The sequence below is a fragment of the Agrococcus pavilionensis RW1 genome, from assembly GCF_000400485.1.
In the GTDB taxonomy this organism is placed as follows: Bacteria; Actinomycetota; Actinomycetes; order Actinomycetales; family Microbacteriaceae; genus Agrococcus; species Agrococcus pavilionensis.
The window spans coordinates 1-54465 of sequence record NZ_ASHR01000026.1; the positions used below are offsets into that span (position 1 = coordinate 1).

Below are 54465 nucleotides of genomic sequence, written 5' to 3' on the forward strand. Positions count from 1 at the left end.
CTCGCGCTCACTTCTCAGTGAGGCACCTCGGGCCGCGACGGGCCGTCGCGCGACGGGCGTGCGCTGTCTGCGCCCCACCTGGAGCGAGCGTCGGCCAGCAGTGCGCGACGGCGTCGACCTCGCGGGCACTCCTGCATGCGGCACCGCGATCCGCTCGCGGGCACTGCACGCGAGTCTCGTCGCGGCCTTGCGTTCCTGTTACCGATTCGTTACATTCGTATCGCGAAACGTGCTCCATCGCATTCGCTCGAAGTGCACCGCCAGCGGTCGCCGAACGGATGTGGGCGCGCTGTGCTCCCCCGCCCGTCTACACCCTGAGGATGACTCCCCGCGTGATGCAGTACCCGAGCCGAGCAACCGGTTCGCCCGACGGCAGTGAGGGAGGAGCACCCGGCCCGCAGCCCGGCACACGGCGGGCAGCCCGCGAAGCCGAGCGTGCCGCCGCCTCGATCGCTCGAACGGCGGTCGACGCTCGGGGCAGCTTCACGCGAGTGACGGAAGGGTCGCCTCCCATCTACACGACCCGCCGCAGCATGCGCGAGGATGCGACCCGCAAGGCGCAGCAGCTCGAGGTCACCCTGGCAGCGGCGGGTCCCTCGGCTGCGACGCTCACCGTCGATGCACCCGCGCTCGGGAGCGGCGGCGAGCACGTGCCCCGGCGCCGCGCTCAGGAACCGCCTCGCAGCGGGCCGCCCTCGCGCACCGCCCGACCGCCCCGGAAGGCCGAGCGCGTCGCGCGGCGCGTTGCGCGCAAGGTCACGGCGGCAGCGTCGCTGCTGTTCATCGGCTCGCTGCTCGTCGTGACGTCGCTGCCCGCTCAAGCGGTGCAGGTCCCCAACGGGCTCGACCCCGCCATCGCCCAGCTCGAGCCCGAAGCGCAATCCCTCGGGACGGTCGCCGCCGAGCCCTCAGCCCTGCTTGCCCGCGACGACGTCGCCGTGCGAGATCCGCTGGCGTCCGCCCGGTTGACACCCGCGGAGCTCGCCGAGCTGCAAGCGGTCGCAGACTCCGAGCGGCCCGGCCCCGCCTACGGCGGCCAGCCGGCCTTCCCGCGGGTGTGGAGCATGCTCGACACCGGCTTCGTGCAGACACCGTTCCCCGGCGTCGCGCAGATGCCGATCTCGAGCGGCTTCGGATTCCGCCCGGGCGGCTTCCACGGCGGTACCGACATCCCGTTCCCTCCCGGCCAAGAGATCCGGCCGATCGCCAACGGAGTGGTGTCAGCGGTCTACCAGGGCGACACCCCCGGCGGTGGAGGCTACGCGGTCTGGATCGATCACAACATCAACGGGCAGTTCGTGCAGTCGTGGTATCCCCACATGACGGCCGGCTCGATCCGCGTCGAGGTCGGCCAGGTCGTCGACATCAACACCGTGGTCGGCCAGGTGGGCAGCACCGGCCGCTCGACCGGGCCGCACCTGCACCTCGAGCTGAAGAACAGCGACTACGTCTCCTTCGACCCGATCCTCTGGCTGAAGAGTCGGGAGATGGATCTCGAGAGCCGGTACTGAGCGGATCCCTGCCGCCTCCTCGAGCATCCGCCGCCTGGGATCGCAGCCGTCAGCCCACGAGAGGATCGCGTGCAGCCCGTCGCGGGCGAGGCTCAGACCTGTCCCGCCGGGATCTCCAGCGGGACGACGCACTCGATCCGCGCGGCCGGTCGACGACTCGGCGCCCATGCCCGCCCGCGTCGGGTCGCACCTTCACCCGAGCGTGGCGAGCAGATCGGCGCACGCGCGCTCGCAGCGCCTGCACGCCTCGGCGCACACGCGGCAGTGCTCATGCATCTCGGCGTGCCGCTCGCACTCCTCCGCGCAAGCCTGGCACGCCGCCCGGCAGGCCTCCAGGAGCGCGCGGATGACGGCTGCGTCGGAACCGGTCTGACGCGAGAGCACTCGGCCCGTCGTCTCGCACACGTCCGCGCAGTCGAGGTTGGTGCGGATGCACTTGGTGAGCTCAGCGACCATGTCCTCTGCCAAGCACGCGTCAGCACACGCCGTGCAGGTCTGTGCGCACTCGAAGCAGGCCTCGATGCAAGCCGCGAGCGCCTGCTTGTCGACACCACCCAGATCCTTCGGGTAGGTGTCGAGCATCGTTTCGACGTGATGAGTCATGGTTCCCTCTCCCTTGAGCATCCTGAGCTGTGTCCCCATCCAACCCTCGACTCGGGGCGATCGCACTCTGTCAGCTCTCAGGCTCGAGTCCCTGCACGGCACCGCTGCGCATCGCGTGCGCTGCGCTCACGCGCCGGGGGCCGACCGTTCGGCATCGAGCTCCTCGCGGTTTCGTCGCGTGGCGCGGCGCAGCTCGAGCTCGATCGGGAGGTCGGCGACCCCCGGCCCTCCTGCGCGCACGTACTCGCAGAGCGCCGCGTTGACATCGGAGTCGTTCACGTCGCCGACCCACACCGGCTCGCCCTCCGGTGCCGCGGCTGCAGGGACGACGACCACGACGTTCGAGTGCTCGCAGGCATCCAGGCACCTGCTCGGCACGACCTGCGCCGCCCCCGCGACCAGCTCCCTGGTCTCGCGCAGGAGCCCGACGTGGTCGACGCCGGGATGCTTCGCTCGACTCCCGCAGTCGCCGCCCCTGCACACCACCACGGTGGGCGCCTGGGCGTCGACTGCACGCTGTCGCCGCTTGTCCCTCGCGCGTGCCATGACGACACGGTAGTGGTCGTGGCCGGTCATCGGCGCGCTGACAAGGCTCATAGGATCGTTCGGTAGCCTCGCCCGTGCAGATCGCAGGAGGTGACCGTGGATGCACTGCGTCGCGTGATCGGGCCCGCTCCGATCCGTGCCCGTGCGGTGCTCGTCATGGCGGTCGCTGTGGCGGCAGTCATCGCGGGCCTCTTGGCGATGCACGTGCTCAGCAGCGCATCGCATCCCTCCTCGCACGACAGCGCGCCGACCGCCGTGCACGCGGCAGCGGCAGCAGAGCGACCGGCTCCCGTTGCGCTCGGATGCGGCGTGGTGGGATGCGACGAGCTCGGCCTGATGGTGGTGGCTTGCGCCCTCGCGCTGCTGGCCGTCGCGGCGATCGTCCCCCTGGTCCGTGGTCGATGGACGATCCGCGCGATCGCGCCGCCTCTGCTCGCGATCACTGCGGCGCCTCGCGCGGTCCCGCGACCGTCCCTCATCCGGCTCTCGATCAGTCGGACATGATCGCGCGGCTCGGCTGCCTCGTGCACCCGAGCCCCGAGGCCGATCATGTTCCGGGTGACCGACGGCCAGGACGCCGGGGCGATCGAGATGGCCGAGCGGATCATCGCGACCGGTCCTCGGAGATCGCCGAGCCTCCCGCGCTCGGGCGATGGCGGACGCTCCTGGCGGGCGCTGCAGTCCTGACCCCTCGGATCGACCGATAGGCTGGTCCAATACCCCCTAGGGGTATCGATTGAACGAGAGGAATCATCCATGTGCGAAGCACACTCGAGCCACACCGACCCTGACCACGGCGACGGCCACGCCGCCCAGCACCCGACGACCGGGCATGCGCACGCGGCCACCGGCTCGCCCGACGAGGGTGTCGCGGAGTGCCCGGTGATGCCGGGCAGCACCATCCGCAAGGCGGACGCTGAGCACGCCGGGCTGATCCGAGACTTCGAGGGCCAGCGCTACTACCTGTGCTGCGCCGCCTGCGGACCGATGTTCGACGCGGATCCGGCCAAGTACGCGTCGCTCCGCTGATGTGAGGGGAGCGATCATGCTGGGTTCTACTCGACGCGGGCTTCTCGCCGCGGCCGTCGTCGGCGCTCTGCTGCTCAGCGGTTGCGCGAGTGCCGGGGGGTCTGCTGGACAGGTCGGGGACGCTGGCTACATCGCGGGCGACGGCATCGTCACCGAGATCCCGCTCGACGACCGCACGAAGCCCGGATCGTTCAGCGGGCCGACCGCGACCGGCGGTGAGTTCGATTCGGCGGAGCTCGACGGGGTGGCGCTCGTGAACTTCTGGTACGCCGCGTGTCCGCCCTGTCGGGTGGAGGCTCCCGTGCTGGCTGAGCTCTACGCCGAGTTCGGCGACCGGGTGGACTTCATCGGCATCAACGTCCGGGACGGCGGTGCGCAGGCGAGGGCGTTCGAGGAGGAGTTCGCGATCGAGTACCCGTCGGTCCTCGACGACGTCTCTGCGCAGGGCCAGCTCGCGTTCGCGGGCGTCGTGGCCCCCAACGCGGTGCCGACGACGATCGTCCTCGACGCCGAGGGGCGCGTCGCCGCGCGCGTCTCCGGCGCGGTCACCGACACCAGCATCCTGTCGACGCTGCTGCAGGAGGAGCTCGAGCGATGATCCGGGTGCTCGCGCAGGGGGCGCTCGACCCCGCCGCCGCGGTCCTGAGCGGTGAGCTGCTGTTCTCGGTGCCCGTCGCCCTGCTGGCCGGCATCGTGTCGTTCGCGAGCCCGTGCATCCTCCCGCTCGTGCCGGGCTACCTCGGCCTGATGGGATCGCTCGTCGGGGAGGACGGCGGGCGCGGTCGGCTCATCGCCGGTGTGGCGCTGTTCGTCGGCGGCTTCACCGCGGTGTTCGTGCTCGGTACCGCACTCGTCGGGGCGGTGAGCTCGTTCCTCCTCGTGTGGTCCTCGGTGCTCATCCGCGTGCTCGGCGTGCTGCTGATCGTGCTGGGGCTCGTCTTCGTCGGCCAGATGCGCTTCCTGCAGCGCGTCTGGAAGCCGCAGCAGCTGAAGGCGGGCGGCATGTGGACAGCGCCGCTCGTGGGCGTGATCTTCGCGCTCGGGTGGACCCCCTGCTCCGGCCCGACACTCGCGGCGATCAGTGCCCTGACGGTCACGACGGGCAGCGCTGGGCAGGGCGCCGTGCTGGGACTCGCGTACGCGCTCGGCCTCGGCATCCCGTTCCTGCTCCTCGCGGCCGGACTCGGGTGGATGGGCTCCACCATCGCGTGGATGCGACGCCACGTGCGCGCGATCAACATCGCCGGGGGTGCCATGCTGATCCTCATCGGACTGCTGATGGTCACGGGGGTCTGGAACCTCATCATGAACGAGATGCAAGGGTGGGTCGCGTCATATGTCACGATCGTCTGAGTCGGACCCGCTGCGGCCGCGCGATCACATCGAGGCACCCCGTCGTGCCGAGCCGCTCGGCGAGGGGCCCCGCCTCGGGATCGCTGGCTGGGCGCGCTTCCTCTGGCGCCAGCTCACCTCGATGCGCACCGCGATCGTGCTGCTGCTGCTGCTCGCCCTCGCCGCGATCCCGGGCAGCTTGGTGCCCCAGCGATCGAGCGACCCGAACGGCGTCATCCAGGTCCGCTCCGCCAATCCGGATCTCGTCTGGCTGTACGATGCGCTCTCGCTGCACGACGTCTACACGAGCCCGTGGTTCTCGGCGATCTACATCCTGCTGTTCACGTCCTTGGTGGGATGCGTCATCCCTCGTCTCGCGCACCACTGGAAGGCCATGCGGGCGGCACCGCCGAAGACGCCGGCCCGCCTGTCTCGCCTCGTCGGCTTCCAGACCGTGCCAGGGGACGCATCCGACCTCGACCGCGCCGAGCGGATGCTGCGGCGCCTCGGGTATCGCACCGCGCGATACGGCCAGAGCATCTCCGCCGAGCGAGGCTACCTCCGCGAGAGCGGCAACCTGCTGTTCCACACGTCGCTCCTGGCGATGATCCTCGTCGTGGGGATCGGCTCGGGCTTCGGCTATCAGGGACAGCGGCTCCTCGTCGAGGGTCGTGGCTTCGCGAACACGCTCTCGAGCTACGACACCTTCACGGCCGGCCAGTGGTTCGACGACGGCTCCCTGGAGCCCTTCGCCGTCCGCCTCGACGACCTCGAGGTGGAGTACGAGACAGAGAATCGCTATGCGATGGGCGCGCCGCTCGACTTCACCGCCCGTGTCGCCGTCAGTGAGCCGAGCGGCGAGCGGTCGGCACAGATCAAGGTCAACGAGCCGCTCTCCGTCGCGGGCGCCGACCTCTACCTGATCTCGAACGGGTATGCACCCCGCATCTCGGTGCGCGACCCGGAGGGCAACGTCGTCTACGACGAGTACACACCGTTCCTCGCACAGGACGACCTCATGACGAGCCTCGGCGTGATGAAGCTGCCCGACGGACTGTCGCAGCAGCTGGGCCTGCGCGGCTTCTTCTACCCGACCGCCGTGGAGCTCGGCAGCGGCGCGCTCGCCTCCGGCTACACCGACGTGCTGAACCCGGTGCTGTCGCTGCAGGCGTTCACGGGAGACCTGGGGCTCGACGCGGGCATCCCGCGCTCGGTCTACTCGCTCGCGACGGACGAGATGACGCAGATCGCCGGTGGCGACTCGGGAGCGGAATCCCTGACCCTCGCACCGGGACAATCGGTCGAGATCCCAGGCGGGCTCGGCACGATCGCGTTCGAGGATGTGCTGCGATACGGGGTCATCGAGGTCCACGTCGACTACACGCAGACGCTGGTGCTCTGGATCACGATCGCGCTGATCCTCTCGCTGCTCGCGTCGCTCCTCATCCCGCGTCGCCGACTCTGGGTGAAGGCGACCGGCACCGGACTCGAGGTCGCAGGCCTCGCGCGAGGCGAGGATCCGACGCTCGAGCGAGCCGTCGACGCGCTCGCGCGACAGCTTCGTGCCGGTGCGGCACCGAGTCATGCAACAGGAGAGAGGGTCACGACGTGACGATGGATCAATTGGACGCGGCCGGACTGCTGGCCGTCTACTCGGCGATGGCGGTCTACACGCTCGCCTTCGCGGCGTTCGCCATCGATGTGGCGAAGCGATCGGCTGCCAGGTCCACGGTTCCCCGCGAGCTGGTGAGCGTCGGCGGCGACTCCCCGGCAGGAGGGCAGTCTCCGCCCGCCATCGCTCCCGCCGAGGCGGGCCGCGGCGCCCGCATCGGCTTCGTCCTGACGGTGATCGGCTGGGTGGTCCTCGTCGCCGGTGCCGTCTTCCGCGGGCTGGCCGCGGGCCGGGTCCCGTGGGCGAACATGTACGAGTTCGCGCTCACGGGCGTCGCGATCATCGTCGGCGTCTTCGTCCTCTCGAGGCTGTGGCGAGACCTCACGTTCCTCGGTGTGTTCATCACCGGCCTCGCGGTGGTGTCGCTCGGCACGGCGACGCTGAACTTCTACGTCCCACCGACGCCCCTCCCTCCGGCGCTGCAGACGTACTGGCTCGTCATCCACGTCTTCGTCGCGACCCTGGCGACCGGGTTCTTCGCGCTCGGCGCGGGACTGAGCGTCGTCCAGCTCGTGAAGGAGCGGCGGACCAACGGCTTCCTCCGATCGCTGCCGAGCGCCGAGCAGCTCGAGGACCTCGGCTACCGCGTCGGGGTGATCGGGTTCATCTTCTGGACCTTCACCCTGGTGGCGGGCGCGATCTGGGCGGAGCACGCGTGGGGACGCTACTGGGGTTGGGACACGAAGGAGGTGTGGACCTTCATCATCTGGGTGCTGTACGCGGGGTACATCCACGCGCGGGCGACTCGCGGCTGGCGCGGCTCGCGCTCCGCATGGCTGCAGATCATCGGCTTCGCCGCCGTGGTGTTCAACTTCACGGTGGTCAACCTCTTCTTCAAGGGCCTGCACGCCTATTCGGGGTTGTCGAGCGAGTGAGCCGCACCGCGGCTTCGAACGGGCATCCGGCCGCTAGCCGGGAAGGGCCGCCTGCTGCCGCTGCCGCGCGGTGAGGGAGAGCCGATGCGCGGTGATGACGACCGCGAGCCACCCGACGCCGAGCATCCATGCCACCAGCACGTCGGTGAACCAGTGGTGACCGAGGTAGACGCGGCTGATGCCGATGCTGACCGCGAATACGACGGCCACGGCGATGGTGGCGACCTGCGCGACGCGCCTCGACTGGCGCAGGAGCAGCATGTAGGCGATCGCGCCCGCAATGGCCGTCGCGTTGAGCGTGTGCCCGCTGGGGAACGAGGGCGATTGCTCGAACGGTGGCACGGCGTGGTCGAAGCCGGGCCGCACCCGCCCGACGAGTCCCTTGCCGACGACCGTCATGAGCAGCGACCCCGCGCCCGCTGCGCCGATGATGAGCGCCGGCGCCCAGGTGCGGCGACGCAGCGTCAGGATGACGATGGCGAGCACGGCGATGATCGGCATCACGATCGCGCCGCCGACGTTCGTGTACCAGGTGACCGCCGTGTCGAGCCACGGCGATCTGACCGCTTCGAACGCGGTGAGCACCGGTCGGTCGAGCCCCGCGACCCCATCCGACTCCGTCACGGCGTCGTACACCCACGCTGCAGCGAGGGTCGCGAGCGCCGCGACCACCGCGCCTGCTGCCAGGATGAGGATGAGCGCCGCGTGCGGACCGAGCAAGGCGCTCAGGCGGTGCGTCAGTGCAGCGAGAGTCCTGCCCCCGCGCGTCGACCAGCTCGTCGGGCCCTTCCCGCCCAGGTGCCGCTCGACCTCGAGCTCGGCGTCGGCGCCCGTCGGCTTCGGCTCTTCGCGACCCCGTTGCATCGACACTCCTCTCGCGGCGGTGGAGCGATCTTGGCACACCTCCCGCATCCACCCGCTCGCACCTGAGAGGGCTCTCAGTCGGTCTCAGACTCGCCGCAGTGCCCGCCCGGGAGTCTCGTCACATCGACTCGACCAGCGGGTCGGCCAGGACCGGCAACGGTTCGGGAACCGAACAGGAGCACATCATGAAGAACCTCAAGCAGAAGGCAGCCGTCACCGGCGTCATCGCCACGACGCTCGCCTTCGGTGGAGCCGGCATCGCCATGGCGGCGAACCCCGACGACGCGCAGCCGTCGTCCTCGGCGACCGACGAGCAGGATCCGTCGTACACGGGCTCGGTGCAGGCACCGCAGGATGCGACCGCCCCGGACGGGTCGGACACGGAGCTGTCCGAGACCGAGGAGGCCGCGGCGCTGCAGGGCCTCGCGACCGTCACGCCAGAGGAGGCGACGGCAGCGGCCCTCGCCGCGGTGCCCGGCACCGCCGGCGAAGCGGTGCTCGAGGACGAGAACGGGTACGTCGTCTACGAGGTGCAGGTGACCGCGGCCGACGGCTCCGCGATCGACGTCGAGGTCGACGCGGGCGATGCGAGCGTGCTCGCACAGGAGGCCGACGAGCCCGAGGGCGCCGACGAGGCCACCGAGAACGGCAGCGAGCAGGACGAGACCGGCGAGAACGGCGCCGAGGACCCCAACAGCTGACACGCGACCACCGCCGGCGGAGCAGCGCGCTCCGCCGGCGGTGCAGCGCGGCGCTACGGCCGCAGGCTCTTCGCGCCTGAGGCGCGCATCCTCGAGGCGTCGCGGTCGTCGCGGTCTCGGTCGTCCCGATCGTGGCGGAGGTGGCGCGCGCCCGCCGAGCCGCGCCCGCGAGTGCCGCGCACTGAGCCGAGCCAGCCGTGCCCTCGAGCGGAACGCCGGCTGCACGCGGGCTCACCCCTGCGCCGGTCACAATGGACCGCATGCGCGTGCTGCTCGTGGAGGACGAACGACGGTTGGCCGAGGCCGTTCGGCACGGACTGGCCGCCGAAGGGTTCAACGTCGACTGGGCCGACAACGGCGTCGACGGGCTGTGGAAGGCGAAGGAGCAGCAGTACGACGTCGTCGTGCTGGACATCATGCTCCCCGGCCTCAACGGCTACAAGGTCTGCGAGGGCATGCGCGCAGCGGGCATCTGGACGCCGGTGCTGATGCTCACCGCGAAGGACGGCGAGTACGACCAGGCGGATGCGTTCGACCTCGGCGCTGACGACTACCTGATCAAGCCGTTCTCGTTCATCGTGCTCGTCGCGAGGCTCCGGGCTCTCGTGCGCCGCGGCGCACCCGAGCGGCCGGTCGCGCTGAGCGTCGGCGACCTCTCGCTCGATCCGGTGCGCCACCGGGTCGATCGAGGCGGCACCCAGATCGCGCTCACGCCGCGGGAGTTCGGGCTCCTCGAGTTCCTGATGCGACACCCCGACGAGGTCGTCACCAAGACGCAGATCGTGGACGCGGTCTGGGACGCGGCATTCGAGGGCGACCACAACGTCGTGGAGGTCTACATCGGCTACTTGAGGAAGAAGATCGATCAGCCGTTCGGGCGCACGTCGATCAGGACCGTGCGAGGCGTCGGCTACCGCCTCGTCGGTCGCGAGTGACCCGCGACACCGACGCTCGGGCCTTCACGCAGGGCGCCGCGGCAGCGTGACGCGGAGCTGGGCTCCGCTGCGACTGTCGACGACCTCGACGCTGCCCCCGTGCGCGCGCACGATCTCCGTGACGATCGCGAGCCCGAGCCCGGTGCCGCCCTCGTCGCGGGCCCTGCTCTCATCGAGCCGGACGAAGCGGTCGAACACCCGCTCGCGGTCAGCGGCGGGGATCCCCTCGCCATCGTCGCCGATCTCGACGATGGCGGCGTCGTCCCCGGCTCGCACGCTGAGCGCGACCGACCGGTGCGCGTGCCGCACGGCGTTGTCGACGAGGTTCCGGATGGCTTGGGCGAGCTGCGACCGAGACCCGGAGACGCGCACCGCCTCGATCCTCGACTCGACCGTCAAGGAGGTCGTGGACCGCACTCGGTCCCGCTCGGCCGCGAGCAGATCGTCGAGGTCGACGTCATGCCGCTCGCCGGAGAGCCCTCGCTCGTCGGCTCGGGCGAGCAGCAGCAGCCCGTTGACGAGCCGCTCCATCCGCGACGCCTCTTCGACGAAGGCGTGAGCAGCCGTCGCTGAGAGCGCGCCGTCGGGATGGGCGACGACGGTCTCACCCATCGCCTTGATCGTGGCGATCGGGCTGCGCAGCTCGTGACTGGCGTCGGCGACGAACCGCCGCTGCGAGAGCTGGGCGCTCTCCAGCCGCGCGAGCATCTCGTTCATGGTCGAGGCGAGTCGGGCGATCTCGTCCTTCGCCGCGGGGACGGGCACGCGCTCGGTCAGCTGCCGTCCGCCGATCGCGGCCACCGTCGCGCGGATGGCCTCGACCGGCCGCAGCGAGCGCCCCACGAGCCAGTACGTCGATGCGGCCACGACGAGCACGAGGATGGGGTAGCCGATGCCCAGCAACGGCAGCACTGCGGCAGTGCTCTCACCCACCGACTCGAGCGACTGCGCGACGATCACGGTGTAGATGCCGGTCGGGGCGGCGAAGCCGGCTCGCGCGACGCGGTACGCATCTTCCTCGTCCACCGGCAGCCGCGCATCCGCCCAGACGATCCCGTCGAGGGGGTCGACGGGTCGACCGAGCGCGGCCTCGCCCTCGATCTCCGCCGACTGGCCTGCGACGTCGCCGTCCGCGGCGAGGATCTGCACGACGGTGCCCTGTCGCGACGCCGTCTGGGCGATCGACCCGAGCGAGCGGGTGAGCGCGTCCGAGTCGGTTGCAGCCGGCATCGCCTCGAGCGCGGCCACGACCTCCTCGACCCGGTCCTGGACCGACGCCTCGACGCTCATGCTCAACGACCGCTGCAGCAGCAGCACGAGCGCCGCCGAGCCGAGCGCGAGCGCGACCGCGACGATCACGGTGGCCGCCAGCGCTGCCCTGGCTCGCACTCCGATGACGCCGCGCTTCGGCGCGGACGACGAGCTCGTCGCCGCGCCGTGGCTCATCGGTCCGCTTCCATGCCCGAACGCTATCCCAGCTGATGCACCGATGCGCTCGCACCCTGAGGACGTTCTCAGACGCCCGTGCCGAGCCCTTCGCGCCGGTTCGGCTGGTCCGACGACACCGTGCCCGCCTGCCCGGCTCGTCGCGGGCTGCCGCCGTCGCGACCGGGAAGCCCGCGAGCGGGGTGCAGTCGTTCACGATGCCGTGGGACATCACACGGTGCCCCTGGAGGGACTCGAACCCCCAACCAGCTCCTTAGGACGGAGATGCTCTTCCATTGAGCTACAGAGGCCAGGCTCACCGATCCTACCGTGAGGGCTCGCCGACACCTGCCTCGTCGTGATGCGATCCTGATCCGCGGGCATGCACGACGTACGCCAGTCGCGACCTCAGCCTCGTTGCCGCAGGATCTCGATCTCGCAGCTCGAGCTCGACGAGCGAGGATCGCGGGAGCTCGGCGCACGCGTCGTGATGCGCGGCCGAGTGCTGGGAGTCGAGCGGCAGCGGTCCGCTTCCAGTGAGCCGATCGCCCCCGCTGGGTGCAGCGAAGCGCCCATCCTGACCGGACGGGCGCTCCGCTGCTCTGAGGATCAGGTGATGTCGATGAACACCGGGGCCGAACCGCCGATGTCGACGCCGGCCACGACCGTGTTGAACCCGGACCAGCCGCCATGCACCGCGCGGCCCCCACCGATGTAGATGCCGATGTGCGCGCGACCCGTGCCGCCGTCCGCGTAGTAGATGACATCGCCGGGCGAAGCCTGCGACCTCGGGATGGTCGGACCGAGGTTGAAGAGCGACTGCATGCCCGAGTACGGAAGGCCGACGGCAGCGATCGAGCGACGCACGAGCTGCACGCAGTCCTGCGAGACACCGACCTGCGCGAGCGCCGCGTCGGCGATCACGCTGCCGGTCGCGCCGGCCGGCGCTGCCGCAGGAGCCGGCGCCGACGCGCCGCCCGCGGTACCGCCTGCACCCGCGGTACCGGCATTCGCCGCGGCGCGCTCCTGGCGCTCCGCGGTCGCACGCTCAGCCGCCGCAGCCTGCTCGCGACGCTCAGCCTCAGCGGCGGCCTCCAGCTCCGCACGGATCTGCTCGAGCTCTGCGGCCGTCGTCGCGGAGACGTCGAGTCGAGCGCCGCCCGCCTGGCTCTCGCCTGCGGTCACGACCCCGGCGACGGACTGCGCATCCTGCGCCACGAGCGTCGAGTACGACTGATCTGCGGCATTGTCGCTGCTCGAGGCGAAGGCGGGCAGCGCCAACGGGGTTGCGAGCGCGGCCGCCACGGCGATCACGCCGACGCGTCGGGCATTGCGCGCGACAGACGCGCGGTCGATGCGCTTCTTGCCGGGCTGGTCGGCCGACTTCTCGGTAGGACTCGTCACAGGCTGATACTCCAAAACTTCCGTGAGAAACGATGCGCCGCCGGGCGGCACCCAGGCAACGTTACCAAACCGTTACTTCTCTTGCCACCTTCTGCGGAACAACTCGCGCGAGCTGCTCAGAACCGCCGCACCTGGGGAGTGCCGAACGCGGCGACCATCGCCGAGTAGACCGAGTACTTCACGGGCTTGCCGCTCGTGGCCGAGTGGATGATCTGGTCGTTCCCCGCGTAGACGGCGACATGGCCGTTCCAGACGAGCAGGTCGCCCGGAGCGATGGCCGATGCCGACACCGGCGTGCCGTAGCCCGCTTGCGCGTTCGAGGAGTGCGGCAGGAAGTGACCGGCTTGACCGTAGACCCACTTCGTGAAGCCGGAGCAGTCGAAGCCCGTCGACGGGCTGGCACCGCCCCACACGTACGGCACACCGAGCTGGGACTGCGCGGTCGCGACGATGGAGCTGTTGGCCGGCGGCAGGCTGCCGGGCGCCGCAGCGGCCGCCGGAGCCGGGCCGCCGGAGGTGGAGCCGCTCGCTGCCGCAGTCGCGGTGAGCTGGGCGCGCGCAGCTGCGAGCTCGGCCTGACGGGCCTCCTCCGCGGCTCGCGCGGCGCTGCGGATCTCGTCGAGCTCGGCGGCCGTCGTACCCGAGATGCCGTCGCGGGCGATCAGGTCGACGCGCGCATCCTCTGCGACGGTCACGCTCTGCGAGTTCTCGGCGATGATGCTCGCGAGCTCGGCCTGGCTGTACGGCTCCGGCTGCGGCGCGAAGGCGGCGGCCGGGAGCGAGAGCGCGCCGACGAGACCGGCGGCGAGGCAGACGACGCCGAAGCTCTTCGCTCCCTTGCGGAGCGAGTGCGTCATCGTCGACGTGGGCGCTCCGCGGTCGGCCATCGGTGAGACGGCGATGGCCGTCGTCGAGTGCTGTCCCATGCGTTCGTGTTCCCCCAAGCGGTGCAGTTCCCGCTCGCGAGGAGCGGGGCTGACCGTGCGAGAGTACCCGAGCGTTACCGAATCGTCACAATCGTCCACGAGCTACCGGCGAGCCTCCGAACGGCCTGGACGAAGCCTGGAAGCGAGGAGTCCGCAGGCTGTGAGGCACGCCTGCCGATGCGAGCTCCGGGGCTCGGCGCTCGTTGAGAGTTTGCGTCCGAGTGCAGGGCAACTCGGACGCAAACCCTCCACAGCGCGCGAGCGGCCGGGGACCGGTTGAGAGTTTGCGTCCGAGTGCAGGGCCACTCGGACGCAAACCCTCTACGGATGCGCGGGCGTGGGCGGGTGGCGCAGCGGGTCAGGCGGCGGGAGCCGTGAGGTAGATGTGGCGGGCGAGCTCGACCGGCAGCTCGATCGCCTCTCCGCCCGCGACCTCGAGGCGGATCCGGCCGACGGCGACGCTCACGACGACGCGCGCGCCGGGCACGAGCCCCGCGGCCTGCAGCTCGCCGAGCCCCTCGACGTCCGACTGGATCGGCTCCCCGAGCCTGCGCACCACGTGCTCGCCCCGCGCATCCGTCGCCATCACGACGCCGTCGAGGAACGGCTCGGCCGGCGGCAGCCCGAGCTCGTCGAGACCCGGGATCGGCGTGCCGTAGGGCGACTCGGTCGGATTGCCGAGCAGCGTCAGCAGCCGCCGCTCGACCTGCTCGCTCATCACGTGCTCCCACCGGCACGCCTCGTCGTGGACGAGGCTCCAGTCGAGGCCGATGACGTCGGCGAGCAGCCGCTCGGCGAGCCGGTGCTTGCGCAGCACGCGCGTCGCGAGCGCGCGGCCCTCCTCGGTGAGCTCGAGGTGGCGGTCGGCGCCGACGATCACGAGGCCGTCGCGCGACATGCGGTTGATGGTCTGCGACACGGTCGGGCCGGAGTGGTTGAGCCGCTCGGAGATGCGGGCGCGCAGTGGCGCGATGCCCTCCTCCTCGAGATCGAGGATCGTGCGGAGGTACATCTCTGTCGTATCGACGAGATCCGCCACGCTCGGTACCGCTCCCTCTGCTCCGCCATCCCTGGCGCACTCCAACCCATCCCACCCTATGCTTCAGCCGCTCGTAGGATCATCGGTGTGAACGATCTGCGCATCCCCGCCGACCTGCTGCCCGCCGACGGGAGGTTCGGGTGCGGTCCCTCGAAGGTGCGCCCCGAGCAGGTCGCGCACCTCGAGGCGAACATGGCGCTGCTCGGCACGAGCCACCGGCAGGCGCCCGTCAAGGGGCTCGTGCGCTCGGTGCGCGAGCAGCTCGCGCAGCTCTTCTCGCTCCCCGAGGGACACGAGGTGCTGCTCGGCAACGGCGGCTCGACCGCGTTCTGGGACGCCGCCGCGTTCTCGCTCATCCAGCACCGCTCGCACCACCTCGTCTTCGGCGAGTTCGGCGGCAAGTTCGCGAAGGCCGCCGCGGCGCCGTGGCTCGAGGTGCCGAGCGTCGCCTCGGCCGAGCCCGGCTCGCGACCCGTGCTCGAGCCCGTCGAGGGCGTCGACGTCGTCGCCTACCCCCACAACGAGACCTCGACCGGCGTCTTCCACCCGGTGATCGGGGCCCAGGCGGATGCGCTCGCGGTCGTCGACGCGACGAGCGCGGCGGGCGGGCTCGACGTCGACGTCTCGGCAGCCGACCTCTACTACTTCGCACCGCAGAAGAACTTCGCCTCCGACGGCGGCGTGTGGTTCGCGATCGCCTCCCCCGCCGCGATCGAGCGGATCGAGCGCGTCGCGGCGTCGGGCCGCTACATCCCCGAGTTCCTCTCGCTGCAGCAGGCGGTCGCGAACTCGCGGCTCGACCAGACGCTCAACACCCCAGCGCTCACGACCCTCCTGCTGCTGCAGGAGCAGCTGCGCTGGATGCTCGAGCAGGGCGGGCTGCCCGCGATGGCGGCGCGCACGGCAGAGTCGGCCGGCTCGCTCTACGCGTGGGCCGAGGCGCGGCCGGAGGCGACGCCGTTCGTCGCCGACCCCGCCCACCGCTCGAACGTCGTCGTGACGATCGACTTCGACGAGTCGGTCGACGCGACCGCGCTCGCGAAGGCGCTGCGGGCGAACGGCGTCGTCGACACCGAGCCGTACCGCAAGCTCGGCCGCAACCAGCTGCGCGTCGCGACCTTCGCGGCGATCGAGCCGGCCGACGTCGTGCAGCTCACGCGCTGCCTCGACTTCCTGCTCGACGTGCGGTAGCCGCCGGCCGGCTACTCCTCGTCGTCCGCGAGGTCGTCGGCCAGCTCGTCGACGTGGTCGCCGCGCCCGTCGCCGTCGTCGTCGACGTCCTCGAAGTCGTCGTCGAAGTCGTCGTCGAGGTCGGATTCGAGATCCGACTCGAGCTCCTCGTCGTCGCCGTCCTCGGCGGCCGCCTCGCGCGCCGCGAGGTAGTCGGCGAGCCGCTCGGACCACGGCACCCAGGCGGGCGCGAGCAGCGAGCCCTCGCCCGGCAGCAGCGCGACCTCGAGCACGGTCGGGCCGCCCTCGATGCCGCGCGAGAGCAGCACGGTCCACGACCAGTCGGGGTAGCCGGGCAGCCGCGAAGCGTGCCGGATGGCGACGACGTGATCGCCCTCGCCGAGCGCGTCCTGCACCTCGCCGACCGCGCCCTTGGGCGCGACGTCGTCGAGCGCCGAGAGGGCGAGCTCGAGCTCCTGCATCGTCGGCACCGTGGGGGTCGGCACCGTGGGGGTCGGCACCGTGGGGGTCGGCTCGGGTGCGGCGGGCCGCTCGTCCGACTCGTCGGTGGCTTCGTCGGCCGCCTCGACGGGCTCGTCGGCGCTCGCGTCGTCAGCCGTCGTGGGCTCGTCGACCTCGGCGGCCGGGGCCGGCTCGGCGCCCGCGGGCGCCGCGGCAGGCTCGACCGACCCGTCGTAGACGGGCACGATGTCGAGCGGCGCGTCCTCGGCGGGCACGCCGTCGGCGGTCTCAGGCGTCGAGGTCATCAGCGACCCTCCGGAGCATCTGCGCGACGGTCGAGCCGTGCGCGGCGCTCGGGTAGCGGCCGCGTCGCAGGTCGTTGCCGATCGTGTCGAGCAGCCGCACGAGGTCCTCGACGATGATCGCCATGTCCACGGTGTCGCGCCGCGCGGCCTTGACGCTCGCGCCGCCCAGCACGCGCAGCGAGAGCGCCTGGGGGCCGCGACGGCCCTCGGCGATGCCGTACTCCACCTTCGAGCCCGGCTTCACCTGCACGCCCTCCGGCACCGCCGACGCGTGCAGGAACACCTCGACGCCGTCGTCGCCGGCGATGAAGCCGAAGCCCTTGGCCTCGTCGAAGAACTTCACCCTGCCCGTCGGCATGGCACCCTCCCGCACCCGATCGACGTGCGGCACCCCGCCGCACGGCACCCAGCGTAGTGGGCGCGCCGAGCGCCCTCCGCGGCGGTACCCTGGTGGGATGCCGAAGGCCAGCAGCAATCCGACGCAGCGCCCGCGCAAGCGGGCGCCGCAGCCGCAGGCGCCCGCGCCCCGGTCGCCGCGCGACACGGTCGAGCGCGTGCTCGCGTTCCTCGTCGTCGCCTTCGCCGTCATCGCGGTGCTCGGCTTCGCCGGCTCGATGCTCCACGTCGGGCTCCGCGACAGCGTCGAGCTCTTCGCCGGGGTGGCGTGGCAGTACGCGTACTGGCTGCCGCTCATCGCGCTCCCGCTCGCGATCGTCTGCCTCGTGACGCTCGTGATCGTGAGCGCCGCGGGCAAGGCCCGCGGGCGCTGATGGACGTCGTCGAGCTCGCCGCTCGCATCCAGGCGATGCCCGACGACGCGCTCGACCTGCTCGTCACCGCGCGGCAGGCGCCCCCGCAGCTCTCGTCGACGTTCGACCTCGCCGAGCACCTGCTGACGGATGCGTCGATCGCGCAGGCGCTCCGGTGGCGGTCGGGTGCAGAGCTCGCCGCGCTCGCCGCGGGCGCGTCGTCGCCGCGGCTCGACGCGCTGCTGCTCGGCGTCGACGGCGCGGCCCTCGCGCCGGTCGCTGCGCTCGCCGCGGCCGCCGCCGGCGCGCGCCCCTCCCGCGATGCCGAGCCGGTCGACTCCCCCACCGCGCCGCAGCTCGCGATCGACGAGGCGATCAAGGTGGCCGAGCTCGTGCACCGCATCGCCGACCACCCGATCACGCTCCGCTCGCGCGCGCAGCTGCCCGCCGCCGTCGTGCGCGACCTCGCTGCCTCGATCGACGCGGAGCCCGGGCAGCTCGACGAGCGGCTCGAGCTCGCGAGCGCCGCGGGCCTCGTCGACAAGCACGACGGCCGGCTCCGCGCGACCGTCGACGCCGACGAGTGGCTCGCCTCCCCCGTGCCCGACCGCTGGCTCCGGGTCGCGACCGCCTGGCTCGAGGCGACCGACGACCTCTCGGCCGTCGCGACCGGTGACTTCCCGCTCGCCGACGACGCCGTGCGGGCCGTCCGCGAGCGCCAGGCGCGACAGGCCCGCCGGCTCGGGCTCGTCGACGGCAGGCTCCCGACGACGCTCGCCGCCGCGCTCGCCCACGACCCGGGTGCCGCGCGCGAGACGCTCGCCGCCCACGTGCCGCCCGCCACCGCATCCGTCTACCTGCAGCCCGACCTCTCGGCCGTCGCCCCCGGGCCGCTCCGCGCCGCCGTCGACGCGCGCCTGCGCGGCATCGCCCGCATCGAGCGCGCCGGCATCGCCTCGCAGTGGCGCATCACGGCGCAGAGCGTCGCCGCTGGGCTCGCGAGCGGCGAGAGCGCCGACGGGGTGCTCGAGTTCCTCGCGGGCATCTCGCTCACCGGCGTGCCGCAACCGGTCGCCTACCTCGTGCGCGACACCGCCGCGCGCTTCGGCAGCCTGCGCGTGCGCTCCGTCGACCCGACGGCCGAGGGCGGCGCCCGCGCGCAGGTGCGCAGCGACGACGAGCAGCTCATCCGCACGATCGCGGTGGATCGCGCGCTCGTCACCGCGGGCCCCGTGCAGACCGGCCCGCACCGCCTGACCTTCCGGCTGAGCGCCGAGGAGGTGCTCGAGGCGCTGCTCGAGGAGCGCTACCCCGCGGTGCTCGAGGACGAGGAGGGCGAGCTCGTGCTGCGCCGGCCCGAGCGCGCGCCGCGCCGGGAGCGCGAGCGGCACCGGCTCGTCGCGCGGCTCCGCGACGCGGGCTTCGAGGTCGGCGAGCACGAGCGCGCGTGGCTCGAGCGGCAGCTGCAGTCGGCCGTCCGCGAGCGCATGCCCGTGCGGCTCACCGTGACGACCTCGAGCGAGCCGGTCGACATCGAGCTCGTGCCGCTCGCGGTCGCGAACGGCCGGCTCCGCGCGCGTGACGCCAACCGCGACGTCGAGCGCACGCTGCCGCTCAGCGCGATCACGAAGGTCGCGGGGCTCGGCGTCGCGAGCTAGCCCGGCACGCCTCGCCCGGCCCGGGCGATCGGGCGGCCTACTCCAGCGTCGCCTGGATCGCGGTCTCGATGTCGCCGATCGCCTGCAGATCCAGCCGCTCCCCGTCGATGAAGATGCTCGGGGTGCGATCGACGCCCAGCGCCACGCCGGCCTGGAAGTCCTGCTCGACGCGCGCCAGCGTCGCGGGGTCGGCGATCGCGGCATCGTACGCCGCCATGTCGAGCCCGAGCTCTTGCGCATAGCCTCGGAACACGTCGGCCGCAGACGTCTGCGCCTCTCCCCACGCAGGCTGCGTCTCGAACATCCGCTGGTACATCGCCTCGAAGGCACCCTGCTGCGCTGCCGCCTCGACGGCGACCGCCGCATTGCCGGAGTTGAAGTGCCCCGGCAGCGGGAAGTAGCGCACCGCGAACGTCACCTCGCCGTCGTACTTCTGGCGGAGCTCCTCCATGGTGGGGTACACGGCACCGCACGCCTCGCACTCGAAGTCGAGGAACTCCACCACGACGGGCGCGTCCGCGCCGGCGTCGTTCAGCAGGTGAGTCGTCTCGTCCACGAGCGGCGGCAGCGCGGCTTCAGCGGTCGCGCTCTCGCTCGGCGCCTCTCGGACGACCGCGGCGCCATCTGCCTCCCACGGGCGGACGACGAGCAGCACCACGATCGCGACGATCGCGACGGCACCGAGGATGATCGAGACAGCAGTGAGAGAGCGGGTACGCACCGTCCCACTCTACCCTCGAGCCGCTCTGCCTCACGACGCCCCGGCATCGGAGGCATGCCGGAACAGGAGCACGAGCGAGGCAGCAGAGGCGGCGAGGCGCCGCCTGGCTCGACCGGCTGCGGCGCGTGCCTCACGGCTCGAGGACGACGAGCAGCAGGAGCAGCACGTTGAGCGCCGTGAGCACAGCGGCGGCCAGCCAGCCCGAGAGCGTCGTCCAGGCCTTGTTGACGAAGGCTCCCATGAGCGCGCGATCGGCGGTGAGGCGCACGAGCGGGATGAGTGCGAAGGGGATGCCGAACGACAGCACGACCTGGCTCAGCACGAGCGCGAGCGTGGGGTCCACGCCGACCGCGAGGACGGCGAGCGCGGGGACGAGGGTGATCAGCCGACGAGTGAGCAGCGGCACGCGAGTGCGCAGCAGTCCCTGCATGATCTCGGCGCCCGCGTACGCTCCTACCGAGGTCGACGCCAGCCCGGAGGCGAGGAGCCCCACCGCGAAGAGCATCGCGACCACCGGCCCCAGCGCCGCGCTGAGCGCCGCGTGCGCCCCCTCGAGCGTGTCCGTGCCCTCCACCCCGGCGAGGTTCGTCGCGGCGAGGAGCATCATCGCGACGTTGACGCTGCCTGCGATGAGCATCGCGACCGAGACATCGATGCGCGTCGCTCGCAGCAGCGTCGGCGTGGTGAATCCCGAGCGCTCGCGGAAGCGGTCGCGCGCAAGGCTCGAGTGCGCGTAGATGGCGTGCGGCATGATCGTCGCGCCGAGCACGCTCACGGCGAGCAGCACGGAGTCAGTGCCGTCGAATCGCGGCACGAGGCCCGCGGCGATGGCCGCTCCGTCCGGCGGGGAGACGACCACGCCCCATCCGAACCCCACGACGATCACGGCGAGCAGTGCGATCACGACCCCTTCGAACGCCCGCGGCCCGCGAGTCGACTGCACGGCCAGCAGCATCATCGACACCGCGCCTGTGACGATGCCGCCGACGAGCAGCGGCATGTCGAACAGCAGCCAGAGCGCCACCGCACCGCCGATGACCTCCGCCAGGTCGGTCGCCATGGCGACGCCCTCGGCCTGCACCCAGTAGGCGATGCGTCCGGTGCGCGAGCCGATCCTCTCGCCGCACAGCTGCGGCAGGCTCTTGCCGGTGACGACCCCGAGCTTCGCCGAGAGGTACTGGATGAGCCAGGCGACGAGGTTCGCGCTCACGACGACCCAGATGAGCAGGTAGCCGTACCGCGCCCCGGAGGTCACGTTCGCGGCGACGTTGCCGGGGTCGAGATAGGCCACGCCCGCGACGAGCGCGGGCCCGAGCAGCAGGAGCCAGTGGGACTGGCGCCGCACCCTGGCGGCCACGGCTGCACCGGCTTCCATGCCACGAGCGTAGCCAAGGTTTCGGCGCACCGAAACACAGTCGTGCGGAACACCGAATGTGCGCGCCGCGCGACGCTACGGGTGCCGCACGGCGCGGGACTCCTCAGCACTGATCTGCGCCGTCTCGATCTGGAACGTCGAGTGGTGCACGGCCACGCTGAAGTGCTCGGCGACGCACCGCTGCACGTCGCGCAGCACTTCCGCGGCGTGGCCGTCGGTGAAGCAGCCGTCATCCACGACCACGTGCGCGCTGATCGTCGGCAGACCGGTCGCCACGGTGGAGGCGTGCAGGTCATGCACGTCCTCGACGTGCTCGAGCTCCCGGATGTGTCGGCGCACGTCGTCGAGGTCGAGCCCTTCGGGCGCGAACTCCATCAGGACCCTCGTCGTCTCCTTCATCAGCATGACGGCGCGAGGGGCGATGAGCGCGGCGATGAACAGGCCCGCGATCGCGTCGGCCTGCTGGAAGCCGGTCGTGCTGATGACGATCGCGGCGACGATCACGCCGAGCGAGCCCAGGGCATCGTTGAGCACCTCCAGGAAGGCGGCGCGCATGTTGAAGTTCGCCCCGCGGCTCGACGAGAGCACGAGGATCGCGACGATGTTCACGGTCAGTCCGATCACACCGAACACGATGAGCTCGGACCCGGGGATCTCCGGCGGATCGAACAGCCGGCGCACGCCTTCGACAGCCGCGTAGACCCCGACGGCGAGCAGCAGCGTCGCCTGGCCGAGCGCCGCGATCACCTCGATGCGACGGAAGCCCCACGTCCGCTTCGCAGTGGTCGGGCGGTGCATGAGCGTCGCGGCGATCAGTGCGACGAGCAGGCCCGCCGCGTCGGTGATCGCGTGCGCGGTGTCGGTCAGCAGCGCGAGGCTGCCCGTCATGACCGAGCCGATCAGCTGGGCGACGACGATGCTCGCGGTGAGCGTGAACGCGATGGCGAGCCGCACGCGGAAGCCGCGCGCCGGCGCCTCTTCGCCCGCCGGCCCCGCGTGGCTATGCCCGGCGCCCATCGGCACCCTCCTCGATCGTCGTCCCGCTCGGGTGGCCCGCGCCGGCAGTCAGGTGCACGCACAGCGAGTGTCGGGAGCCCGTGCTCTCGAGCAGCTGCTCCGCGGCGAGGATCAGCGCTGCCAGCGGCGCGGGCCGCGCCAGCGCGTACCAGGTGGAGCGGCCTTCGACGCGCGCCTCGACGAGTCCGCACTCCGCCAGGAACGACACATGGGCGCTGACGGTCGACTGCGCGAGACCCAAGTGCTCGACGAGGTCGCGCACGCGGTGCTCACCCGAGGCCAGGTGCTGCAGCACCGCCAGGCGCGAGCCGTCACCCAGCGCCTGGAACAGGTGCGCGAAGGCGTTGGTGGCGACCGGATCCAGCCCCGTCGCCGCATATATCGTCATAAGGCGATGATATCGCCATCTACCGCTGAGTCAACTGCGAGCGCGCGGGGGTCGAGACCTCCTGCTGTCCCGATCGAGGGACTAGGCTGGAACGCTATGACTCTCGGCCCCCTCATCGTCCAGTCCGACCGGACGGTGCTGCTCGAGGTCGCGCACCCCGACGCGGCCGCGGCGCGGCAGGCGCTGCAGGTGTTCGCCGAGCTCGAGCGGGCCCCCGAGCACATCCACACCTACCGCGTCACGCGGCTCGGGCTGTGGAACGCGCGCGCCGCGGGCCACTCGGCCGACGAGATCATCGGCACGCTCGACCGCTACGCGAAGTTCCCCGTGCCCGCGGGCGTCGCGCATGACATCCGCGAGACGATCGGCCGCTACGGGCGGCTCGTGATCGAGCGCGACGACGAGGGCCTCGTGCTCCGCAGCCAGGACCGCCCCGTGCTCGAGGAGGTGCGGCGCTCGAAGAAGATCGCCCCGCTGCTCGCGGGCCCCGTCGACGGCGGCATCCGGGTGGTCGACTGGGCGCGCGGCGAGCTCAAGCAGGAGCTCGTCAAGCTCGGCTGGCCCGCCGAGGACCTCGCGGGCTACACGCCCGGCACCCCGCTCGAGATCGAGCTGGTCGAGGACGGCTGGACCCTGCGCCCCTACCAGGCGGATGCCGTGACGCAGTTCGCCGACGCCGGCTCAGGCGTCGTCGTGCTCCCGTGCGGCGCCGGCAAGACGATCGTCGGGGCGGCGGCGATGGCCGCGACCGACACGACGACGCTCATCCTCGTCACGAACACCGTCTCGGCGCGGCAGTGGCGGGCCGAGCTGCTCGCGCGCACGAGCCTCACCGAGGACGAGATCGGCGAGTACTCCGGCGCGTCGAAGGAGATCAAGCCCGTCACGATCGCGACCTACCAGATCCTCACCGTCAAGCGCGGGGGCGAGTACGCGCACCTCGGCGTGCTCGACGCGCTCGACTGGGGCCTCATCGTCTACGACGAGGTGCACCTGCTGCCCGCGCCGGTGTTCAAGCTCACCGCCGACCTGCAGGCGCGGCGCCGGCTCGGGCTCACCGCGACGCTCGTGCGCGAGGACGGCCGCGAGTCGGACGTCTTCAGCCTCATCGGGCCCAAGCGCTTCGACGCGCCGTGGAAGGAGATCGAGGCGCAGGGCTTCATCGCGCCCGCCGAGTGCTTCGAGGTGCGCATCGACCTCGACGAGGACGAGCGGCTCGAGTACGCCGCCTCCGGCGATCGCGACCGCTACCGCATCGCCGCCTCGAGCCCGCGCAAGATCGACACCGTGCGCCGCGTGCTCGCGCAGCACCCCGAGGAGCCGACGCTCGTCATCGGGCAGTACCTCGACCAGCTGCACGAGCTCGCCGCCGCGCTCGACGCGCCGCTCATCACCGGCGAGACGCCCGTCTCCGAGCGCGAGGAGCTCTTCCAGGCGTTCCGCACCGGCGAGGAGCGCGTGCTCGTGGTCTCGAAGGTCGCGAACTTCTCCGTCGACCTGCCCGACGCATCCCTCGCCGTCCAGGTCTCGGGCTCGTTCGGCTCGCGGCAGGAGGAGGCGCAGCGGCTCGGTCGGCTGCTGCGGCCGAAGGGCGGCCGCACGGCGAGCTTCTACACGATCGTCGCGCGCGACACGGTCGACCAGGAGTTCGCACTCGGCCGCCAGCGCTTCCTCGCCGAGCAGGGCTACGCCTACACGATCCTCGACGAGCACGAGCTCGGCATCGCCGATCGCGCCGCCGTCTGAAGCGTTCCGGCGACTCCCAGACTCTTCTCAGGCAATCACCAGAGACTGTGCGCATGACCGAGCCGAACGCCAAAGTCCTCGTCGTCGACGACGAGCCGCACATCCGTGACCTGCTGACGACGAGCCTGCGCTTTGCGGGCTTCGACGTGCGCGCCGTCGGCGCGGGAGCCGCCGCCATCTCCGCCGTCCTCGAGGACGAGCCCGACCTCATCCTGCTCGACGTCATGCTCCCCGACATCAACGGCTTCGGCGTGACCAAGCGGCTGCGCGCATCCGGCTTCACCTCGCCCATCCTCTTCCTCACCGCCAAGGACGACACCGAGGACAAGATCAACGGCCTCACCGTCGGCGGCGACGACTACGTCACGAAGCCCTTCTCGCTCGACGAGATCATCGCCCGCATCAAGGCGATCCTGCGCCGCACGATGGCCGAGACCGACGACGCGACCATCCACGTCGGCGACCTCGCGATGAACCAGGACACGCACGAGGTGACCGTGCGCGGCGAGGAGATCGAGCTCTCCCCCACCGAGTTCAAGCTGCTGCGCTACCTCATGCTCAACGCCAACCGCGTGCTCTCTAAGGCGCAGATCCTCGACCACGTCTGGGAGTACGACTTCAACGGCGACGTCGGCATCGTCGAGTCGTACATCTCCTACCTGCGGCGCAAGATCGACGACGGCGCGAGCGAGCCGATGATCGTCACCAAGCGCGGCTTCGGCTACATGCTGAAGTCCCCGAAGGCGTAGGTGCGACGGGCGCTGACCCGCCTGCTCGGCCGCACGTCGCTGGCCGGGCGGATCAGTGCACTCATCGTCGTGGTGATGACCTTCGGGCTCGTGCTCGCGGGCATCGGCACGCTCAGCATCATCCGCGACGCGCAGGTCGCCGACATCGACGTCGAGATCCAGGAGGCGCTGACGGCGTTCACGAGCGAGCCCGTCACGCGCCGCGACACCCCCGAGCAGTGCGACCTCGCGCAGCGGATGCCGAACACCTACTACCTGGGCGTCGCCGGGCCCGACGGCGTCATCGTCTGCGACAACAAGCTGCCCGACCCCGAGAACCCCGACCTGTCGGGGCTCTCGCTCGCGACGCTCGTCGAGCAGCCGAAGGCGTTCACGATCCCCTCGATCGACGGGCAGTCGACGTGGCGCACGCTCGTCGCGCCCACGACGGTCGAGGGCACCGGCGAGCTGCTCATCTCGGTCGTCGCGGTCAACACCGACCAGCTCGAGGCGACGACCGGCACCTTCATGCTCGTGTTCGCCGGCTTCTCGGTGCTCGCGGTCGTGCTCGGGGCCGCCCTCACGCGCATCCTCGCCGTCTCGACGCTCCGCGGCCTGCGGCGCACGGCGAAGCAGGCCGAGCGCTTCGCCGACGGCGACTACGAGACCCGCCTGTCGACCGAGCACCCGCGCACCGAGGTCGGCTCGCTGCAGCGCTCGCTCAACGGCATGCTCGATCGCATCGAGGCCGCGATCGAGCAGCGCGACGAGTCGGTGAAGCAGATGCGGCAGTTCGTCGGCGACGCGAGCCACGAGCTGCGCACGCCGCTCGTGTCGGTGCGCGGCTACGCCGAGCTCTACCGGATGGGCGCGATCTCGCGGCCCGAGGACGTCGCGAGCGCGATGGAGCGCATCGAGGGCGAGGCCAAGCGCATGGCGCGGCTCGTCGAGGACCTGCTGCAGCTCGCGCGGCTCGACGAGCGCCGCCCGATGGACCTGCAGCCGCTCGACCTCGTGCCGCTCGTCAACGACGCCGCCTCCGACACCCGCGCCGGCTCGCCCGACCGGCAGGTGCACGTGCTCCCGATCGACGCGGATGCGATGGGTCCCGTCGAGGACGACGTCGACGACGCGCTCCCCGACGCGATCTTCACGCCGCCGCCGCTCACGCCGCCCGCGATCGTGCTCGGCGACGAGCACGCGCTGCGCCAGGTGATCTCGAACCTCATCGGCAACGCGCTGCGCTACACGCCGGAGGGCTCGCCGATCGAGCTCGCGGTCGGGGTCACCGCGCGCCGTCGCCGCGCGGTCGTGATGGTCGTCGACCACGGGCCGGGCGTGCCGGCCGATCAGCGCGGCAAGGTCTTCGAGCGCTTCTTCCGCACCGACGAGTCGCGCGCCCGCGAGACGGGCGGCTCGGGCCTCGGCCTCGCGATCGTGCGCGGCATCGTGCGCGCGCACGGCGGCCGGATCGACGTCGTCGAGACGCCCGGCGGCGGCGCGACCTTCCGCATGGCGATCCCGCTCGCGCCCGACGAGGCCGTCATGGCGCTGAGCCACAAGCTGCGCCCCGCCGACACCCCCAACACGATCACGGGCGACCATCCACAGGCCCGCGCCGCCGCCGGGCGCTGACCCGACGCATCCCCCTACCGTCTGCCCCGAGCGCGGATGCTCCGCGCGGGATCGAGGGGATCATGAGCAGGTACGTCGTCGACGGCGACGCCATCCACGGCGCGCACCTCGCGGTGCGGTCGACCGCGTCGCGGCTGCAGTCGGAGTCCGCGGCGATGCTCGCGCAGCTGCAAGCGCTGCAGGACTCCTGGACGGGCCAGGCGTCGATCGCGTTCCAGGGCGTCGTGCAGGACTGGCGCGTGACCCAGCTGCGGGTCGAGGATTCGCTCGCGAGCATCAACGAGGCGCTCGCGATCGCGGGCCGCCAGTACGACGAGGTCGAGCAGGGCAACACGCGGCTGTTCGCGGGCTGAGACGACGAAGGGCCCCAGCATCGCTGGGGCCCTCCGATCGGTGGATCTCCTGGGTCTCGATACGGCGGCTGCGCCGCCTACTCGACCCTGATGCCTCCGCGCTCAGGTCCGCTGCGCGGACCTGAGCGCTGCGGCATCAGAAGTCCATGCCACCCGTGGGGTCGGCCGGCATCGCCGGTTGCTTCTCGGGCTTGTCGGCGACGACGGCCTCGGTCGTGAGGAAGAGGCCGGCGATCGACGCGGCGTTGGCGAGCGCCGAGCGCGTCACCTTCACCGGGTCGGCGATGCCCGCGGCGAGCATGTCGACGTACTCGCCGGTCGCGGCGTTGAGGCCGTGGCCGACCTCGAGGCCGCGCACCTTCTCGGCGACGACGCCCGGCTCGAGGCCGGCGTTCGTGGCGATCTGCTTGAGCGGCGCGTCGACGGCCACGCGCACGATGTTCGCGCCCGTCGCCTCGTCGCCCTCGAGCTCGAGGCCCTCGAACGCGGTCTTCGCGGCCTGGATGAGCGCGACGCCACCACCGGCGACGATGCCCTCCTCGACGGCGGCCTTCGCGTTGCGGACGGCGTCCTCGATGCGGTGCTTGCGCTCCTTGAGCTCGACCTCGGTCGCGGCACCCGCCTTGATGACGGCGACGCCGCCGGCGAGCTTCGCGAGGCGCTCCTGGAGCTTCTCGCGGTCGTAGTCGCTGTCGGTGTTCTCGATCTCCGAGCGGATCTGGCGCACGCGGCCCGCGATGGCCTCGGCCTCGCCGGCGCCCTCGACGATCGTCGTCTCGTCCTTCGTGATGACGACCTTGCGCGCGCGGCCGAGCAGGTCGAGCGTCGCGCTCTCGAGCTTGAGGCCGACCTCCTCCGAGATGACCTGGCCGCCCGTGAGGATCGCCATGTCGGCGAGCATCGCCTTGCGGCGGTCGCCGAAGCCGGGGGCCTTGACCGCGACCGACTTGAAGATGCCGCGGATCTTGTTGACGACGAGCGTCGCGAGCGCCTCGCCCTCGACGTCCTCGGCGATGATGACGAGCTGCTTGCCCGCCTGGATCACCTTGTCGACGATCGGGAGCAGGTCCTTGATGTTCGAGATCTTCGAGTTGACGATCAGGATGTACGGGTCCTCGAAGACCGTCTCCTGGCGCTCGGGGTCCGTCACGAAGTACTGCGACAGGAAGCCCTTGTCGAAGCGCATGCCCTCGGTGAGCTCGAGCTCGGTGCCGAAGGTGTTCGACTCCTCGACGGTGACGACGCCCTCCTTGCCGACCTTGTCGATGGCCTCGGCGATGAGCGCGCCGATCTCCTCGTCGGCGGCCGAGATCGAAGCCGTGGCGGCGATCTCCTCCTTGGTCTCGACCTCCTTGGCGTTGGCGAGCAGCTGCTCGCTCACCGCGGCGGTGGCCTTCTCGATGCCGCGCTTGAGGCTGATGGGGTCGGCGCCCGCTGCGACGTTGCGGAGGCCCTCGCGGACCAGCGCCTGCGCGAGCACGGTCGCCGTCGTCGTGCCGTCACCGGCGACGTCGTCGGTCTTCTTCGCGACCTCCTTGACGAGCTCGGCGCCGATCTTCTCGTAGGGGTCCTCGAGCTCGATCTCCTTGGCGATCGAGACGCCGTCGTTCGTGATCGTGGGGGCGCCCCACTTCTTCTCCAGCACGACGTTGCGGCCGCGCGGGCCGAGGGTCACCTTCACCGCGTCGGCGAGCGTGTTGAGTCCACGCTCCAGCCCGCGACGGGCCTCCTCGTTGAATGCGATCATCTTTGCCATTGCAGTTCGTCCCTCCTGGACGCTGTGGACGTTCATCTGGCACTCCGACGATAGGAGTGCCAGTACCCGAGTCTGGCACTCTCCCCTGTCGAGTGCAAGCCGCGGCGGAGGGCGCGTCAGGGCGCGGTCGGCGTGGGCGAGTGCGTGACCGCTCCGCCCTCCTGCGGCTCGGCGCTCGGGGCCGTGCCCACCGCATCCGCACCCAGCACGATCGTGATCGGGGTGCCCGTGACGCGGCCGTCCGAGAGCCGTGCCTCGCCGACGCCGAGGCCCTGCGCGAGGCCGCGCGCGATGGGCGCGAGCGACTCGTCGTCGTACCAGACGACCGTGCGCTCGACGTCGCCGCCCGTCGAGCCGCCGGTCGCGAGCACGTTCCAGCCCGCGTCCGAGAGCGCTTGCCCGACGCCCGCCGCGAGCTCGTGCTCGCCCGACTGGTCGAGGACGGTGATGGATGCGTCGACGCCGGGATCGATCTGGCCCGGGTCGGAGACGACCTCGGCGACCTCGCTCGCGACGGGCGCGGGCGGCGCCGACTGCGGGCGGAGCCGGTCGAGCAGGAAGAGGCCGATCGCGATGAGCACGATCGTCACGCCGAGCGCGCACAGCAGGATCACCCAGCGCGGCGTGCGCCGCGACGAGCTCGAGCGGTGGGCGCCGACGCGCTGCGTGCGGCTCATCGGCCCTCGCGCACGCGCAGCAGCCGCCGCACGAGCATCGGGTCGTGGTGGAGCGCCTCCGGCGTCTCGAGCAGCCCGTCGAGCACCTGGTAGTAGCGGGTCGTGGTCCAGCCGAACTCGGCGCGGATCGCGCGGGCCTTCGCACCGCCGTGGCTCGTCCAGCGGCCCTCGAAGTCGAGCACCCGCCGGATGCGCTGCTCGCGCGCCGACTGCAGGTCGTGCGCCGACGCATCCGTCGACGACGCGTGCGCGACCGGCTCGACGACGGAGTCGGCGGCCGCGAAGGCCACGGCGGCGGCGTCCAGCGCGGCCGAGTCGAGCGCCGCGGCGTCGTCGGCGGCCGGCGCGCTGGCGGGTCGCGGCTCGGTCGGCATACTGCCGATCCTACGGGCGTCGCGGGGTTCCGCCCGCCGCGAAACACAGTCGGCGCAATGGTGCCGCGCGTACGCTTGCGGCATGACCGATTCGATCGAACGCTCCGACTCCGAGTGGCGCGAGGCCCTCTCGCCCGACGCCTACCGCGTGCTGCGCGAGGCCGGCACGGAGCGCCCCTGGACGGGCGCGCTGCTCGACGAGTCGCGCCAGGGCGTCTACTCGTGCGGCGCGTGCGGCAACGAGCTCTTCGACGACGAGACGAAGTTCGACTCCGGCTGCGGCTGGCCGAGCTTCTTCGACGCGCGCGAGGACGCGGTCGAGCTCGTCGAGGACCGCTCGCTCGGCATGGTGCGCACCGAGGTGCGCTGCGCGAAGTGCCACAGCCACCTCGGCCACGTCTTCAAGGACGCGCCGCAGACGCCGACGGGTGACCGCTTCTGCATGAACTCCGTCGCGATGAGCTTCACGCCCGAGTCCTGAGGCGCGCGTCACGTCGCCGCTAGCGTGGCGGCGTGATGACGCTCGAGGAGATCTGGCCGCTGCTCGGCCTGCGGCTGACGACCCCGCGGCTCGAGCTGCGGCCGCTCGCCGACGACGACATCCCGCACTACGTCGCCGCGGCGGCCTCGGGCATCCACGACCACGCGCCGCGCACGCCGTTCGGCAGGCCGTGGGACGAGGCGCCCGACATGGCCGCGCGCTCGGCGCGCTGGATCTGGCAGTCGCGCGTGCGCGCCGACCGCGACGACTGGGTCGTCATGCTCGGCGTGTGGGCCGACGGCGCGCTCATCGGCGCGCAGGACGTCGCCGCGCGCCGCTTCCCCGCCGAGCGCACGGTCGGCACGGGCTCGTGGCTGCGCCGCGACGCGCAGGGCCGCGGCTACGGCACGGAGATGCGGCTCGCGGCGCTGCTGTGGGCGTTCGACTCGCTCGGCGCCGAGGTGGCCGAGACGACCGCGTACGACTGGAACGCCGCGTCGCTCGGCGTGAGCCGCGCGCTCGGCTACCAGCCGAACGGCGAGAGCCGCCACTCGCCGCGCGAGGGCGTCGTCGAGCGCGAGCTGAACCTGCGGCTGACGGCGGATGCGCTGCGGCGCCCCGAGTGGACGCTCGGCATCGAGGGCGGCGAGGCCGCGGCCCGCTTCCTCGGCGCGCGCTGACGGCGGCCCGCTCGCCACGCGGGCGTCGGCGGCGCGACGCCCGCATCGCGCACGCTCGATCGCGGAGAGCGCTCCGTCGAGCCCGCATGCGGCTCGGCGCCCGGCCAAGCCCGATCGAGCTCTTCGCCGGAGCCCGCCGACCGGAGACTCGATCGGGCGGAGCGCGTCGTCGAGTTCGCATGCGGCTCGGCGCCCCGCTCCGCCCGATCGAACTCGCAGGCCCGTCGACCGCGCTGCCCGCGCGCCCCTCGGCTCAAGCCGATCGAGCCACCCGGACGGGCCGGCGCATCGACGACACCGCGACCGCGACGATCGTGAGGCCCGCGCCGAGGAGCGACCACGCGGTGACGGGGTGGCCGGCCGGGAAGAGCCAGTCGAGCAGCAGCGAGGCGACGACCTGCCCGCAGATGACGCCGAGGCCCATCGTCAGCACGCCGAGGTGGTGCACCGCGACCGACATGAGCGCGATGAACACGATGCCGAGGATGCCGCCCGCGTAGAGCCACGGCTCCGGCGGCAGCGGCCGGGCGGTGACGCCCGCGAGCGACTGGATGCCGACGAACACCGCGAGCGCGAGGGTGCCGACGAGGAAGTTCGACACCGTCTGCGCAATCGCCGAGCGCGAGTGCCGCTGCACGAGACCGCCGAACGCCTGCTGGAACGACTGCAGCAGGCCCGCGATGAAGGGCAGCACGACGAGCCACGCGCCCTGCAGCTCCCCCGCGCCCACGAGCGCGATGCCGACCGCGACGAGCGCGAGCAGCGCCCCGATGACGCGCGGCGCGGTGATGGGCTTCCGCGCGAGGCCGCCGAAGCCCGCGCGATCGACCGCGAGCGCGCTCGTCGTCTGCCCCGCGACGACGCCGACCGTGTAGAGCGCGACGCCGGTCGTGCCGACGACGACGCCCTGCGTCGCGACGAGGAAGGCGCCGAGCAGCCCCGTCGTCGCGTACCACCACGGCATCGAGCCGTCGCGGATGACGCCGACGAGCCGGCGCACGCCCGCGCGGGCGCCGGGCGAGACGAGCAGCAGCACGGCGAGCAGCGCGAGCCCGACCGAGAACGAGACGAGGGCGGCGAGCATGCCGTGGTCGAGCCGGGCGCCGAGCTCGCCGTTGATGCGGCTCTGCACCGCGAGCCCCGCGCCGGCGGCGATCGACGCGAGCAGCCACAGCAGGTGGATCATGCGCCCTCCAGCGGCTCGAGCGCTGGTGCCGGGTCGGTCGCGAGGCGGGCGAAGCGCACGACGTCGAAGCGCGTCGCCGTGCCGTCGGCGTCCACGTAGCGCAGCCGCTCGCGCTCGACGCCCTCGCGCACGTAGCCGGCGCGCTCGGCGACCGCGATCGATGCGGGGTTGTTCGCGCGGGCGCCGAGCTCGAGCCGGTGGAGGCCGTGGGCGAAGAGCCGCCGCGAGAGCGCGTCGAGCGCGCGGCTCGCGAGGCCGCGGCCGCGCGCGGCGGGTGCGAGCCAGTACGACATCCAGGCGGTGCCGTGGCGAGGTTCGCGGTCGGCGGCCATGACGCATCCGACCGCCTCGCCGTCGAGCTCGATCGCGAGCGCCTCGGCGGCGATCGCCTCGAGGTAGTCGCGTGCGTCGGCGAGCGCCTCGATCGGCGGCGCCTGCCGGTGGAGGTCGGGCGAGCCGAGGAAGGCGGCGAGCACCGCGGCGGCGTCGCGCTCGGGATCCCAGGGGCGCAAGCGGCTCACCGGGCAAGCCTAGAATGGCTGGGCGCCGCGGGCGAACCCGCGCCGCGCCTCCTTAGCTCAGTGGTAGAGCAACGCTCTTGTAAAGCGTAGGTCGTCAGTTCGATCCTGACAGGGGGCTCTTGACACCGGAGCGCTCGATGCGGCTCCGCCGCGTTGAGTGCGGAGGTGTCAAGGTCGAGTAGCCCGGCCGCAGGCCGGGCGTACCGAGACCTACCGGCCCTCCGCGATGAACGCCGCGAGCGCATCCGCATCGCTCACGTCGCCCGCGAACGTCACCCCGTCGACGACCACGGTCGGCACGCCGCGCAGCGGCTCGACGCCCTGCAGCGGCTCCTCGATCGCGCGCACCGTCGCCTGCCGCACCCACCACGCGAAGCGGCCCTCGGCGATGCAGTCGCCGACCTCCGCGCCGTGCTCGGCCGCGAGCGCCGACGCCGACGCGGCGTCGAACGGCTGCCGCTGCAGCATCGACAGCAGGGCCGTCTGGAACTCGCGGTACGCGGCGGGCTCCGCATCCGCGACGCACGCGAGCGCGTTGGCGCCGAGCGTCGACGCGTAGCCGTTGCCGATCGAGTCGCCGAGCGAGACGGGCAGGTAGGCGACGCGCGCCTCGCCCGCATCGGCGAGCTCGGCGAGCCGATCGCCGCTCGCCTCGAGCAGCCGGTCGCAGTACTCGCATGCAGGGTCGACCACGACGAGCACGTCGGGCACGGCGGATGCGTCGGGCAGCGCCTCGGGCGCACCCTCGGCGGGCACGGGGTCGCGCTCGATCGCGCCGTCGGCGTCGAACGCGATCGCGTCGGCCATGTTCGCGGGCCCGTCGGCGGGCGCGAGCGTGACGATCTGGCCGCCGAGCTCCTGCTGGATCGTCTCGAGGTCGGGATCGCGGATCACCCAGCGGTCGAAGACGAGCACGGTCTGCTCCTGCAGCTGCCGCTCGGTCGCGACCGCGAGCGCCTCATCGGCGCTGCCGGCGAGGATGAGCTCGGTGTCGGCGCCGCACGTCGCGACGACCGGGTCGTCGTCGCTCTCGCGGTACTGCTCGACGAGGTCGTCGCACTGCCCGCCCGCGTCGAGGTAGGCGGCACCGAGCTCGCCGATCGTCGTGATCGGCGCCGGCGGAGTCGCCGCGCACCCTGCCAGCACGGCGAGCGCGACGAGCGCGCCACCGGCCGACAGGGTGCGCACGCGCTCAGCCCTCGCTCGGTGCGGGCGACTCCGTCGGCTCGGGCGACTCGCTGAGCGAGCCGGCCGTGGCCGTGACGAACGCCTGGAAGCCGGCCGCGTCGCCGGGCGCGCCCTGGTAGCGCTCACCGTTCACGATGACCGTCGGCGTGCGGTCGGCGACCTCGCCGTCGGTGCCCGGCAGCGGCTCGGTGCCGGCGCGCACGGTGGCGTCCTCGACCCAGCTCATGAAGCGGCCCTCGGTGATGCACTCGGCGAGCCCGCCGGTGGTGTCGATGCCGGCCGACTCGGCGACGCCGACGATCTCGTCGTTCGTGAGGCCTGGCGTGCCCTCCTCGGGGCGGTTGTCGAACATCGCGGAGTTGAACGCCCAGAACTGGTCGGGCGCGTGCTCGGCGACGCACGCGGCGGCGGAGGCGGAGCGCGTCGAGTACTTCGTGCCGAGCGACGTGCGGTCGAGGATCGAGATCGGGTGCACCTCGACGGTCGCGGCGCCGGTCTCGAGCAGCTGCTCGAGCGTCGCGCGGTTGGCCTCGTCGAAGGCGCCGCACGCGGGGCACATGTAGTCCTGGTAGATCTGGATCTGGATCTGGTCGTCGCGGGGCTCGGTCGGCGTCGGCTCGCCCTCCGGCGGCGTCGCGGGCGTGCGCTCCGCCTCGAAGCCGGCGCCGATCACGATGCCGTTGCTCGCCATGTTCTCGGGGCCCGGGCCCGCGGGGCGGATGCTGTTGACGATCACGACCGCCACGATCGCGACGATCGCCACGGCAGCCACGATGATGCCGCCGATCGTCAGGCCCTTCTTGAGTCGCTCCTTCTTGCGGCGCTCCTCCTGCATCCGGCGGGCCTGCTCGCGGGCCTGCGCACGACGCTCGTTCTTCGTCAGCTTCTCGCTCATGCGTCCTTGTCCTGGGTCGGCCGTGGTCACGGCGGTTGGCGCCGCTGGGGAAGCGCGCCGTCTTCTAGGGTACCGGCAGGCCGACGTGCCAGGATGAGCACGCGGGCGACGGCGCCCGTCCTCACCACGACGGATCGTCCGGCACGTACCTGCCGGTGGAAAGGGAGTATCGACAATGGCGTCTGTGACGTTCGACAAGGCCACCCGGGTCTATCCCGGCGGCACCCGCCCCGCGGTCGACGCGATCGACCTCGAGATCGGCGACGGGGAGTTCCTCGTGCTGGTCGGCCCCTCGGGCTGCGGCAAGTCCACGACCCTCCGCATGCTCGCGGGCCTCGAGGAGGTCAACGACGGCCGCATCCTGATCGGCGACCGCGAGGTCACCGACATGCCGCCGAAGGACCGCGACATCGCGATGGTGTTCCAGAACTACGCGCTCTACCCGCACATGACGGTCGCCGAGAACATGGGCTTCGCGCTCAAGATCGCCGGCGTCGCCAAGGAGGAGCGCGCGAAGCGCGTCGAGGAGGCGGCGAAGCTGCTCGACCTCGAGCCCTACCTGAGCCGCAAGCCGAAGGCACTCTCGGGCGGTCAGCGCCAGCGCGTCGCGATGGGCCGCGCGATCGTGCGCCAGCCGCAGGTGTTCCTCATGGACGAGCCGCTGTCGAACCTCGACGCGAAGCTGCGCGTGCAGACGCGCACGCAGATCGCCTCGCTCCAGCGCCGCCTCGGCGTCACGACGGTCTACGTCACGCACGACCAGACCGAGGCGCTCACGATGGGCGACCGCATCGCGGTGCTCAAGGATGGCGTGCTGCAGCAGGTGGGCACGCCGCGCGAGCTCTACGGCCAGCCCGCGAACCAGTTCGTCGCCGGCTTCATCGGCAGCCCCGCCATGAACCTCATGGAGCTGCCCGTCACCGAGCGCGGCGTCGAGTTCGGCACGCACGTGACGCCCGTCGCGCGCGAGCAGCTCGCGGCGGCGAAGGGCCACGTCGTCGTCGGCGTGCGCCCCGAGGACATCTCGGTCGCCGAGTCGGGCGGCGACGGACTGCCGGTGCTCGTCGACCTCGTCGAGGAGCTCGGCGCCGACGGCTACCTCTACGGCCACGCCGACGTCGAGGGCAAGCGCGTCGACATCGTCGCGCGCGTCGACGGGCGCACGCACGCCTCGCTCGGCGACACCGTGTACATCACGCCCGACCCGGAGCACATGCACCTGTTCGACTCCGACAGCGGCAACCGCCTCTGACCGGCACCGAGCGACGGCCCCGTCCTGGCGACGGGGCCGTCGTCGTCGACGGATGCGTGCGATCGGCCCGAGCGCGCACGCCCGGTCGCGCCTACCATGGCGGCATGCGGTCCGACCTGCGCATCACCTCCGCCGTGATGGACGCGACGCTGCTCGACCTGCCGTGGGACGAGCCGCTCGAGCAGTGGACCGACGCCGACGTCGTGCAGCTGCCGAAGGGCATCTCGCGGCACCTCGTGCGCTTCGCGCGGCTCGGCGGCCGCGTCGTGGCGATCAAGGAGACGACGCCCGAGATGGCGACCCGGGAGTACGGGATGCTCCGCACGCTGCAGCGGCTCGAGGTGCCGTGCGTCGAGCCGCTCGCGGTGATCGCCGACCGGGTCGACGCCGACGGCAACCCGCTCGCCGCGGCGCTCGTCACCCGACACCTGCGCTTCTCGCTCCCCTACCGCGCCCTCTACTCCTCCGCGCTCAAGGAGCCGACCGCGCAGCGCCTCGTCGACGCGCTCGCGGGGCTGCTCGTGCGGCTCCACCTCGTCGGCTTCTACTGGGGCGACGTCTCGCTCTCGAACACGCTCTTCCGCCGCGACGCCGGCGCCTTCGCCGCTTACCTCGTCGACGCCGAGACCGGCACGCTGCTGCGCGACGGCCTCTCGGACGGCCGCCGCGAGGACGACCTCGAGATCGCGCGCGTCAACATCGCGGGCGAGCTGCTCGACCTCGCCGCGGGCGACCGGCTCGACGAGTCGATCGATCCGGTGCAGGTCGCCGGCTCGATCGTCGACCAGTACCGCTCGCTCTGGCACGAGCTCCACAGCGACGAGGTGCTGCCCGCCGACGAGCGCTGGCGCATCTCCGCTCGCATCGAGCGCCTCAACGCGCTCGGCTACGACATCGGCGAGCTCGCGATCCGCACGGGCGACGGCGGCACGACCGTGCGCATCCAGCCCAAGGTCGTCGACCCGGGCCACCACCACCGCCGCCTGCAGTCGCTCACCGGCATCGACGCGCAGGAGAACCAGGCGCGGCGGCTGCTCAACGACCTCGACGAGTACGTCGCGACGCAGCACGACCTGCGGCCGTACGTCGGCGACGAGGCGCTCGCCCACGAGTGGCTCGAGCAGGTGTTCCAGCCGATCGTGCAGTCGGTGCCGATCGAGCTGCGCGGCAAGCTCGAGCCCGCCGAGATCTTCCACGAGGTGCTCGAGCACCGCTGGTTCCTCTCCGAGCGCGAGCAGCGCGAGGTGCCGCTCGCCGAGGCGGCCGAGCAGTACATCGCGACGCAGCTCGCCTTCCGGCGCGACGAGGCGGCGCTGCTCGACCTGCCGCTCACGATGACGATGCCGATCGTGACGGTGCAGGGCCTCCTCGACGAGGAGGACGACGAGGGCGACTGGCGCGACCGGGTCTGACACTCCCGCCGGGACCTCCCCGCCCACCGGGGCGCATCCGCCCGAGCGGGGCTGGCGCGCCCGCCCCGGTCAGGCGGATGCGCACCGGTCGCCGCGCGGGTTCGTCGCGCTCAGCGAGCCCTGCGCTTCGCGACCTCGTAGAGCGTGACGGATGCGGCGATGCCGGCGTTGAGCGACTCGGTCGCCGACGAGATGGGGATCGAGACGATCGCGTCGCACGTCTCGGCCACGAGCCGCGACAGGCCCTTGCCCTCGCTGCCGACGACGATCACGAGCGGGCCCTCGGCGAGCTCGAGCTCGTGGAGCGGCACGTCGCCGTCGCCGTCGAGCCCGATGACGAACACGCCCTGCGACTTCAGCTCCTTGAGCGTCGTCGTGAGGTTCGTCGCCATCGCGACCGGCACGCGCGCCGCGGCGCCGGCGCTCGTCTTCCACGCCGAGGCCGTCACGCCCACCGAGCGGCGCTGCGGCACGATGACGCCCTGCGCGCCGAACGCGGCGGCCGAGCGGATGATCGCGCCGAGGTTGCGCGGGTCCGTGACGCCGTCGAGCGCGACGAGCAGCGGCGTCTGCTGCCGGTCGACGATCTGCTCGAGCAGCTCGATCGGGTGCGCGTACTGGTACGGCGGCACCTTGAGCGCGACGCCCTGGTGCACGGCGTCGTGGCCCGAGAGCCGGTCGAGCTCGGGCCGCATGACCTCGAGCACCGGCAGTCCGCGCTTGTTGGCGATCGAGAGGATCTCCTTCACGCGCTCGTCCATCTCGAGCCGGGCGGCGAGGATGAGCGTCGTCGCGGGCGTCTTCGTGCGGAGCGCCTCGAGCACGCTGTTGCGGCCGGTGACGAGCTCGGAGTCGTCCTTCGCCGACGAGGGCTTGCGGTGGCGGGGCGGCTCGGGGCGGCGGCCCTTCTGCGCGGCCGCCTCGAAGCGCTCGCGCGCCGACTTGCGCTTGCCCGCGACGTGCCACGAGCGGTCCTCGGCCTTGGGCGTGGGGCCCTTGCCCTCGAGCGCCTTCCTGCCGTGGCCGCCGGTGCCCTTCTGCGGGCCCTTCTTCCGCGGCGATCGCTGCGACTTGCTCATGAGATGCTCCAGGTGGTGGTGTCCTTGCCGTCCTCGACGGCGATGCCGGCGGCGGCGAGCGCATCGCGGATGCGGTCGGAGGCGGCGAAGTCCTTCTTCGCGCGCGCCTCGCGGCGCTCTGCCAGCAGCGACTCGACGAGGCTCGAGAGCGCCCCGGTCGCGGCCGACGTTCCAGGATGCCACACCTCGTCGGCCGGGTCGAGGCCCAGCACGCGCAGCATCGCCCGCACCTCCCCCGCCCGCGCGAGCGCCGCATCCGTCTCGCCCGCGTCGAGCGCGGCGTTCGCGGCGCGCGTCGACTCGTGCAGCACCGCGACCGCCTGCGGGGTCGAGAGGTCGTCGTCCATCGCCGCGCCGAACGCATCCGGCACGTCGGCGTCGGGCAGCGCGCCGACGCGCGCGACCCGCTCGAGCATCGACTCGATGCGGCCGAACGCCGCCTCGGCCTCGCCGAGCGAGCCGCCCTCGAGGTCGCCTCCCGCGGTGCGGAGGTCGATCGTCGAGCGGTAGTGCGGGGCGAGCAGGAAGTAGCGCACGACGATCGGGCGCACCGCCGCGACGAGATCGGCGGCGAAGATCGAGTTGCCGAGCGACTTCGACATCTTCTCGCCGTCGACGTGCACGAGGCCGTTGTGGCTCCAGACGCTCGCGAACGGCAGGCCCGCGGCGCTCGACTGCGCGAGCTCGTTCTCGTGGTGCGGGAACCGCAGGTCGAGCCCGCCGCCGTGGATGTCGAACGCGTCGCCGAGGTAGCGGCGCGACATCGCCGAGCACTCGATGTGCCAACCCGGCCGCCCGCGGCCCCACGGCGAATCCCACGACGCCGACGCGGGCTCCTCGGGCTTCTGCGCCTTCCAGAGCGCGAAGTCGCGCGGGTCGCGCTTGCCGCGCGGGTCGGCGTCGGCGGCCGGCTCCATCTTGTCGATCGACTGCCGGGTGAGCGCGCCGTACTCGGGCCACGAGCGCACGTCGAAGTAGACGTCGGCCGAGCCGTCGAGCGCCGGGTAGGCGTGGCCGCGCTCGATGAGCTCGGCGATGAGCGCGTGCATCTCGGGCACGGATGCCGTGGCTCGCGGCTCGTAGGTCGGCGCGGCGACGCCGACGGCGCGGTAGGCCGCGGAGAACTCGAGCTCGACGCGGTAGGCGAGCGCCCACCACGGCTCGTCGACGGCGTTGACGAGCACCTTGTCGTCGATGTCGGTGACGTTGCGCACGAACGTGACGCGGTGGCCGCGGTGCTCGAGCCAGCGGCGCCACACGTCGTAGGCGACGGCGCTGCGCACGTGGCCGATGTGCGGCGACGACTGCACGGTCGGGCCGCAGACGTACATCGAGACCTCACCGGGCCTGATCGGCTGCAGGTCGACGATCGCCTGCTGCTTCGAGTCGTAGATGCGCACGGTCACGATGCCCAAGGCTACTGGCGCTTGCGCAGGCCGGGTCAGCGGCGACGGATGAGGGCGGTCGCGATCGCCTGCACGCCCTCGCCGCGGCCGATCGCGCCGAGGCCGTCGGTCGTCGTACCGCTCACGCTCACCGGTGCGCCGACCATCGCGGTGAGCGCCGCTTGCGCCTCGTCGCGGCGGGCGCCGATCCGAGGGCGCACGCCGAGCACCTGCACGGCGACGTTCACCGGCTGCCAGCCGTCCTCGGCCAGCCGGTCGACGGCGGCGCGCACGAAGACCTCGCCGCGCGCGCCGGCGTACTGCGGGTCGTCGACGCCGACGAGCCCGCCGATGTCGCCGAGCCCCGCGGCGCCGAGCAGCGCGTCGACGATCGCGTGGCACACCGCATCACCGTCGGAGTGGCCGGCGAGGCCCTGCCCCTCCCACTCGAGCCCCGCGAGCATGAGCGGCCCGTCGCCGCCGAAGGCGTGCACGTCGACCCCGATCCCGGTGCGCAGCTCGTCCACGCGACTCCCCTCCGGCGCGAGCAGCGCCTCCGCGCGGTCGGCGTCCGCCGCCGTCGTGATCTTGAACGCGAGCTCGTCGCCCGGCACCGACGCGACCGGCTCGCCGAGCGCCTGCACGAGCTGGGCGTCGTCGGTCGAGTCGGCGCGCGCGAGCGCCTCGGCGTAGGCGGCGCGCAGCAGCTGCGCGTCGAAGCCCTGCGGCGTCTGCATCGCGCGGAGCGTCGAGCGGTCGACGATGCGGCCGAGCCCCGCGGCGCCCGACTCGCGGATCGTGTCGACGACGGGCAGCACCGGCACGACGGCACGCTCCCCGCTCCGCAGCGCCTCGACGACGCGCTCGACGAGCGAGCGAGGGGCGAGCGCCCGCGCGGCGTCGTGCACGAGCACAAAGCGCTCCTCGCCGACCCGCTCGAGCCCCGCGGCGACCGAGTCGGCTCGCGTCGCGCCGCCGACGACCACCGACGCCACGACGCCCGCTCGCTCGGCCGCCGCCGACGCATCCGCCTCGAACCCGACCGGCACGACGACGACGATCGACACGTCGACGCCCGCGAGGCCGCGCAGCGCGTGCTCGAGGATCGTCGCGCCCGCGAGCTCGGCGAAGGCCTTGGGCACGCCGCGCCCGAGGCGCGTGCCGCTGCCCGCGGCGACGACGATGATGGCGGTGTCGGTCACGCGCTCGAGCCTAGATGGCCCCCGACCGGCCCCGGACGTGGAACGAGGCACCCGATCGAGAGATCGGATGCCTCGCCCGTGGGGGTCTGCGTTCAGCTCGCGGGGGCGAGCGCCTCGTCGAGGCGCGCCGCGGCGGCGTCCTCATCGGTGTGCTCGGCGAGCGCGAGCTCGGAGACGAGGATCTGCCGCGCCTTCGCGAGCATGCGCTTCTCGCCGGCCGAGAGGCCGCGGTCCTGGTCGCGGCGGCTGAGGTCGCGGACGACCTCGCTCACCTTGATGACGTCGCCGGACGCGAGCTTCTCGACGTTGGCCTTGTAGCGGCGGGCCCAGTTCGTGGGCTCCTCGGTGAAGTCGGCGCGCAGCACCTCGAAGACCTTGTCGAGGCCCTCCTCGCCGATGACGTCGCGGACGCCCACCATGTCGACGTTCTGCGCCGGCACCTCGATCGTCAGCCCGCCCTGCGCGACGTTGAGCTTGAGGTAGGTGGTCTCGACGCCCTTGATCTTGCGCACCTTGACCTCGGTGATCGTCGCGGCACCGTGGTGGGGGTAGACGACCGTCTCTCCGACCTCAAAGTTCATCGAATGCTCCTCGTCATAGCCAGAACCTCGATTTTATCACAGCGTGTCGCTCGCCCTGTCCCGCGCGGCGTGGTTGGATCACGCCCCTCGGGCCCGCGTGGAGCGCTCATCGGGCGGGTATTAGAGTGGTCGTGACCGCGGTCGCGCACTCTGCGCCCGCGGCCATCGTCGAAAGGGATCCCGTGCAGCACCGCCCCCTCGCCGCAGCCGCCGCAGCCGCCGTCGTCGTCCTGGCAGCCACCGGCTGCAACCTGCTGACCCCGCAGGCGACGACGATCCAGTACGACCCCTCCGACGGCGTCTCGGGCTCCACCGGCACGGTCGAGTGGCACAACGCGCTGCTCGTGGGCGACCCCGACGGCGACACCCTCAACCTGCTCGTCACCTTCACGAACCCCGGCGAGGCGACCTTCGTCGAGGTGCGCGTCGACGACGAGGCCGAGGAGGTCCGCGTCGGCCAGGGCACGACGACCTTCGGCTTCCCCGACGGCGAGCAGCTGCTCTTCGAGGTCGGCGAGATCGAGTTCGGCGGGCTCCGCAACGTCTCGTTCCAGGCCGACGGCGCCGAGCCCACGGGCGTCGGCGTGCCGGTGCACTCGACCGAGTTCCCCGACTACGCGGACTTCGGCCCGGCCGAGTAGTCCTTCAGGCTCCAGCCCGCTCGAAGCGGTAGCCGAGCCCCCGCAGCGTCACGAGCTGCGTCGGGTTCGAGGGCTCCTCCTCGATCTTCGCCCGCAGGCGCTTGATGTGCACGTCGAGCGTCTTCGTGTCGCCGAAGTAGTCGCTCCCCCACACGCGGTCGATGAGCTGGCCGCGCGTGAGCACCCGGCCGGCGTTGCGCATGAGGTACTCGAGCAGCTCGAACTCGCGCAGCGGCATCGCCACCTCCGCGCCGTCGACCGTGACGGTGTGGCTGTCGGCGTCGAGCCGCACGCGCCCGACCTCGACGACCGAGTCGTCGACCTCGTCCTCCTCCTCCGCGGCGCGGCGGCGGAGCACGGCACGGATGCGCGCCACGAGCTCGCGGGTCGAGTACGGCTTCGTGACGTAGTCGTCGGCGCCGAGCTCGAGCCCGACGATCGTGTCGACCTCCGAGTCCTTCGCGGTCAGCATGATGATCGGCACCTTCGACGAGCGGCGGATGTGCCGGCACACGTCGGTGCCGCTGCGGCGCGGCAGCATCACGTCGAGCAGGATGAGGTCGGCGCCCTCGCGCTCGAAGCGCTCGACCGCCGCGTCGCCGTCGGCCGCGTGCGCGGTCTCGTACCCCTCGAGCTCGAGCAGGTAGGCGAGCGGCTCGGCGAGCGCGAGCTCGTCCTCGACGATCAGGATGCGCGTCATGCAGTCTCCTCGCGGGCAGGCGTCTCGGCGACGGGCAGTCGCAGGGTGAACGTCGAGCCCTGACCCGGGCGCGACCAGAGGGTGACCTCGCCGCCGTGGCTCACGGCGACGTGCTTCACGATACTGAGGCCGAGGCCCGTGCCGCCCGTCACGCGGCTGCGGGCGGGGTCGACGCGGTAGAAGCGCTCGAACACGCGCTCCCGGTCCTCCGGCGCGATGCCGACGCCCTTGTCGGTCACCGCGATCTCGACGACGCCGTCGACCACGCGCACGCCGATGCCCACGTGCGTCGCGTCCGGCGAGTACTGCACGGCGTTCGCCACGAGGTTCTGCACCGCCATCGTGATGAGCTCGGCCGAGCCGAGCACCTCGGCGTCCTCGAGCACGCGCGTGACCACGCGCATCCGCTTGGCATCCGCGAGCACGCGCGTGCGGTCGACGGCGACGTCGACGACGTCGGTGATGCCGACCCGCTCCGGCTGGTCGAGCGGGTCGTCGGCCTGGATGCGCGAGAGGTCGATGAGCTCCTTGGTCATGCGGCCGAGCCGATCGGACTCGACCTGCATGCGCTGCGCGAAGGCTCGCACTCGATCCGGGTCGTCGGCGGCCGCCTCGATCGCCTCGGCGAGCACGGCGACGGCGCCGATGGGGGTCTTGAGCTCGTGGCTGACGTTCGCGACGAAGTCGCGCCGCACGCCCGCGAGCCGCAGCTCCTCGGTGCGGTCGGCGGCGAGCACGAGCATGAAGCGGTTGCCGAGCGGCGCGACCCGCACACGCAGGTGGAGCTCGGTGCCGGCGCCGATGCGGCCGCGGCGGTGCACGAGGTCGAGCACCTCCTCGCGCCCGGTGCGCCACACGCGCCGCACGGCCTCGAGGATGTCGTGGCTGCGCAGCGCCCGGCCGTCGACGAGGTCGAGCGTCACCGCGCCCGGCGACGACAGCAGCACCTGGTTGGAGCCGTCGAGCACGACGCCGGCCGACTCGAGCACGTCGACCATCGCGGCGATGCCGTCGGGGATGGGCTCGCTCGCGATCGCCATCACCTGGCGTCCGCGCTGGGCGGCGACGCCGAGCAGATGCACCGACAGCGCCCCCAGACCGAAGCCCAGCAGGAGCGCCAGGAGCACGTACCAGGACGCATCCACGCTCCCATCGTAGCCAGCGCGACGCGCGGCTCCCGCGGTTCAGCGGCCGGACACCGCCCGGTAACCTGGCCCGAGGACACTGGCAGTCCGTACCGTGCCGCTGCCGCTCGACGCCGTCGAGCGGCGACGCACCGAAGGAGCAGGAGCAATGCGCGACGTCTTCCAGCAGGAGCTCGCCGAGGTGCAGGAGCGCCTCGTCGACATCGCCAACCACGTCGTGGTCTCGATCGAGTCGGCCGTGCGCGCCTTCGGCGAGTCGAACGTGCAGCTCGCCGAGCAGGTGATCGCGACCGACCCGATCATCGACGACAAGGCCTCGGCGCTCGACGAGCTCGCGATCAACATCATCGCCCGCCAGTCGCCCGTCGCCCGCGACCTGCGCATCGTCGTCTCGGCGCTGCGCATGTCGGCGTCGCTCGAGCGCATGGGCGACCTCGCGCGCCACATCGCGCTGCTCGCCCGCTACCGCTTCCCGATGAACGTCGTGCCGGACTCGCTCGCGCCGACGTTCGCCGAGATGGGCGCGAAGGACATCGAGATCGCGAAGCTGCTGCGCGACCTGCTGCAGACGCAGGACCTCGCGATCGGCGAGCAGATCGAGCAGGCCGACGAGGTCGTCGACGAGCTGCACCGCGACGTCTTCGCGCACGTGCTCGGCACGGAGTGGCAGGGCGCGGCGCACACGACGGTGGATGCGACGCTCGCGAGCCGGTACCACGAGCGCTTCGCAGACCACGGCGTGAGCATCGCGAAGAAGGTCAAGTACCTCGCGACCGGCGACTGGGTCGGCGACGAGGACGCGCACTCCGACTTGGCGCCCGAGCCGGTGCAGCCGGCGGCGCCGACCGCCGACGCCTGAGGCCGTCGACGAGAAGAGCCCCGACCGGCTGGTCGGGGCTCTTCCGTTCGCTCGGGACTAGCGCTTGCCCTGCGCCGCCACCGCGGCAGCACCGGCCGCCGCCGCCTCGGGGTCGAGGTACTCGCCCGGCGCGACGGGCATGTTGTCGTCGCCGAGGCGGTAGAGCAGCGGGATGCCCGTGGGGATGTTGAGCGCCGCGATGTCGTCGTCGGAGATCTTGTCGAGGTGCTTCACGAGCGCGCGCAGCGAGTTGCCGTGCGCGGTGACGAGCACCGTGCGGCCGGCCTCGAGGTCCTTCGTGATCGTCGACTCCCAGTAGGGCAGGAAGCGCTCGATGACGTCCTTGAGGCACTCGGTGCGCGGCATCTCGCCGTCGATGTCGGCGTAGCGCGGGTCGCCGGCCTGCGAGTACTCGTTGTCATCGGCGATCGCGGGCGGCGGCGTGTCGAACGAGCGGCGCCAGGTCATGAACTTCTCCTCGCCGTACTGCTCGAGGGTCTCGGCCTTGTCCTTGCCCTGCAGGTCGCCGTAGTGGCGCTCGTTGAGGCGCCACGAGCGGTGCACGGGGATCCAGGAGCGGTCGGCCGCGTCGAGGGCGATGTTCGCCGTCTGGATCGCGCGCGTCAGGAGCGACGTGTAGAGCACGTCGGGCAGCACGTCGTGCTCGCGCAGCAGCTCGCCGCCGCGCTTCGCCTCCTCCTCGCCCTTCGGCGTGAGCCGCACGTCGACCCAGCCGGTGAAGAGGTTCTTCTCGTTCCAGGTGGATTGGCCGTGCCGGAGCAGGATGAGGGTGCGCTCGGTCATGCCGCCAGCCTAACCCGGCCGCGCTGCCCGCCCGGCGATCCGCTCGCGGGCGACCGGGGCTGCTGCGCCCGAGCGGGGCCGGCGCGCCGTGCCCGGTCGGGCGCGAAGGCCCCGGTCGCGCGCGAACGCGCGATGCGCGGTCACCTCCGCGCGCGATGCCCGAACCGGGCGATGAGGTGCCAGACGCGCTTGACCGCTTGCGGGTCATGCCCCTCGGCCGCCTCGCCGAGGATGCGCGCGTCGATGCGGCCGTCGACCGCGAGCTCGATCGCGAGCGCGAGCGCGTCGATGCCGCGGTAGGCCTCGAGCTCCTCGATGCGGTCGACCTCGAGCTCGAGCCCCGGGTGCCACGCGACCGGCACGCCGAGCTCGGCGGCGACCCGCTCGATCTCCGTGCCGCGGAACGAGGGGTCGAGCACGAGCCGCTCGACGTCGCGGGCGATCTCGAGCCCGCCGTGCACGTGCGCCTCGACGTAGTCGTCGAGCGGGTCGACCGCCGACGCGTCCGCGAGCGCGAGCAGGTCGCCCGCGCACTCGGCGGTGCCGAACCGCTCGGGCTCGGCGACCGAGTCGGGCCAGCAGAGCGTCACGCGCGGCCAGGCGCCGCGCGCGACCTCGAGCCACGACGAGCCGAAGCGGATCGCGCCGCCCGTCTCGCGCCGCCGATGCTCGACCGCGCCGTAGACCGGGCGCTCGTCGGGCGCCTCGTCGTCGTAGGCGCCGCCGAAGATGCGCGACTCCCAGCGCCAGCGGTCACCGCCCGGATGCGCGGTGAGGCCGCCGTTGGAGATGCCGGTGGAGAACTGCGAGCGGTAGGCGCCCTCGGCCGCGATGCGCTCGAGCACGCTCTCGCCGCCGATCCGGCGATCGGGGTGGAAGTGCACGGTGATCCGCGCGTCGGCGGGGAGCGGCCCGCCCGTCGAGCGCGACGCGACGTGGTCGACCGCCCGGCGCCACGCATCCATGCCCGTCACCGTACCCACGCCCCGACGGGCGAGACAATGGTGGGGTGGCGAAGCCGACCGGACGCATCACGCGCGGCACGACCGGCGTGAACCGGCTGCGGCGCGTCGACCGCTGGATCGCCGCGCAGCCGGCCGCGCGCGTGCCGGGCTGCCTCGTCGTCGACCTCGGCTACGGCGCGAGCGCGACGACGAGCCTCGAGCTGCACGAGCGGCTCTCGCGCGGCAACCCGGCCGTCGAGGTGCTCGGGCTCGAGATCGACCCGGCGCGCGTCGCGCTCGCGACCGCCGAGCTCGAGGCGGCGCGCGCGGCGGGACCGGAGCGCTACGGGCGCGCGATCGCCGCGGATGCGCGCGTGTCGTTCGCGATCGGCGGCTTCGAGGTGCCGGCGCCGCGGCCGCCGCACGTCATCCGCGCGATGAACGTGCTGCGGCAGTACGACGAGCACGAGGTGGCCGGCCACTGGGCGGCGATGCTCGGCCGGCTCGCGCCCGGCGGGCTGCTCGTCGAGGGCACGTCGAACGAGGTCGGCCGGGTGTGCTCGTGGGTCGCGCTCGATGCCGCAGGCCCGCGCTCGCTCTCGATCGCGCTCAAGGTCGACGAGCTCGGCTCCGACGCGATGGAGGCGCCCTCGGTCGTCGCCGAGCGGCTGCCGAAGGCGCTCATCCACCGCAACGTGCCCGGCGAGCGCGTGCACGCGCTGCTGACGGAGCTCGACCGCGCGTGGGCCTCGCTCGCGCCGCTCGCCGACTTCGGGGCGACGCAGCGGTGGGTCGCGACGGTCGGGCGGATGCGCGACACCGGCTGGCCGGTCCACGCGGGCCCCGCGCGGTGGCGGCTCGGGGAGCTGACGGTCGCGTGGGAGGCGGTCGCGCCGCGCCCGTGATCCTGCGGCGCCGGAGCGGCATGTCTCAGGACATCGGTGACACTTCTGGGTCAGGACATCGGTGACGGTTCCGCGGATATCGCTGGGACGTCTCGTTGGAGCGGCCCTGCCGCCACGACGCGACCCGTACTCGCCGAGCGGAGCCGTTGCAGCGGGTCAAGTCGGCGGGAGCGGGTCGACTCGCTGCTGGAAGCGGTCGAGTCGGCGAGGACGGGTCGAGTCGCTGCTGGGAGCGGTCGAGACGGCGGGAGCGGGTCGACTCGCTGCGTCGCACGCCGCCGAGCGCGAACGCGACAACTGCTGACGGGCCGATTCGCGAGGCGGACCCCATCTCGGCTCGCGGACCCGATATTCGGGGTCCGCGCGCCGAGGACGGGTCCGTTCGGCTGGGCGCAGCAGACGCGCTCGGCGGGAGGCGACGCGGGCGGGCGCGCTACGCGGGCGGAGCGTCGGGGCGCGTCGGGCGCTTCACCGCGCCGAGCCGCGGCAGCCGCGGCGGCCGGTTCGCGTGGCCCGCGCTCGGCGGCACGAGCACCTGCTGGCCCGCCGCGACGTCGATGCCCTCCGCGGAGCGCACGATGAGGTCGCCGTCGGCGGGTGCCGAGCGCTTCACGACCGCGAGCGCGATCGGGCCGAGCTCGTCGTGGATCGCCGCGGACGTCACCGCACCGACCTCCCTGTCGCCCGCGAGCACGGCGTCGCCGGCCGCGACCGGCGCGTTCTGCGAGCCGTCGAGGTGCAGCAGCACCACGCGGCGCGGCGGGGCGCCGAGGTTGTGCACCTTCGCGATCGTCTCCTGCCCGCGGTAGCAGCCCTTCTGCAGGTGCACCGCGGTCGCGAGCCAGTCGAGCTCGTGCGGGATCGAGCGCTCGTCGACCTCCGCGAGGCCCGGCCGGCCCGCGGCGATGCGGAGCGCCTCCGCGGCGAGCGTGCCGACGAAGCGCTCCGGCTCGAGCGCCTCGGCCTCAGCGGGGGTCAGCACCGACTCCGACCAGCTCCACGGCTCGCCCGTCGCCTCGCCGTAGCGCACGCCGCCGGGCGCGACCTCGGGCCAACCGTCGCGCCACGCGACCGGGCCGGCCGGCTCGCCCGCGGTGCCCACGACGACCGCCTCGGGACGCTCGATCTCGACCTGCTTGAAGAACCGCATCCGCGTGAGCCACGCCTCGAGCGCGTCGCCGCTGCCGGCGTCGACGATCACCCAGAGCGCGTCGCCGTCGCGCCGCAGCCGCAGCGCGTGCTCGATGCGACCCTCGGGCGAGAGCACGAGCGACTCGGTCGAGGCGCCGTCGGCGAGCGCGGCGATCGCCTGGCTCGAGATCGAGTCGAGCCACGGCAGCGCGTCGGGCCCCGAGAGCCGCAGCACGTCGCGCGGCAGCAGCACGAGCGCGCCGGCCCGGAGCCGCCGCTGCTCGGCCATGGGGTTGCCGACGTGCAGCGGCAGGCCGCTCGTCTCGTCGAGCACCGCGCCGGGGATGCGCGAGGCGAGGGCCGCGAGCGCGCTCACGCCTCGTCGCCGCCCGCGGGCGTCACGCGCCCGAGCCGCGCCGAGGCGTGGCTCTCGAGCCCGCGGCCGAGCGCCGCGAGGTCCCACGCCCACAGCAGGTGGCCCTCGACGAGCCCGAGCATGCGAGTGGATGCGGTGTGCTCCTTCGCGCTCGCGCCGCGCAGCACCGCGTCGGTCGCGAGGTCGATGCGGGGGCCGGCGATCGTGCCGAGGTAGAGCTCGGCGACGCCCGCGGGGTGGGCGATGAGCGCCTGGATGTCGAAGGCGCCGTCGGGGCGGCGGAGCGACTCGACCGCGTCGAGCGAGCCGAAGGCCGGCTCACCCTCGGGCGGCAGCATGCCGGGGCCGGGATCGGCCGCCTCAGCCGGGCGGGCGAGGCGCCAGAAGCCCGACTCGGCCGCGAGCGGCGTCAGCTCGTCGTCGAGCAGCCACGCGTAGGCCTCGTAGGAGAGGTAGGGATGCCCGTGGTGGGCGAAGGAGACGCGCTGGCCGAACTCGTGCTCCACCGTGCGGTCGCCGACCGGGAAGGAGAGCACGCCGGTGCCCTCCCAGTCGCCGACGAGCCACTGGAGCGGGCCGAGCTCCGCGGGCAGCGTGGGATCGAGCTCGAGCACCGCGCTAGCGCTGGCCCTTGAAGAGGTTGCGGATGACCACGTAGGAGACGCCGAGGATCGCGATCATGGCGAGCCCGAGCAGACCGAGGTAGAAGATCTCGAAGGCGATGATGGGGATGGCGTCCATGGCTCGATCCTACCCCCGCACCCCGAGCCCGCGCGGGCGCCGGGCGCTACAGCAGGTGCGTGAGCGGCACGAGCACCGCGGAGGCGATCGCGAGCACCACGACCGAGCCGAAGACCGCCGCTGCGAGCCGCGCGACGACGCCGGGCTCCGTGGGCCCGCCGAGCTGGATCGCGAAGGCGACGAGCGTGCAGACGCCGAGCACGATCGGCAGCCACACGATGCCGTCGGAGGGCTGCAGCACCCCGACCGCGATCGCGCCGATGGCCGCGAGCAGCCACACGGGCCACACGCTCCCCCATCGCCACGACGTGGCCCTGCTCGCCATGGCCTCATCATGCCGCAGTCCCCTCGGACGGTCGAACCGGGTCGCGCGCCATGCCGCCCGCCGTCGAGCGCACCGGCGCCGTCAGGACGCCCTCTGCGCAGACCGTAGGATCGGAATCGGCAGGAGGCTTGATGGCGCACGTCGTGATCTTCACCCGCCGCGATCGGGGAGCGCTGCCCAGTCTCGAGCTGCTGGAGCACCGCGTGACGACGCTCCCCGGCACGGCGGAGGCCGTCGCGCACGCCCCCGCCGGCGACGTGCTCGTCGTCGACGGCGCCGTCGAGCTCGCGAGCGCGAAGGCGCTGTGCCGGCTGCTCGACCGCGACGCGACGCCGGTGCTGCTCGTGCTCTCCGAGGGCGGCTTCGCGGCCGTGAGCGCCGAGTGGGGCGTGACCGACATCGTGCTCGACTCGGCCGGTCCCGCCGAGCTCGAGGCACGCATCCGCCTCGCCGCCAGCGCGCGCACCGAGGCCAAGCCGATCGTCGCGAGCGGCCTCAGCATCGACGAGGCGAGCTACCAGGCGAGGGTCGACGGCCGACCGGTCGACCTGACCTACAAGGAGTTCGAGCTGCTGCGGTTCCTCGCCGCGCACCCCTTGCGCGTCTTCACGCGCGAGCAGTTGCTGAGCGAGGTGTGGGGCTACGACTACTTCGGCGGCACCCGCACCGTCGACGTGCACGTGCGGCGCCTGCGCGCGAAGCTCGGCGACCTCGAGGGCCTCATCGGCACCGTGCGCGGCGTCGGCTACCGCTTCGACCTGGAGACCGCATGATCGACACCGCTCGCGCCCTCGGCGCCGCGTGCGCCGCGCACGACGGCATGCCGCCCTTCAACGACCAGGCGCTCGTCGAGCTCGCCCGCGGGCAGCGGCGCGCGATCGGCGACGAGACGGCGCTCGCGATCGTGAGCGACGCCGACCGGGAGGTCGAGCTCGCCGTGCACCCCGACCACCGCGGCCGCGGGCGCGGGCTCGCGCTCGCCGAGCGCGTCGCCGCCGAGCTCGGCGCGTTCGACGCGTGGGCGCACGGCGACCTGCCCGCGGCGCGCGCGATCGCCGAGCGGCTCGGGATGCGGCGCGTGCGCGAGCTGCTGCAGCTGCGCGCCCCCGTGCCGGCCGCCGCCGACGGCGCGGATCCCGACCGCCTGCCCGACGGGGTGCGCGCGTTCGAGCCCGACGACGCATCCGCCCTGCTCGCCCTCAACGCCGCCGCGTTCGCCGACCACCCCGAGCAGGGCCGCATGAGCGCGAGCGACCTCGCCGCGCGCCTGGCCGAGCCGTGGCACGACGACGCCAACCTCGTCGTGCTGCCGGGCGAGGCGGGCCTGGACGGCTTCGCGTGGGTCAAGCCGGGCGGCGACGTCGCCGAGCTCTACGTGCTGGGCGTCGCGCCCGGCCGGCAGGGCGCGGGCATCGGGCGACGGATGCTCGAGGCCGCGTTCGCGCGGATGCGCACGGTGGGCGCGACGACCGCGCACCTGTACGTCGAGGGCGACAACGAGGCTGCGCTCGGGCTCTACCGACGGGCAGGATTCTCGCAGTGGGCGATCGACGTGCGATGGAGGCACGGGACGATCACCCAGGACGATGGCACCTCGGATTGAGAGGATGGCGTCATGACTGACGGCACCGCCACCAGCGCTCCCGCGAGCTCGGAGACGCTCCGCGAGCGCCCGGCTCGCACCCTCGGCGAGGAGCGCAGCTTCCACGACGCCAACGAGGCCGACTTCGACGACTACGACGACGAGTCGAGCTGGTCGGCCGAGCTGCAGGGCACCGCGACCGAGGACGGCCTGCCCGCCGACCGCTTCCTCGACCGCGAGCTCTCCTGGCTCGCCTTCAACGAGCGCGTGCTCGAGATGGGCGAGGACCCGCGCGTGCCGCTGCTCGAGCGCGCCAACTTCCTCGCGATCTTCGCCTCGAACCTCGACGAGTTCTTCATGGTGCGGGTCGCGGGCCTCAAGCGCCGCATCGCGACGGGGCTCGCCGTGCCGACGAACGTGGGCCGCTCGCCGCAGGAGCTGCTGCACGCCGTCGTGCAGCGCGCGCACGACCTGCAGCTGCGGCACGCGCTCGCGGCGCGCGAGTCGTTCCAGGTCGACCTGGGTGAGGCCGGCATCCACGTCGTCACGTGGCACGACCTCACCGACGAGGAGCGCGAGGCGATGTCGGCGCGCTTCGAGGCCGAGATCTTCCCCGTCCTGATGCCGCTCGCGGTCGACCCCGCGCATCCGTTCCCCTACATCTCCGGCCTCTCGCTCAACCTCGCCGTGCGCGTGCAGGTGCCCGGCGAGGAGGAGCCGCAGTTCGCGCGCCTCAAGGTGCCGGCGGTGCTGCCGCGCTTCATCGAGCTCCCCCGCGCGGCCGACGGTGCGCAGCGGTTCCTGCCGCTCGAGGCGCTCATCGCGAACAACCTCGACGAGGTGTTCTCCGGGATGGGCATCATCGACCACCACGTCTTCCGCGTCACGCGCAACGAGGACGTCTCGATCGACGAGGACGACACCGAGAACCTCATCAGCGCGCTCGAGGAGGAGCTCTCGCGGCGCAAGTTCGGGCCGCCCATCCGGCTCGAGGTCGCGGAGGACATCGACGCCGACACGCTCGACCTGCTCGTCGACGAGCTCGGCATCACCGAGCACGAGGTCTACCGGCTGCCGGGGCTGCTCGACCTCACCGGGCTCTTCCAGATCGCGGGCATCGACCGGCCCGACCTGCGCTACACGAAGCGCGTGCCGGTCACCGCGACGCCGTTCCTGCCCGGCGACCAGGACGAGAAGCCCGACCTCTTCGCGGCGATCACGCGCAAGGACGTGCTCGTGCACCACCCGTACGAGTCGTTCGCGACGAGCGTGCAGGCACTGCTCGAGCAAGCGGCCGACGACCCCGACGTGCTCGCGATCAAGCAGACGCTCTACCGCACCTCGGGCGACTCGCCCGTCGTCGCGGCGCTCATCCGCGCGGCCGCGGCCGGCAAGCAAGTGCTGGCGCTCGTGGAGGTGAAGGCCCGCTTCGACGAGCAGGCGAACATCCGCTGGGCCAAGCAGCTCGAGCGCGCGGGCGTGCACGTCGTCTACGGCATCGTCGGCCTCAAGACGCACTGCAAGCTCATGCTCATCGTGCGCCGCGAGCAGGGGCGGCTGCGCCACTACTGCCACATCGGCACGGGCAACTACAACCCGAAGACGAGCCGCATCTACGAGGACTTCGGGCTCTTCACCGACAACGACCAAGTGGGTCGCGACATCACGCGGCTCTTCAACGAGCTCTCCGGCTATGCGAAGGAGAAGTCGTACCAGCGGCTGCTCGTCGCCCCGCGCCACTTGCGGAAGGGGCTGCTCGACCGCATCGAGCGCGAGACGGAGGCCGCCAGGGCCGGCCGGAGGGCGCGCATCCGCTTCAAGATCAACGCGATCGTCGACGAGCAGCTCATCGACGCGCTCTACCGCGCGAGCCGCGCGGGCGTCGAGGTGCAGATCTGGGTGCGTGGCATCTGCTCGATCAAGCCGGGCGTGCCGGGGCTGAGCGAGAACATCACGGTGCGCTCGATCGTCGGCCGCTACCTCGAGCACTCGCGCGTGTTCGCGTTCTGGAACGACGGCGCCGAGGAGGTCTTCATCGGCTCGGCCGACATGATGCACCGCAACCTCGACCGCCGCGTCGAGGCGCTCATCCAGCTCACCTCGACCGAGCACATGCGCGACATCTCGCAGCACTTCGATCGCGCGATGTCGCCGCAGACGGCGTCGTGGTGGGCGGAGCCCGACGGCACCTGGACGCGCCGCTTCTACGACGACGAGGGCGCGCCGCTCGACGACCTGCACCGCGACCGGATGATCCAGATCCAGCGCCGCAAGCGCGCGGGCGGCCGGTGACCGCCGCGGCCGCGCCCGTGCTCGCCGCGGGCGCGCTCGTGTGGCGCCGCGGGAAGCGCGGCGTCGAAGCCCTGCTCGTCGAGCGCACGCAGCACCGCGACCTGTCGCTGCCGAAGGGCAAGCTCGACCCGGGCGAGTCGCTGCCCGAGTGCGCCGCGCGCGAGATCGAGGAGGAGACCGGC

At 72.4% G+C, this 54465-nt stretch carries 59 protein-coding genes and 2 tRNA genes (1 of these 61 only partly in view); 28 read left to right on the forward strand and 33 right to left on the reverse strand.

Annotation, left to right across the window (positions count from 1 at the left end; all coding sequences use genetic code 11):
* The first annotated feature begins 491 nt into the window (after positions 1–491).
* Positions 492–1511: a M23 family metallopeptidase gene (locus tag L332_RS29470; protein WP_158316718.1), complete on the forward strand. Its 1020-nt coding sequence runs from the start codon at positions 492–494 to the stop codon at positions 1509–1511.
* A 192-nt stretch (positions 1512–1703) separates the two neighbouring features.
* Here L332_RS29470 and L332_RS23170 read toward each other — a convergent pair whose 3' ends face one another.
* Positions 1704–2114: a four-helix bundle copper-binding protein gene (locus L332_RS23170; protein ID WP_031223765.1), complete on the reverse strand. Its 411-nt coding sequence runs from the start codon at positions 2112–2114 to the stop codon at positions 1704–1706.
* 126 nt (positions 2115–2240) lie between these two features.
* Positions 2241–2690: a hypothetical protein gene (locus tag L332_RS23175; protein WP_235045082.1), complete on the reverse strand. Its 450-nt coding sequence runs from the start codon at positions 2688–2690 to the stop codon at positions 2241–2243.
* Between the two features lie 66 nt (positions 2691–2756).
* Here L332_RS23175 and L332_RS23180 point away from each other — a divergent pair, with 66 nt between their 5' ends.
* The 6 genes from L332_RS23180 (at position 2757) to ccsB (ending at position 7568) form a co-directional block, all read left to right on the forward strand.
* Positions 2757–3164 (forward strand): DUF6153 family protein, encoded by a 408-nt coding sequence (locus L332_RS23180; protein WP_144061057.1) that lies wholly within the window; start codon positions 2757–2759, stop codon positions 3162–3164.
* Between the two features lie 252 nt (positions 3165–3416).
* On the forward strand, positions 3417–3689 hold the full coding sequence (locus tag L332_RS30345) for a hypothetical protein (RefSeq protein WP_021010686.1): 273 nt from the start codon (positions 3417–3419) through the stop codon (positions 3687–3689).
* A gap of 16 nt (positions 3690–3705) precedes the next feature.
* Positions 3706–4287, forward strand: coding sequence for a TlpA family protein disulfide reductase (locus L332_RS23190; RefSeq protein ID WP_021010687.1), 582 nt, complete (start codon positions 3706–3708; stop codon positions 4285–4287).
* A complete protein-coding gene (locus tag L332_RS23195) occupies positions 4284–5042 on the forward strand; it encodes a cytochrome c biogenesis CcdA family protein (RefSeq protein ID WP_021010688.1) in 759 nt (252 codons plus the stop codon). The genes L332_RS23190 and L332_RS23195 overlap by 4 nt, the downstream gene beginning before the upstream one ends.
* Positions 5026–6633 (forward strand): cytochrome c biogenesis protein ResB, encoded by a 1608-nt coding sequence (gene resB / locus L332_RS23200; RefSeq protein ID WP_021010689.1) that lies wholly within the window; start codon positions 5026–5028, stop codon positions 6631–6633. The genes L332_RS23195 and resB overlap by 17 nt, the downstream gene beginning before the upstream one ends.
* 2 nt (positions 6634–6635) lie before the next feature.
* Positions 6636–7568, forward strand: a complete 933-nt coding sequence (gene ccsB, locus L332_RS23205) for a c-type cytochrome biogenesis protein CcsB (RefSeq protein WP_031223771.1) — start codon at positions 6636–6638, stop codon at positions 7566–7568.
* A gap of 33 nt (positions 7569–7601) precedes the next feature.
* Here the strand turns inward: ccsB and L332_RS23210 are convergent, their stop codons facing one another.
* Entirely contained in the window at positions 7602–8432 is an 831-nt protein-coding gene (locus L332_RS23210) for a phosphatase PAP2 family protein (RefSeq protein ID WP_021010691.1), read from the reverse strand.
* 185 nt (positions 8433–8617) lie between these two features.
* Between L332_RS23210 and L332_RS23215 the strand changes: the two genes are divergently transcribed.
* The gene (locus L332_RS23215; RefSeq protein ID WP_021010692.1) at positions 8618–9133 is read left to right on the forward strand and encodes a PepSY domain-containing protein; all 516 of its coding nucleotides are present in this window, start codon (positions 8618–8620) and stop codon (positions 9131–9133) included.
* Between the two features lie 260 nt (positions 9134–9393).
* Positions 9394–10068 (forward strand): response regulator transcription factor, encoded by a 675-nt coding sequence (locus tag L332_RS23220; RefSeq protein WP_021065016.1) that lies wholly within the window; start codon positions 9394–9396, stop codon positions 10066–10068.
* Positions 10069–10092: 24 nt separating this feature from the next.
* On the opposite strand, the gene L332_RS23225 is transcribed toward L332_RS23220, so the two are convergent.
* The 5 genes from L332_RS23225 to L332_RS23245 all read right to left on the reverse strand — a co-directional run bounded on the left by L332_RS23225 (position 10093) and on the right by L332_RS23245 (position 14862).
* Positions 10093–11514: a sensor histidine kinase gene (locus L332_RS23225; protein ID WP_021010695.1), complete on the reverse strand. Its 1422-nt coding sequence runs from the start codon at positions 11512–11514 to the stop codon at positions 10093–10095.
* A gap of 218 nt (positions 11515–11732) precedes the next feature.
* A tRNA-Arg gene (locus tag L332_RS23230) sits at positions 11733–11804 on the reverse strand.
* 298 nt (positions 11805–12102) lie between these two features.
* Entirely contained in the window at positions 12103–12948 is an 846-nt protein-coding gene (locus L332_RS29475; protein ID WP_144061058.1) for an NlpC/P60 family protein, read from the reverse strand.
* A gap of 65 nt (positions 12949–13013) precedes the next feature.
* The gene (locus L332_RS29480; protein WP_021010697.1) at positions 13014–13823 is read right to left on the reverse strand and encodes a C40 family peptidase; all 810 of its coding nucleotides are present in this window, start codon (positions 13821–13823) and stop codon (positions 13014–13016) included.
* Positions 13824–14181: 358 nt separating this feature from the next.
* On the reverse strand, positions 14182–14862 hold the full coding sequence (locus tag L332_RS23245; protein ID WP_021010698.1) for a metal-dependent transcriptional regulator: 681 nt from the start codon (positions 14860–14862) through the stop codon (positions 14182–14184).
* 87 nt (positions 14863–14949) lie between these two features.
* Here L332_RS23245 and serC point away from each other — a divergent pair, with 87 nt between their 5' ends.
* On the forward strand, positions 14950–16053 hold the full coding sequence (gene serC / locus L332_RS23250; RefSeq protein ID WP_021010699.1) for a phosphoserine transaminase: 1104 nt from the start codon (positions 14950–14952) through the stop codon (positions 16051–16053).
* A gap of 11 nt (positions 16054–16064) precedes the next feature.
* Here serC and L332_RS30760 read toward each other — a convergent pair whose 3' ends face one another.
* Both L332_RS30760 and L332_RS23255 read right to left on the reverse strand, forming a co-directional pair.
* Positions 16065–16799 carry a DUF3027 domain-containing protein gene (locus L332_RS30760; RefSeq protein ID WP_021010700.1) on the reverse strand — a complete coding sequence of 245 codons (735 nt, stop codon included), beginning with the start codon at positions 16797–16799 and terminating at the stop codon, positions 16065–16067.
* Positions 16783–17157 (reverse strand): cold-shock protein, encoded by a 375-nt coding sequence (locus L332_RS23255; RefSeq protein WP_021010701.1) that lies wholly within the window; start codon positions 17155–17157, stop codon positions 16783–16785. The genes L332_RS30760 and L332_RS23255 overlap by 17 nt, the downstream gene beginning before the upstream one ends.
* A 97-nt stretch (positions 17158–17254) precedes the next feature.
* Here L332_RS23255 and L332_RS23260 point away from each other — a divergent pair, with 97 nt between their 5' ends.
* Positions 17255–17569 (forward strand): hypothetical protein, encoded by a 315-nt coding sequence (locus tag L332_RS23260; protein WP_021010702.1) that lies wholly within the window; start codon positions 17255–17257, stop codon positions 17567–17569.
* Positions 17569–19206: a helicase-associated domain-containing protein gene (locus tag L332_RS23265; RefSeq protein WP_021010703.1), complete on the forward strand. Its 1638-nt coding sequence runs from the start codon at positions 17569–17571 to the stop codon at positions 19204–19206. The genes L332_RS23260 and L332_RS23265 overlap by 1 nt, the downstream gene beginning before the upstream one ends.
* A 37-nt stretch (positions 19207–19243) precedes the next feature.
* Here the strand turns inward: L332_RS23265 and L332_RS23270 are convergent, their stop codons facing one another.
* The 4 genes from L332_RS23270 to L332_RS23285 form a co-directional block, all read right to left on the reverse strand.
* Positions 19244–19927 carry a DsbA family protein gene (locus L332_RS23270; RefSeq protein WP_021010704.1) on the reverse strand — a complete coding sequence of 228 codons (684 nt, stop codon included), beginning with the start codon at positions 19925–19927 and terminating at the stop codon, positions 19244–19246.
* A 130-nt stretch (positions 19928–20057) separates the two neighbouring features.
* On the reverse strand, positions 20058–21302 hold the full coding sequence (locus L332_RS23275) for an Nramp family divalent metal transporter (RefSeq protein WP_021065019.1): 1245 nt from the start codon (positions 21300–21302) through the stop codon (positions 20058–20060).
* Between the two features lie 75 nt (positions 21303–21377).
* Positions 21378–22319: a cation diffusion facilitator family transporter gene (locus L332_RS23280; protein ID WP_021010706.1), complete on the reverse strand. Its 942-nt coding sequence runs from the start codon at positions 22317–22319 to the stop codon at positions 21378–21380.
* Positions 22303–22707 (reverse strand): ArsR/SmtB family transcription factor, encoded by a 405-nt coding sequence (locus tag L332_RS23285; protein ID WP_021010707.1) that lies wholly within the window; start codon positions 22705–22707, stop codon positions 22303–22305. The genes L332_RS23280 and L332_RS23285 overlap by 17 nt, the downstream gene beginning before the upstream one ends.
* 96 nt (positions 22708–22803) lie before the next feature.
* Between L332_RS23285 and L332_RS23290 the strand changes: the two genes are divergently transcribed.
* From L332_RS23290 to L332_RS23305, 4 genes are all read left to right on the forward strand, one after another.
* Positions 22804–24453 (forward strand): DNA repair helicase XPB, encoded by a 1650-nt coding sequence (locus L332_RS23290; RefSeq protein WP_021010708.1) that lies wholly within the window; start codon positions 22804–22806, stop codon positions 24451–24453.
* 53 nt (positions 24454–24506) lie between these two features.
* Entirely contained in the window at positions 24507–25202 is a 696-nt protein-coding gene (locus tag L332_RS23295; RefSeq protein ID WP_021010709.1) for a response regulator transcription factor, read from the forward strand.
* The gene (locus L332_RS23300; protein WP_021010710.1) at positions 25203–26816 is read left to right on the forward strand and encodes a sensor histidine kinase; all 1614 of its coding nucleotides are present in this window, start codon (positions 25203–25205) and stop codon (positions 26814–26816) included.
* 62 nt (positions 26817–26878) lie between these two features.
* Positions 26879–27169 carry a WXG100 family type VII secretion target gene (locus L332_RS23305; protein ID WP_021010711.1) on the forward strand — a complete coding sequence of 97 codons (291 nt, stop codon included), beginning with the start codon at positions 26879–26881 and terminating at the stop codon, positions 27167–27169.
* Between the two features lie 136 nt (positions 27170–27305).
* Here the strand turns inward: L332_RS23305 and groL are convergent, their stop codons facing one another.
* The 3 genes from groL to L332_RS23320 all read right to left on the reverse strand — a co-directional run bounded on the left by groL (position 27306) and on the right by L332_RS23320 (position 29976).
* Positions 27306–28925 (reverse strand): chaperonin GroEL, encoded by a 1620-nt coding sequence (groL, locus tag L332_RS23310; protein WP_021010712.1) that lies wholly within the window; start codon positions 28923–28925, stop codon positions 27306–27308.
* Positions 28926–29041: 116 nt separating this feature from the next.
* The gene (locus tag L332_RS23315; RefSeq protein WP_021010713.1) at positions 29042–29602 is read right to left on the reverse strand and encodes a LytR C-terminal domain-containing protein; all 561 of its coding nucleotides are present in this window, start codon (positions 29600–29602) and stop codon (positions 29042–29044) included.
* Positions 29599–29976 carry a DUF3263 domain-containing protein gene (locus L332_RS23320; RefSeq protein ID WP_021010714.1) on the reverse strand — a complete coding sequence of 126 codons (378 nt, stop codon included), beginning with the start codon at positions 29974–29976 and terminating at the stop codon, positions 29599–29601. Before L332_RS23320 ends, L332_RS23315 begins: the two co-directional genes overlap by 4 nt.
* Before the next feature lie 82 nt (positions 29977–30058).
* On the opposite strand from L332_RS23320, the gene msrB reads away from it, so the two are divergent.
* Positions 30059–30457 (forward strand): peptide-methionine (R)-S-oxide reductase MsrB, encoded by a 399-nt coding sequence (msrB, locus tag L332_RS23325; protein ID WP_021010715.1) that lies wholly within the window; start codon positions 30059–30061, stop codon positions 30455–30457.
* A gap of 35 nt (positions 30458–30492) precedes the next feature.
* Positions 30493–31137, forward strand: a complete 645-nt coding sequence (locus tag L332_RS23330) for a GNAT family N-acetyltransferase (RefSeq protein ID WP_321163268.1) — start codon at positions 30493–30495, stop codon at positions 31135–31137.
* Between the two features lie 253 nt (positions 31138–31390).
* On the opposite strand, the gene L332_RS23335 is transcribed toward L332_RS23330, so the two are convergent.
* Complete coding sequence (locus L332_RS23335) at positions 31391–32323, reverse strand: DMT family transporter (protein ID WP_021010717.1); 933 nt, start codon at positions 32321–32323, stop codon at positions 31391–31393.
* Positions 32320–32844, reverse strand: a complete 525-nt coding sequence (locus L332_RS23340; protein WP_021010718.1) for a GNAT family N-acetyltransferase — start codon at positions 32842–32844, stop codon at positions 32320–32322. The genes L332_RS23335 and L332_RS23340 overlap by 4 nt, the downstream gene beginning before the upstream one ends.
* A 46-nt stretch (positions 32845–32890) precedes the next feature.
* Here L332_RS23340 and L332_RS23345 point away from each other — a divergent pair.
* Positions 32891–32962 (forward strand) — tRNA-Thr (locus L332_RS23345).
* Between the two features lie 92 nt (positions 32963–33054).
* Here the strand turns inward: L332_RS23345 and L332_RS23350 are convergent.
* Together L332_RS23350 and L332_RS23355 are read right to left on the reverse strand one after the other, a co-directional pair.
* Positions 33055–34032, reverse strand: coding sequence for a DsbA family protein (locus L332_RS23350; protein WP_021010719.1), 978 nt, complete (start codon positions 34030–34032; stop codon positions 33055–33057).
* Positions 34033–34036: 4 nt separating this feature from the next.
* Positions 34037–34927 carry a DsbA family protein gene (locus L332_RS23355; RefSeq protein WP_021010720.1) on the reverse strand — a complete coding sequence of 297 codons (891 nt, stop codon included), beginning with the start codon at positions 34925–34927 and terminating at the stop codon, positions 34037–34039.
* Positions 34928–35102: 175 nt separating this feature from the next.
* Between L332_RS23355 and L332_RS23360 the strand changes: the two genes are divergently transcribed.
* Together L332_RS23360 and L332_RS23365 are read left to right on the forward strand one after the other, a co-directional pair.
* A complete protein-coding gene (locus L332_RS23360; protein WP_021010721.1) occupies positions 35103–36179 on the forward strand; it encodes an ABC transporter ATP-binding protein in 1077 nt (358 codons plus the stop codon).
* A 104-nt stretch (positions 36180–36283) separates the two neighbouring features.
* Positions 36284–37591, forward strand: a complete 1308-nt coding sequence (locus L332_RS23365) for a DUF4032 domain-containing protein (protein WP_021010722.1) — start codon at positions 36284–36286, stop codon at positions 37589–37591.
* 110 nt (positions 37592–37701) lie between these two features.
* Here L332_RS23365 and rlmB read toward each other — a convergent pair whose 3' ends face one another.
* The 4 genes from rlmB to L332_RS23385 all read right to left on the reverse strand — a co-directional run bounded on the left by rlmB (position 37702) and on the right by L332_RS23385 (position 41838).
* Positions 37702–38670 carry a 23S rRNA (guanosine(2251)-2'-O)-methyltransferase RlmB gene (gene rlmB, locus L332_RS23370; RefSeq protein ID WP_021010723.1) on the reverse strand — a complete coding sequence of 323 codons (969 nt, stop codon included), beginning with the start codon at positions 38668–38670 and terminating at the stop codon, positions 37702–37704.
* Positions 38667–40076 (reverse strand): cysteine--tRNA ligase, encoded by a 1410-nt coding sequence (gene cysS / locus L332_RS23375; RefSeq protein WP_021010724.1) that lies wholly within the window; start codon positions 40074–40076, stop codon positions 38667–38669. The genes rlmB and cysS overlap by 4 nt, the downstream gene beginning before the upstream one ends.
* 35 nt (positions 40077–40111) lie before the next feature.
* The gene (ispD, locus tag L332_RS23380) at positions 40112–41257 is read right to left on the reverse strand and encodes a 2-C-methyl-D-erythritol 4-phosphate cytidylyltransferase (protein ID WP_021010725.1); all 1146 of its coding nucleotides are present in this window, start codon (positions 41255–41257) and stop codon (positions 40112–40114) included.
* A gap of 92 nt (positions 41258–41349) precedes the next feature.
* Positions 41350–41838, reverse strand: a complete 489-nt coding sequence (locus tag L332_RS23385) for a CarD family transcriptional regulator (RefSeq protein WP_021010726.1) — start codon at positions 41836–41838, stop codon at positions 41350–41352.
* A gap of 182 nt (positions 41839–42020) precedes the next feature.
* Here L332_RS23385 and L332_RS29485 point away from each other — a divergent pair, with 182 nt between their 5' ends.
* Positions 42021–42479 carry a hypothetical protein gene (locus tag L332_RS29485; protein ID WP_144061059.1) on the forward strand — a complete coding sequence of 153 codons (459 nt, stop codon included), beginning with the start codon at positions 42021–42023 and terminating at the stop codon, positions 42477–42479.
* Positions 42480–42483: 4 nt separating this feature from the next.
* Here the strand turns inward: L332_RS29485 and L332_RS23390 are convergent, their stop codons facing one another.
* A complete protein-coding gene (locus L332_RS23390; RefSeq protein ID WP_021010728.1) occupies positions 42484–43179 on the reverse strand; it encodes a response regulator transcription factor in 696 nt (231 codons plus the stop codon).
* The gene (locus L332_RS23395; protein ID WP_021010729.1) at positions 43176–44324 is read right to left on the reverse strand and encodes a sensor histidine kinase; all 1149 of its coding nucleotides are present in this window, start codon (positions 44322–44324) and stop codon (positions 43176–43178) included. Before L332_RS23395 ends, L332_RS23390 begins: the two co-directional genes overlap by 4 nt.
* Before the next feature lie 148 nt (positions 44325–44472).
* On the opposite strand from L332_RS23395, the gene phoU reads away from it, so the two are divergent.
* Entirely contained in the window at positions 44473–45183 is a 711-nt protein-coding gene (gene phoU / locus L332_RS23400) for a phosphate signaling complex protein PhoU (protein ID WP_021010730.1), read from the forward strand.
* 57 nt (positions 45184–45240) lie between these two features.
* Here phoU and L332_RS23405 read toward each other — a convergent pair whose 3' ends face one another.
* Together L332_RS23405 and L332_RS23410 are read right to left on the reverse strand one after the other, a co-directional pair.
* Positions 45241–45987: a phosphoglyceromutase gene (locus L332_RS23405; protein ID WP_021010731.1), complete on the reverse strand. Its 747-nt coding sequence runs from the start codon at positions 45985–45987 to the stop codon at positions 45241–45243.
* Between the two features lie 140 nt (positions 45988–46127).
* Positions 46128–46952, reverse strand: a complete 825-nt coding sequence (locus L332_RS23410; RefSeq protein ID WP_021010732.1) for a DUF3626 domain-containing protein — start codon at positions 46950–46952, stop codon at positions 46128–46130.
* A 44-nt stretch (positions 46953–46996) separates the two neighbouring features.
* Here L332_RS23410 and L332_RS23415 point away from each other — a divergent pair, with 44 nt between their 5' ends.
* Positions 46997–47836 (forward strand): hypothetical protein, encoded by an 840-nt coding sequence (locus L332_RS23415; RefSeq protein WP_021010733.1) that lies wholly within the window; start codon positions 46997–46999, stop codon positions 47834–47836.
* 433 nt (positions 47837–48269) lie between these two features.
* Here the strand turns inward: L332_RS23415 and ygfZ are convergent, their stop codons facing one another.
* The 4 genes from ygfZ to L332_RS23435 are packed head-to-tail and all read right to left on the reverse strand — an operon-like array spanning position 48270 to position 50409.
* Positions 48270–49343 (reverse strand): CAF17-like 4Fe-4S cluster assembly/insertion protein YgfZ, encoded by a 1074-nt coding sequence (ygfZ, locus tag L332_RS23420; protein WP_021010734.1) that lies wholly within the window; start codon positions 49341–49343, stop codon positions 48270–48272.
* A complete protein-coding gene (locus L332_RS23425; RefSeq protein ID WP_021010735.1) occupies positions 49340–49957 on the reverse strand; it encodes an FABP family protein in 618 nt (205 codons plus the stop codon). Before L332_RS23425 ends, ygfZ begins: the two co-directional genes overlap by 4 nt.
* Before the next feature lie 4 nt (positions 49958–49961).
* The gene (locus tag L332_RS30875; protein ID WP_021010736.1) at positions 49962–50084 is read right to left on the reverse strand and encodes a hypothetical protein; all 123 of its coding nucleotides are present in this window, start codon (positions 50082–50084) and stop codon (positions 49962–49964) included.
* A 46-nt stretch (positions 50085–50130) separates the two neighbouring features.
* A complete protein-coding gene (locus tag L332_RS23435; RefSeq protein ID WP_021010737.1) occupies positions 50131–50409 on the reverse strand; it encodes a hypothetical protein in 279 nt (92 codons plus the stop codon).
* 131 nt (positions 50410–50540) lie between these two features.
* Here L332_RS23435 and L332_RS30090 point away from each other — a divergent pair, with 131 nt between their 5' ends.
* The 4 genes in view from L332_RS30090 to L332_RS23455 are tightly spaced (at most 12 nt apart) and all read left to right on the forward strand, a layout consistent with a single transcriptional unit that may run on beyond the window.
* The gene (locus L332_RS30090) at positions 50541–51182 is read left to right on the forward strand and encodes a winged helix-turn-helix transcriptional regulator (RefSeq protein WP_021010738.1); all 642 of its coding nucleotides are present in this window, start codon (positions 50541–50543) and stop codon (positions 51180–51182) included.
* A complete protein-coding gene (gene mshD / locus L332_RS30095) occupies positions 51179–52012 on the forward strand; it encodes a mycothiol synthase (protein WP_021010739.1) in 834 nt (277 codons plus the stop codon). The genes L332_RS30090 and mshD overlap by 4 nt, the downstream gene beginning before the upstream one ends.
* Before the next feature lie 12 nt (positions 52013–52024).
* Entirely contained in the window at positions 52025–54283 is a 2259-nt protein-coding gene (locus L332_RS23450) for an RNA degradosome polyphosphate kinase (protein ID WP_021010740.1), read from the forward strand.
* Positions 54280–54465 carry the start of an NUDIX hydrolase gene (locus L332_RS23455; protein WP_021010741.1) on the forward strand. Its footprint extends 750 nt past the window's final position, so only the first 186 of its 936 coding nucleotides appear in the window; it begins with the start codon at positions 54280–54282; its stop codon lies beyond the right edge, outside the window. The genes L332_RS23450 and L332_RS23455 overlap by 4 nt, the downstream gene beginning before the upstream one ends.

What these genes read in the sequence shown, in the direction of transcription:
- L332_RS23170 (WP_031223765.1), bottom strand. Translation starts at nt 2,114, where the DNA reads ATGACTCATCACGTCGAAACGATGCTCGACACCTACCCGAAGGATCTG.
- L332_RS23175 (WP_235045082.1), bottom strand. Translation starts at nt 2,690, where the DNA reads ATGACCGGCCACGACCACTACCGTGTCGTCATGGCACGCGCGAGGGAC.
- L332_RS30345 (WP_021010686.1), top strand. Translation starts at nt 3,417, where the DNA reads ATGTGCGAAGCACACTCGAGCCACACCGACCCTGACCACGGCGACGGC.
- L332_RS23190 (WP_021010687.1), top strand. Translation starts at nt 3,706, where the DNA reads ATGCTGGGTTCTACTCGACGCGGGCTTCTCGCCGCGGCCGTCGTCGGC.
- L332_RS23195 (WP_021010688.1), top strand. Translation starts at nt 4,284, where the DNA reads ATGATCCGGGTGCTCGCGCAGGGGGCGCTCGACCCCGCCGCCGCGGTC.
- resB (WP_021010689.1), top strand. Translation starts at nt 5,026, where the DNA reads ATGTCACGATCGTCTGAGTCGGACCCGCTGCGGCCGCGCGATCACATC.
- ccsB (WP_031223771.1), top strand. Translation starts at nt 6,636, where the DNA reads ATGGATCAATTGGACGCGGCCGGACTGCTGGCCGTCTACTCGGCGATG.
- L332_RS23210 (WP_021010691.1), bottom strand. Translation starts at nt 8,432, where the DNA reads ATGCAACGGGGTCGCGAAGAGCCGAAGCCGACGGGCGCCGACGCCGAG.
- L332_RS23215 (WP_021010692.1), top strand. Translation starts at nt 8,618, where the DNA reads ATGAAGAACCTCAAGCAGAAGGCAGCCGTCACCGGCGTCATCGCCACG.
- L332_RS23220 (WP_021065016.1), top strand. Translation starts at nt 9,394, where the DNA reads ATGCGCGTGCTGCTCGTGGAGGACGAACGACGGTTGGCCGAGGCCGTT.
- L332_RS23225 (WP_021010695.1), bottom strand. Translation starts at nt 11,514, where the DNA reads ATGAGCCACGGCGCGGCGACGAGCTCGTCGTCCGCGCCGAAGCGCGGC.
- L332_RS29480 (WP_021010697.1), bottom strand. Translation starts at nt 13,823, where the DNA reads ATGGGACAGCACTCGACGACGGCCATCGCCGTCTCACCGATGGCCGAC.
- L332_RS30760 (WP_021010700.1), bottom strand. Translation starts at nt 16,799, where the DNA reads ATGACCTCGACGCCTGAGACCGCCGACGGCGTGCCCGCCGAGGACGCG.
- L332_RS23255 (WP_021010701.1), bottom strand. Translation starts at nt 17,157, where the DNA reads ATGCCGACGGGCAGGGTGAAGTTCTTCGACGAGGCCAAGGGCTTCGGC.
- L332_RS23260 (WP_021010702.1), top strand. Translation starts at nt 17,255, where the DNA reads ATGCCGAAGGCCAGCAGCAATCCGACGCAGCGCCCGCGCAAGCGGGCG.
- L332_RS23265 (WP_021010703.1), top strand. Translation starts at nt 17,569, where the DNA reads ATGGACGTCGTCGAGCTCGCCGCTCGCATCCAGGCGATGCCCGACGAC.
- L332_RS23275 (WP_021065019.1), bottom strand. Translation starts at nt 21,302, where the DNA reads ATGGAAGCCGGTGCAGCCGTGGCCGCCAGGGTGCGGCGCCAGTCCCAC.
- L332_RS23280 (WP_021010706.1), bottom strand. Translation starts at nt 22,319, where the DNA reads ATGGGCGCCGGGCATAGCCACGCGGGGCCGGCGGGCGAAGAGGCGCCG.
- L332_RS23285 (WP_021010707.1), bottom strand. Translation starts at nt 22,707, where the DNA reads ATGACGATATATGCGGCGACGGGGCTGGATCCGGTCGCCACCAACGCC.
- L332_RS23290 (WP_021010708.1), top strand. Translation starts at nt 22,804, where the DNA reads ATGACTCTCGGCCCCCTCATCGTCCAGTCCGACCGGACGGTGCTGCTC.
- L332_RS23295 (WP_021010709.1), top strand. Translation starts at nt 24,507, where the DNA reads ATGACCGAGCCGAACGCCAAAGTCCTCGTCGTCGACGACGAGCCGCAC.
- L332_RS23305 (WP_021010711.1), top strand. Translation starts at nt 26,879, where the DNA reads ATGAGCAGGTACGTCGTCGACGGCGACGCCATCCACGGCGCGCACCTC.
- groL (WP_021010712.1), bottom strand. Translation starts at nt 28,925, where the DNA reads ATGGCAAAGATGATCGCATTCAACGAGGAGGCCCGTCGCGGGCTGGAG.
- L332_RS23315 (WP_021010713.1), bottom strand. Translation starts at nt 29,602, where the DNA reads ATGAGCCGCACGCAGCGCGTCGGCGCCCACCGCTCGAGCTCGTCGCGG.
- L332_RS23320 (WP_021010714.1), bottom strand. Translation starts at nt 29,976, where the DNA reads ATGCCGACCGAGCCGCGACCCGCCAGCGCGCCGGCCGCCGACGACGCC.
- msrB (WP_021010715.1), top strand. Translation starts at nt 30,059, where the DNA reads ATGACCGATTCGATCGAACGCTCCGACTCCGAGTGGCGCGAGGCCCTC.
- L332_RS23330 (WP_321163268.1), top strand. Translation starts at nt 30,493, where the DNA reads ATGACGCTCGAGGAGATCTGGCCGCTGCTCGGCCTGCGGCTGACGACC.
- L332_RS23335 (WP_021010717.1), bottom strand. Translation starts at nt 32,323, where the DNA reads ATGATCCACCTGCTGTGGCTGCTCGCGTCGATCGCCGCCGGCGCGGGG.
- L332_RS23355 (WP_021010720.1), bottom strand. Translation starts at nt 34,927, where the DNA reads ATGAGCGAGAAGCTGACGAAGAACGAGCGTCGTGCGCAGGCCCGCGAG.
- L332_RS23360 (WP_021010721.1), top strand. Translation starts at nt 35,103, where the DNA reads ATGGCGTCTGTGACGTTCGACAAGGCCACCCGGGTCTATCCCGGCGGC.
- L332_RS23365 (WP_021010722.1), top strand. Translation starts at nt 36,284, where the DNA reads ATGCGGTCCGACCTGCGCATCACCTCCGCCGTGATGGACGCGACGCTG.
- rlmB (WP_021010723.1), bottom strand. Translation starts at nt 38,670, where the DNA reads ATGAGCAAGTCGCAGCGATCGCCGCGGAAGAAGGGCCCGCAGAAGGGC.
- L332_RS23385 (WP_021010726.1), bottom strand. Translation starts at nt 41,838, where the DNA reads ATGAACTTTGAGGTCGGAGAGACGGTCGTCTACCCCCACCACGGTGCC.
- L332_RS23390 (WP_021010728.1), bottom strand. Translation starts at nt 43,179, where the DNA reads ATGACGCGCATCCTGATCGTCGAGGACGAGCTCGCGCTCGCCGAGCCG.
- phoU (WP_021010730.1), top strand. Translation starts at nt 44,473, where the DNA reads ATGCGCGACGTCTTCCAGCAGGAGCTCGCCGAGGTGCAGGAGCGCCTC.
- L332_RS23405 (WP_021010731.1), bottom strand. Translation starts at nt 45,987, where the DNA reads ATGACCGAGCGCACCCTCATCCTGCTCCGGCACGGCCAATCCACCTGG.
- L332_RS23410 (WP_021010732.1), bottom strand. Translation starts at nt 46,952, where the DNA reads ATGGATGCGTGGCGCCGGGCGGTCGACCACGTCGCGTCGCGCTCGACG.
- L332_RS30875 (WP_021010736.1), bottom strand. Translation starts at nt 50,084, where the DNA reads ATGGACGCCATCCCCATCATCGCCTTCGAGATCTTCTACCTCGGTCTG.
- L332_RS23435 (WP_021010737.1), bottom strand. Translation starts at nt 50,409, where the DNA reads ATGGCGAGCAGGGCCACGTCGTGGCGATGGGGGAGCGTGTGGCCCGTG.
- L332_RS30090 (WP_021010738.1), top strand. Translation starts at nt 50,541, where the DNA reads ATGGCGCACGTCGTGATCTTCACCCGCCGCGATCGGGGAGCGCTGCCC.
- mshD (WP_021010739.1), top strand. Translation starts at nt 51,179, where the DNA reads ATGATCGACACCGCTCGCGCCCTCGGCGCCGCGTGCGCCGCGCACGAC.
- L332_RS23450 (WP_021010740.1), top strand. Translation starts at nt 52,025, where the DNA reads ATGACTGACGGCACCGCCACCAGCGCTCCCGCGAGCTCGGAGACGCTC.